Annotated in this window: 61 protein-coding genes and 2 pseudogenes (2 of these 63 cut by a window edge); all 63 read right to left on the bottom strand. The window is 37.7% G+C overall.

Annotated features, from left to right (window positions below):
* On the bottom strand, positions 1-670 hold the 5' portion of the coding sequence (locus LDX58_RS05570) for a polysaccharide deacetylase family protein (protein WP_227935855.1). It extends 311 nt beyond the left edge of the window; 670 of the gene's 981 nt are visible here — the first part of the coding sequence; it begins with the start codon at positions 668-670; its stop codon lies beyond the left edge, outside the window.
* A gap of 236 nt (positions 671-906) precedes the next feature.
* Entirely contained in the window at positions 907-3,021 is a 2,115-nt protein-coding gene (gene pnp, locus LDX58_RS05565; protein ID WP_227935854.1) for a polyribonucleotide nucleotidyltransferase, read from the bottom strand.
* 166 nt (positions 3,022-3,187) lie between these two features.
* Positions 3,188-3,457 carry a 30S ribosomal protein S15 gene (rpsO, locus tag LDX58_RS05560; protein ID WP_035665773.1) on the bottom strand — a complete coding sequence of 90 codons (270 nt, stop codon included), beginning with the start codon at positions 3,455-3,457 and terminating at the stop codon, positions 3,188-3,190.
* A 138-nt stretch (positions 3,458-3,595) separates the two neighbouring features.
* Entirely contained in the window at positions 3,596-4,534 is a 939-nt protein-coding gene (ribF, locus tag LDX58_RS05555) for a bifunctional riboflavin kinase/FAD synthetase (protein WP_227935853.1), read from the bottom strand.
* 25 nt (positions 4,535-4,559) lie between these two features.
* Positions 4,560-5,480: a tRNA pseudouridine(55) synthase TruB gene (truB, locus tag LDX58_RS05550; protein ID WP_227935852.1), complete on the bottom strand. Its 921-nt coding sequence runs from the start codon at positions 5,478-5,480 to the stop codon at positions 4,560-4,562.
* A 546-nt stretch (positions 5,481-6,026) separates the two neighbouring features.
* Positions 6,027-6,377, bottom strand: a complete 351-nt coding sequence (gene rbfA, locus LDX58_RS05545) for a 30S ribosome-binding factor RbfA (RefSeq protein WP_227935851.1) — start codon at positions 6,375-6,377, stop codon at positions 6,027-6,029.
* Between the two features lie 24 nt (positions 6,378-6,401).
* Positions 6,402-6,683 (bottom strand): DUF503 domain-containing protein, encoded by a 282-nt coding sequence (locus LDX58_RS05540; protein ID WP_227935850.1) that lies wholly within the window; start codon positions 6,681-6,683, stop codon positions 6,402-6,404.
* Positions 6,680-8,773: a translation initiation factor IF-2 gene (gene infB / locus LDX58_RS05535; protein ID WP_227935849.1), complete on the bottom strand. Its 2,094-nt coding sequence runs from the start codon at positions 8,771-8,773 to the stop codon at positions 6,680-6,682. The genes LDX58_RS05540 and infB overlap by 4 nt, the downstream gene beginning before the upstream one ends.
* Positions 8,774-8,789: 16 nt before the next feature.
* Positions 8,790-9,092: a YlxQ family RNA-binding protein gene (locus tag LDX58_RS05530; protein WP_227935848.1), complete on the bottom strand. Its 303-nt coding sequence runs from the start codon at positions 9,090-9,092 to the stop codon at positions 8,790-8,792.
* Positions 9,089-9,361 (bottom strand): RNase P modulator RnpM, encoded by a 273-nt coding sequence (gene rnpM / locus LDX58_RS05525; RefSeq protein WP_308017458.1) that lies wholly within the window; start codon positions 9,359-9,361, stop codon positions 9,089-9,091. The genes LDX58_RS05530 and rnpM overlap by 4 nt, the downstream gene beginning before the upstream one ends.
* 18 nt (positions 9,362-9,379) lie before the next feature.
* Positions 9,380-10,495 (bottom strand): transcription termination factor NusA, encoded by a 1,116-nt coding sequence (gene nusA / locus LDX58_RS05520; RefSeq protein ID WP_227935846.1) that lies wholly within the window; start codon positions 10,493-10,495, stop codon positions 9,380-9,382.
* 49 nt (positions 10,496-10,544) lie between these two features.
* Complete coding sequence (rimP, locus tag LDX58_RS05515) at positions 10,545-11,015, bottom strand: ribosome maturation factor RimP (protein WP_227935845.1); 471 nt, start codon at positions 11,013-11,015, stop codon at positions 10,545-10,547.
* A 256-nt stretch (positions 11,016-11,271) separates the two neighbouring features.
* The gene (locus LDX58_RS05510) at positions 11,272-15,573 is read right to left on the bottom strand and encodes a PolC-type DNA polymerase III (protein WP_227935844.1); all 4,302 of its coding nucleotides are present in this window, start codon (positions 15,571-15,573) and stop codon (positions 11,272-11,274) included.
* A gap of 111 nt (positions 15,574-15,684) precedes the next feature.
* Positions 15,685-17,394 (bottom strand): proline--tRNA ligase, encoded by a 1,710-nt coding sequence (locus LDX58_RS05505; protein WP_227935843.1) that lies wholly within the window; start codon positions 17,392-17,394, stop codon positions 15,685-15,687.
* A 261-nt stretch (positions 17,395-17,655) separates the two neighbouring features.
* Positions 17,656-18,912 carry an RIP metalloprotease RseP gene (gene rseP, locus LDX58_RS05500; RefSeq protein WP_227935842.1) on the bottom strand — a complete coding sequence of 419 codons (1,257 nt, stop codon included), beginning with the start codon at positions 18,910-18,912 and terminating at the stop codon, positions 17,656-17,658.
* A gap of 21 nt (positions 18,913-18,933) precedes the next feature.
* The gene (locus tag LDX58_RS05495) at positions 18,934-20,082 is read right to left on the bottom strand and encodes a 1-deoxy-D-xylulose-5-phosphate reductoisomerase (protein WP_227935841.1); all 1,149 of its coding nucleotides are present in this window, start codon (positions 20,080-20,082) and stop codon (positions 18,934-18,936) included.
* A 96-nt stretch (positions 20,083-20,178) separates the two neighbouring features.
* Positions 20,179-20,976, bottom strand: a complete 798-nt coding sequence (locus LDX58_RS05490; RefSeq protein ID WP_227935840.1) for a phosphatidate cytidylyltransferase — start codon at positions 20,974-20,976, stop codon at positions 20,179-20,181.
* A 15-nt stretch (positions 20,977-20,991) separates the two neighbouring features.
* Positions 20,992-21,759 (bottom strand): undecaprenyl pyrophosphate synthase, encoded by a 768-nt coding sequence (uppS, locus tag LDX58_RS05485; protein WP_227935839.1) that lies wholly within the window; start codon positions 21,757-21,759, stop codon positions 20,992-20,994.
* A gap of 301 nt (positions 21,760-22,060) precedes the next feature.
* On the bottom strand, positions 22,061-22,618 hold the full coding sequence (gene frr, locus LDX58_RS05480) for a ribosome recycling factor (protein ID WP_227935838.1): 558 nt from the start codon (positions 22,616-22,618) through the stop codon (positions 22,061-22,063).
* On the bottom strand, positions 22,618-23,337 hold the full coding sequence (gene pyrH / locus LDX58_RS05475; RefSeq protein WP_227935837.1) for a UMP kinase: 720 nt from the start codon (positions 23,335-23,337) through the stop codon (positions 22,618-22,620). Before pyrH ends, frr begins: the two co-directional genes overlap by 1 nt.
* A gap of 251 nt (positions 23,338-23,588) precedes the next feature.
* Positions 23,589-24,470 (bottom strand): translation elongation factor Ts, encoded by an 882-nt coding sequence (tsf, locus tag LDX58_RS05470; protein ID WP_227935836.1) that lies wholly within the window; start codon positions 24,468-24,470, stop codon positions 23,589-23,591.
* A 137-nt stretch (positions 24,471-24,607) separates the two neighbouring features.
* Positions 24,608-25,330, bottom strand: coding sequence for a 30S ribosomal protein S2 (rpsB, locus tag LDX58_RS05465; RefSeq protein ID WP_227935835.1), 723 nt, complete (start codon positions 25,328-25,330; stop codon positions 24,608-24,610).
* Between the two features lie 162 nt (positions 25,331-25,492).
* The gene (locus tag LDX58_RS05460; protein WP_227935834.1) at positions 25,493-26,029 is read right to left on the bottom strand and encodes a DUF6115 domain-containing protein; all 537 of its coding nucleotides are present in this window, start codon (positions 26,027-26,029) and stop codon (positions 25,493-25,495) included.
* Positions 26,030-26,044: 15 nt separating this feature from the next.
* Positions 26,045-26,350 carry a hypothetical protein gene (locus tag LDX58_RS05455; protein ID WP_227935833.1) on the bottom strand — a complete coding sequence of 102 codons (306 nt, stop codon included), beginning with the start codon at positions 26,348-26,350 and terminating at the stop codon, positions 26,045-26,047.
* Between the two features lie 30 nt (positions 26,351-26,380).
* A complete protein-coding gene (locus LDX58_RS05450; RefSeq protein WP_227935832.1) occupies positions 26,381-26,782 on the bottom strand; it encodes a FapA family protein in 402 nt (133 codons plus the stop codon).
* Positions 26,752-26,940: pseudogene (locus tag LDX58_RS26610) on the bottom strand (hypothetical protein); the annotation flags it as partial. The pseudogene LDX58_RS26610 and the gene LDX58_RS05450, both read right to left, overlap by 31 nt.
* Positions 26,941-27,058: 118 nt before the next feature.
* Entirely contained in the window at positions 27,059-27,763 is a 705-nt protein-coding gene (locus LDX58_RS05445) for a flagellar assembly protein A (RefSeq protein WP_227935831.1), read from the bottom strand.
* A 15-nt stretch (positions 27,764-27,778) separates the two neighbouring features.
* Entirely contained in the window at positions 27,779-28,552 is a 774-nt protein-coding gene (locus tag LDX58_RS05440; RefSeq protein ID WP_227935830.1) for a FliA/WhiG family RNA polymerase sigma factor, read from the bottom strand.
* Positions 28,553-28,616: 64 nt separating this feature from the next.
* Positions 28,617-28,745 carry a hypothetical protein gene (locus LDX58_RS26390; protein WP_308017456.1) on the bottom strand — a complete coding sequence of 43 codons (129 nt, stop codon included), beginning with the start codon at positions 28,743-28,745 and terminating at the stop codon, positions 28,617-28,619.
* On the bottom strand, positions 28,742-28,963 hold the full coding sequence (locus LDX58_RS26385; RefSeq protein WP_308017465.1) for a chemotaxis protein CheD: 222 nt from the start codon (positions 28,961-28,963) through the stop codon (positions 28,742-28,744). Before LDX58_RS26385 ends, LDX58_RS26390 begins: the two co-directional genes overlap by 4 nt.
* Before the next feature lie 19 nt (positions 28,964-28,982).
* A pseudogene (locus tag LDX58_RS05430) lies at positions 28,983-29,102 on the bottom strand (chemotaxis response regulator protein-glutamate methylesterase); the annotation flags it as partial.
* 70 nt (positions 29,103-29,172) lie between these two features.
* Positions 29,173-30,033, bottom strand: a complete 861-nt coding sequence (locus LDX58_RS05425) for a MinD/ParA family protein (RefSeq protein WP_227935828.1) — start codon at positions 30,031-30,033, stop codon at positions 29,173-29,175.
* Positions 30,034-31,170: a flagellar biosynthesis GTPase FlhF gene (gene flhF / locus LDX58_RS05420; protein ID WP_227935827.1), complete on the bottom strand. Its 1,137-nt coding sequence runs from the start codon at positions 31,168-31,170 to the stop codon at positions 30,034-30,036.
* Complete coding sequence (gene flhA / locus LDX58_RS05415) at positions 31,167-33,203, bottom strand: flagellar biosynthesis protein FlhA (RefSeq protein WP_227935826.1); 2,037 nt, start codon at positions 33,201-33,203, stop codon at positions 31,167-31,169. Before flhA ends, flhF begins: the two co-directional genes overlap by 4 nt.
* A 27-nt stretch (positions 33,204-33,230) precedes the next feature.
* Positions 33,231-34,325, bottom strand: coding sequence for a flagellar biosynthesis protein FlhB (gene flhB, locus LDX58_RS05410; RefSeq protein WP_227935825.1), 1,095 nt, complete (start codon positions 34,323-34,325; stop codon positions 33,231-33,233).
* Between the two features lies 1 nt (position 34,326).
* Positions 34,327-35,103, bottom strand: a complete 777-nt coding sequence (fliR, locus tag LDX58_RS05405) for a flagellar biosynthetic protein FliR (RefSeq protein WP_227935824.1) — start codon at positions 35,101-35,103, stop codon at positions 34,327-34,329.
* A complete protein-coding gene (gene fliQ, locus LDX58_RS05400; protein ID WP_227935823.1) occupies positions 35,103-35,372 on the bottom strand; it encodes a flagellar biosynthesis protein FliQ in 270 nt (89 codons plus the stop codon). Before fliQ ends, fliR begins: the two co-directional genes overlap by 1 nt.
* Before the next feature lie 15 nt (positions 35,373-35,387).
* Positions 35,388-36,095, bottom strand: coding sequence for a flagellar type III secretion system pore protein FliP (gene fliP / locus LDX58_RS05395; RefSeq protein WP_372459112.1), 708 nt, complete (start codon positions 36,093-36,095; stop codon positions 35,388-35,390).
* Entirely contained in the window at positions 36,092-36,793 is a 702-nt protein-coding gene (fliO, locus tag LDX58_RS05390; RefSeq protein ID WP_227935822.1) for a flagellar biosynthetic protein FliO, read from the bottom strand. Before fliO ends, fliP begins: the two co-directional genes overlap by 4 nt.
* Positions 36,794-36,830: 37 nt before the next feature.
* A complete protein-coding gene (locus tag LDX58_RS05385) occupies positions 36,831-37,193 on the bottom strand; it encodes a response regulator (protein WP_227935821.1) in 363 nt (120 codons plus the stop codon).
* 13 nt (positions 37,194-37,206) lie between these two features.
* Positions 37,207-38,430 (bottom strand): flagellar motor switch phosphatase FliY, encoded by a 1,224-nt coding sequence (fliY, locus tag LDX58_RS05380; protein WP_227935820.1) that lies wholly within the window; start codon positions 38,428-38,430, stop codon positions 37,207-37,209.
* Entirely contained in the window at positions 38,423-39,415 is a 993-nt protein-coding gene (fliM, locus tag LDX58_RS05375; protein ID WP_227935819.1) for a flagellar motor switch protein FliM, read from the bottom strand. Before fliM ends, fliY begins: the two co-directional genes overlap by 8 nt.
* Positions 39,416-39,450: 35 nt before the next feature.
* A complete protein-coding gene (gene fliL / locus LDX58_RS05370) occupies positions 39,451-39,882 on the bottom strand; it encodes a flagellar basal body-associated protein FliL (protein WP_227935818.1) in 432 nt (143 codons plus the stop codon).
* Positions 39,882-40,094: a flagellar FlbD family protein gene (locus LDX58_RS05365; RefSeq protein WP_227935817.1), complete on the bottom strand. Its 213-nt coding sequence runs from the start codon at positions 40,092-40,094 to the stop codon at positions 39,882-39,884. The genes fliL and LDX58_RS05365 overlap by 1 nt, the downstream gene beginning before the upstream one ends.
* A gap of 84 nt (positions 40,095-40,178) precedes the next feature.
* Entirely contained in the window at positions 40,179-41,132 is a 954-nt protein-coding gene (gene flgG, locus LDX58_RS05360; protein ID WP_227935816.1) for a flagellar basal body rod protein FlgG, read from the bottom strand.
* A gap of 72 nt (positions 41,133-41,204) precedes the next feature.
* Positions 41,205-41,582 (bottom strand): TIGR02530 family flagellar biosynthesis protein, encoded by a 378-nt coding sequence (locus LDX58_RS05355; protein ID WP_227935815.1) that lies wholly within the window; start codon positions 41,580-41,582, stop codon positions 41,205-41,207.
* 35 nt (positions 41,583-41,617) lie between these two features.
* Positions 41,618-42,076, bottom strand: coding sequence for a flagellar hook assembly protein FlgD (gene flgD, locus LDX58_RS05350; protein WP_227935814.1), 459 nt, complete (start codon positions 42,074-42,076; stop codon positions 41,618-41,620).
* A gap of 8 nt (positions 42,077-42,084) precedes the next feature.
* A complete protein-coding gene (locus tag LDX58_RS05345) occupies positions 42,085-43,218 on the bottom strand; it encodes a flagellar hook-length control protein FliK (protein ID WP_227935813.1) in 1,134 nt (377 codons plus the stop codon).
* Positions 43,219-43,247: 29 nt separating this feature from the next.
* Positions 43,248-43,805 carry a MotE family protein gene (locus tag LDX58_RS05340; protein WP_227935812.1) on the bottom strand — a complete coding sequence of 186 codons (558 nt, stop codon included), beginning with the start codon at positions 43,803-43,805 and terminating at the stop codon, positions 43,248-43,250.
* Between the two features lie 14 nt (positions 43,806-43,819).
* Positions 43,820-44,257 carry a flagellar export protein FliJ gene (gene fliJ / locus LDX58_RS05335; protein ID WP_227935811.1) on the bottom strand — a complete coding sequence of 146 codons (438 nt, stop codon included), beginning with the start codon at positions 44,255-44,257 and terminating at the stop codon, positions 43,820-43,822.
* 2 nt (positions 44,258-44,259) lie between these two features.
* Positions 44,260-45,579 (bottom strand): flagellar protein export ATPase FliI, encoded by a 1,320-nt coding sequence (fliI, locus tag LDX58_RS05330; protein WP_227935810.1) that lies wholly within the window; start codon positions 45,577-45,579, stop codon positions 44,260-44,262.
* Complete coding sequence (fliH, locus tag LDX58_RS05325) at positions 45,557-46,387, bottom strand: flagellar assembly protein FliH (RefSeq protein WP_227935809.1); 831 nt, start codon at positions 46,385-46,387, stop codon at positions 45,557-45,559. Before fliH ends, fliI begins: the two co-directional genes overlap by 23 nt.
* Positions 46,380-47,396, bottom strand: coding sequence for a flagellar motor switch protein FliG (fliG, locus tag LDX58_RS05320; RefSeq protein WP_227935808.1), 1,017 nt, complete (start codon positions 47,394-47,396; stop codon positions 46,380-46,382). Before fliG ends, fliH begins: the two co-directional genes overlap by 8 nt.
* A gap of 12 nt (positions 47,397-47,408) precedes the next feature.
* Positions 47,409-48,983, bottom strand: a complete 1,575-nt coding sequence (gene fliF / locus LDX58_RS05315; RefSeq protein WP_227935807.1) for a flagellar basal-body MS-ring/collar protein FliF — start codon at positions 48,981-48,983, stop codon at positions 47,409-47,411.
* A 57-nt stretch (positions 48,984-49,040) separates the two neighbouring features.
* Positions 49,041-49,346, bottom strand: a complete 306-nt coding sequence (gene fliE, locus LDX58_RS05310) for a flagellar hook-basal body complex protein FliE (RefSeq protein ID WP_227935806.1) — start codon at positions 49,344-49,346, stop codon at positions 49,041-49,043.
* A gap of 16 nt (positions 49,347-49,362) precedes the next feature.
* Positions 49,363-49,821, bottom strand: coding sequence for a flagellar basal body rod protein FlgC (gene flgC, locus LDX58_RS05305; RefSeq protein WP_227935805.1), 459 nt, complete (start codon positions 49,819-49,821; stop codon positions 49,363-49,365).
* Positions 49,822-49,824: 3 nt separating this feature from the next.
* Entirely contained in the window at positions 49,825-50,223 is a 399-nt protein-coding gene (gene flgB / locus LDX58_RS05300; RefSeq protein WP_227935804.1) for a flagellar basal body rod protein FlgB, read from the bottom strand.
* 481 nt (positions 50,224-50,704) lie between these two features.
* Positions 50,705-51,484: a GTP-sensing pleiotropic transcriptional regulator CodY gene (gene codY, locus LDX58_RS05295; RefSeq protein WP_227935803.1), complete on the bottom strand. Its 780-nt coding sequence runs from the start codon at positions 51,482-51,484 to the stop codon at positions 50,705-50,707.
* Between the two features lie 20 nt (positions 51,485-51,504).
* Complete coding sequence (gene hslU, locus LDX58_RS05290) at positions 51,505-52,899, bottom strand: ATP-dependent protease ATPase subunit HslU (RefSeq protein ID WP_372459106.1); 1,395 nt, start codon at positions 52,897-52,899, stop codon at positions 51,505-51,507.
* 31 nt (positions 52,900-52,930) lie between these two features.
* On the bottom strand, positions 52,931-53,476 hold the full coding sequence (hslV, locus tag LDX58_RS05285) for an ATP-dependent protease subunit HslV (protein ID WP_227935802.1): 546 nt from the start codon (positions 53,474-53,476) through the stop codon (positions 52,931-52,933).
* A gap of 24 nt (positions 53,477-53,500) precedes the next feature.
* On the bottom strand, positions 53,501-54,400 hold the full coding sequence (gene xerC / locus LDX58_RS05280; RefSeq protein WP_227935801.1) for a tyrosine recombinase XerC: 900 nt from the start codon (positions 54,398-54,400) through the stop codon (positions 53,501-53,503).
* A gap of 68 nt (positions 54,401-54,468) precedes the next feature.
* Positions 54,469-55,776 carry an FADH(2)-oxidizing methylenetetrahydrofolate--tRNA-(uracil(54)-C(5))-methyltransferase TrmFO gene (gene trmFO / locus LDX58_RS05275; protein WP_227935800.1) on the bottom strand — a complete coding sequence of 436 codons (1,308 nt, stop codon included), beginning with the start codon at positions 55,774-55,776 and terminating at the stop codon, positions 54,469-54,471.
* 485 nt (positions 55,777-56,261) lie between these two features.
* Positions 56,262-57,671, bottom strand: the 3' portion of a protein-coding gene (gene topA / locus LDX58_RS05270) for a type I DNA topoisomerase (RefSeq protein WP_227935799.1). The gene runs 666 nt beyond the window's last position; only the last 1,410 of its 2,076 coding nucleotides appear in the window; its start codon lies beyond the right edge, outside the window; its stop codon occupies positions 56,262-56,264.

The following is a 57,671-nucleotide window of genomic DNA, read 5'->3' as shown; positions in this document are numbered from 1 at the left end:
ACTTAGGTGTAACATCTATCGTAGCCTCAATGACAGAATTTGTTTTTTGAATCTCTTCATCAATGCGACCTACTGTTAACTTGCTCATATCAGGATGAGAATAAGCATGATTGCCAATCTCGTGTCCTTCTTCTTTAAGCATCGTTGCTAGGTTAGGATTACTCTTAACCCATGAACCATCTAAAAAGAATGTTGTATGTAGTTCATGCCTTTTTAATGTTTTTAACATCTCCGGTAAATATTCATTTCCCCATGCCACATTAACAAGAAATGTCACAACCGGTTTATGTTCATTCCCCTTGTATATCGGTGAAGGGGGTAAATCATCTAAATGGACGTTAGGGATCGTTTCTTTAAAAACAAGTCGATCTTCATCAAATACATCAAGCTTTATCATCTTATCATAAGAAGCCTCTACGTCAACCTCTAACCCGTTATATCCGGGTACAGCCTTCCAGACTTTATCAATCCTTGCATCTCTAGCTGGCTGAAGATAAGATTCAGACCTAGCCAATATCTCCTCGTAAAGAGAGTCCTGTTCCTTCAAAACCATTTGACTTTCACTCTTAAGTTCACCAATATAATTAAGAGTAAAGGGATTTTGGACTACTCCGAACGAGAGAATGATAATGAGACAGAACACACTTATGTGAATTGATTTTTTTTTCATCACCCGTCCCTCCTCTAGTGCGATTGTATGCAAATATAGGACAGGTTAGAACGTTTTTAGACTTGTTCAACTGGTTGGAAGTAATACATAGAATCCGCTCGCTCCTTATTTACCAAGAAACACACTCTTTCAACCATCTAAACTTAAGCGGTAAGGATTTTTTATGACGACTGTTGTTCCACTCTATATCAAAGGTATTAAAAAGGAGACTAGGTCATTCCCCAGTCTCCTCCCTTTTATTTCTGTGCTTGCTGCTTACGTTCTTTTTCTTCTTTTAGGATGACTTTGCGTGAAAGGTTAACTCTTCCTTGGTTATCTACTTCAGTTACTCGGACGAGCATTTCATCACCTAGTTTTACTACATCTTCAACTTTTTCAACACGCTCTTCAGCTAGCTGAGAAATATGCACCAATCCGTCTTTCCCTTTAAATAGTTCAACGAAGCAACCAAATTTCTCAATCCGTTTCACTTTTCCTAGATATGTTTGTCCAACTTCAACTTCACGAACAATGTCTTCAATGATCGCACGTGCTTTGTCATTCATTGACGCATCAACAGAAGAAATATAAACAGTTCCGTCTTGTTCAATATCAATTTTAACGCCTGTTTCTTCAATGATCTTATTAATCATTTTTCCACTTGGTCCAATAACATCACGGATTTTATCAGGTTTAATGTTCATTGTCATAATTTTAGGAGCGTAAGTAGAAAGTTCCTGTCTCGTTTCTGCTATAGCCGAAAGCATACTTTCAAGGATAACCATACGACCTCTTTTAGCTTGCGCTAATGCCTCTTCTAAAATTTCACGATTTATGCCAGAAATCTTAATGTCCATTTGAAGAGCTGTAATCCCTTCACTTGTTCCAGCCACTTTAAAATCCATATCTCCAAGTGCATCTTCCATACCTTGAATATCAGTTAAAACCGAAACATGTTCTTGATGTTTAACAAGACCCATTGCAATACCTGCAACTGGTGCTTTAATCGGTACACCGGCATCCATCATAGCTAAAGTACTGGCACAGATACTTGCTTGAGATGTAGAACCATTTGATTCTAATACTTCTGAGACAAGTCTAATTGTATAAGGGAAATCAACCTCATTTGGTATAATTGGCTCAAGTGCACGCTCACCTAAAGCACCATGTCCAATTTCACGACGACCTGGGCCACGAATTGGTCCTGTTTCCCCAACACTAAATTGTGGAAAATTATAGTGATGCATGAAGCGTTTTGATTCTTCGATTCCAAGACCATCTAGAATTTGTACATCACCAAGAGCACCAAGTGTACAAATGCTTAAAGCTTGAGTCTGACCTCTTGTAAAAAGACCAGATCCATGTGTACGTGGAAGAAGATTTACTTGTGAAGCAAGAGGACGAATTTCATCCACTTTACGTCCATCTGGGCGAACTTTATCGATTGTAATAAGACGTCGTACTTCTTCCTTGACAATCTTATGTAGCACTTCTTTTACGTCACCTAGATTGATGTCTTCTCGCTCTTCAAATGATTCAACCGTTTTATTTTTAACAGCATCAATTGCTTCTGCACGTGCATGCTTTTCTTGAACTTGTACCGCTTTTTTCAATTCAGCTTCAGCTAATGTTCGAACTTCTTTTTCAAGTTCAGAATCAACTTGCTTTAATTTGATTTCAGATTTCTCTTTTCCAACAGCTGATGCAATCTCCTCTTGAAATGCGATAAGCTTTTTAATCTCCTCATGTCCAAACATAATAGCTTCTAACATGACTTCTTCGGCTACTTGGTCTGCACCTGCTTCAACCATATTAATAGCTTGTTTTGTACCAGCTACTACAAGATCGATATCACTTTGTTCAAGCTGCTCTGTCGTTGGATTAATAATGAAATTCCCATCCAATCGTCCTACCGTTACTCCAGCAATCGGTCCATCAAAAGGAATATCCGATACAGAAAGAGCTAAGGAAGAACCAATCATAGCTGCCATTTCAGAGGAAGCATTTCGATCTGAACTCATAACGATACTAATAACTTGAACTTCATTACGAAAACCATCTGGAAAAAGCGGTCGAATAGGTCGATCAATTAAACGGCTTGTTAAAATTGCTCTTTCACTAGGACGCCCCTCACGCTTAATGAAACCTCCAGGAATTTTTCCTGCTGCATAAAGACGCTCCTCGTAATTGACAGTAAGAGGGAAAAAGTTAAGATCTTTTGGTTCTTTTGAGGCAGTAGCAGTTGATAATACTGCTGAATCACCATACCGAACTAGGACAGCGCCATTAGCTTGCTTAGCTAACTGACCTGTTTCGACTGTTAATTCTCGACCAGCCCAGTCCATTTTAAATACGTGTTTTGTTTGTTCCATTTACGCGTACTCCTCTCGTACACCATTATTCATTTTCATACCTACATCTATTATTACCTAATTGAATAGAATTTAAAATATTGAACGATCATTGGTTAGATCTAGAGAAATTACCAATATTAAACAACCAAGAAAAAAGCGGGAAGATCTCCCGCTTTTATCACAATTATCGGCGTAAGCCAAGCTTGTCAACTAGGTTACGGTAACGTGTTACATCCTTATTACGTAAGTATGTTAACAAGTTACGACGTTGACCAACCATTTTCAAAAGACCACGACGTGAATGGTGATCCTTCTTATGAGTACGTAAATGCTCATTTAATGTGTTGATTTGCTCTGTTAGGATAGCAACTTGAACTTCTGGAGAACCAGTGTCCGTGTCATGCGTCTTAAAATCAGCAATTAATTCATTTTTGCGCTCTTGTGTTAAAGCCATCCTATTCACCTCCCTTTTCTTATCTCCTATTCCCTAGCAAACGTCGGTGATTCGATCTGCCAAGAAACGGATGTGTACTAAACGTACAAGGATTACTATACATTTTTTTTTCAGGAAATGCAAGTTTCATTTCCTTTATCATGACGGCAACAAAGACATAGCCTTTTCTTTATCAAGATTAATTTGATTAATAAGTTCGTCTATATTGAAAAACTTTCGTTCATCCCGTATTCGGTAATGCCAACTTATACTAACATCTTCTCCATAAATATCCCGATTGAAAGAGAAAAGATGAACTTCAATTGTCGGTTCTTTCACTTCATTATGAAAAGTAGGCTTAAATCCGATATTACAAACACCAGAAAATTCTTCATTTTTAACAGTTAGTGTGACAGCATATACACCTGTTCTCGGGATGATGTAACGGTCTTTAGGTTGTACATTAGCAGTCGGAAATCCGATTGTTCTTCCTCTTTTCTCGCCATCGACAACTGTCCCTCTAACAATATAAGACTCTCCTAATAAACGAGTAACTATCTCAACTTTCCCTTCACCTAATAGCTGGCGAATTCGAGATGAACTCACTTTCTCATTATCAGCTTCAAGCTTTTCAACAATTGTCGAATCTAAACGACTACGTGCGTGAAAAGGTAAAGTCTCCATAGTTCCTTTCCCTAATGACCCATATGTAAAATCAAAGCCTGCTACAGCATGAACAACATTCATATCGATCAGATACTCGTCCACAAATTGCTGAGGTGTCAAATCTGCAAACTCACGTGTAAAATGAACAACATATAACGTATTCACTCCTAGTTGTTCGATCTTCCTGATTTTTTCAGGAAGTGGTGTTATGTAATTCATCTTGTTTTCTTGTTTTCTTAGTACCTCTTTTGGGTGAGGATTAAATGTCATCACCGATGCAGTTGTCCCTAAAATTTTTGCTTTATCAATCGCTGCATGGATAACGGCTTGATGTCCCTTATGGACGCCATCAAAAAATCCTAATGCCATTACCGTTGGAACGATCTTTAACATGCCTTTATCAATGGGATGATTTAAATAAATGGTATCCATAAAGAATCCCCTTTTCATACAATTTCTATATTGGTTCACCAGTCCAGAACATTTTTTCTGGCTTTACGAAATCTTCCTTAGTTGGATGGCGCTTATAAACAGCTAAACATTCTCCATTTTCATTATAAACGGTAAATCGATTTTGTTCTAATCCTTTCTGTACTGGTATGACTGAACCATTTTTAATTTTCATTTCAGTTTCTTGGTCAACAACCGCTTTCGGTAAGTAATTAACGGCTGTATCAAAAGGGATTAGTACTTCAGTTAAAGTGCACATTTCTTTTTTCATTTCTAGTTCTTCAAATGTAATACTTTCTTCAATATGATACGGACCAGATAGTGTTCTAACTAGGTCCGACATGTGCGCGGGATAACCAAGCTTCCTTCCAATATCAACAGCTAACGTTCGAACATACGTCCCTTTACTACAATGAACACGAAAACGGAATGACGCTGTGTTATCTTGATAAACAACATCAGAAAGCAATTCAATTGAATGAATCGTTATATTTCTTTCTGGACGCTCTACTTGTTTACCAGCACGAGCATATTCATATAATTTTTTCCCATTCACTTTCACAGCTGAATACATCGGGGGAATTTGCACGATGTCACCTTCGAACTCATTTAATGTCATAGCGATAAACTGTTGTGACCATTTCTCTACAACTTTTTTCGACTCAACTTTGTCACCGCTCTTGTCCTCTGTTGTAGTTGAAAACCCAACCGTCACTTCGCCTTCATATTGCTTTGAATAGCCTGACATGTATTCGACTACTTTAGTTGCTTTCCCAATACAAATTGGAAGCACACCAGTTACATCAGGATCCAATGTACCTGTATGACCTACTTTTTTCGTTTGAAATAGTCTTCTAATTTTCATCACACAATCATGTGAGGTCATTCCTCTTGGTTTATGTAAAATTAAAATTCCGTTTGGGTTCATGTTTTCCTCCGAATTATAACTTTATGTTCTTTGGGTGTGGCTTTATAGCATAGACGTTACACCAATCTTTTGCTTATCAGTCTTCTGCTAATATGACAGATGGCAATGACTCCCCTCAGCTAGCGCGCCTGCTACGAGAAGCCCACTCGTAACAGCTTAAAATCTTGCATCGGCTACGCTCATTGCTTAGCTATATTAAAAAAGGGAAAACCGCCCTTCTGCCTTGCTTTCTGCGTACATGTTTTGCAATGGTTTCACTCGATGCGCGCCTTCTGAGAAGATCACTTAGAAAGGCTTAAAATCTTGCATCGGCTACACTCATTGCTTAGCTATATTAAAAAAGGGAAAACCACCCTTTTGCCTTGCTTTCTGCGTACATGTTTTGCAATGGTTTCACTCGATGCGAGCCTTCTGAGAAGATTGCTCAGAAAGGCTTAAAATCTTGCATCGGCTACGCTCATTGCTTAGCTATATAAAAAAAGGGAAAACCACCCTTTTTTAATATAGCTAAAAGGATAGAAGAGCTTTAGCCCTTCTATCCTACCATTACCTTTGATCTCTATTTAAATCTTGTAAAAGTGTTTCTATTCGATTACCGTATTCAATCGATTCATCAAATTCAAAAAAGATATCTGGTGTTTTACGAAGACGAATTCTTTTACCAATCTCGGAGCGAATAAATCCTCTCGCTTTGGATAAAGCTTGAAGAGTTGCTTCTTTTTGTTCATCACTTCCAAGCACAGTTATAAAAACTTTTGCTTGTTGAAGATCACCAGTAACGTCGACTCCTGTTACTGTTACAAAGCTAACACGAGGGTCCTTTAATTCACGCATAATAATATCGCTTAATTCTTTTTTCATTTGTTCACCGACACGGTGTGCTCGAACATTACTCATCTCTTTCACCTCTGCTCTTTTGCATTACAGCCATTCATAATCTGTGACCGTTCTTTCCGCCTCAGGCTGGCTGTCAATCAAGGCAAGTGCTTTTTGCAATTCTCGTTCACAAATAGCACGGTCATTAGAGACAGTCACCATCGTTAGCTCAGCACGTTGCCAAACATCGTGATGATCAGTTTCAGCAACGGAAATATTGAATCGTTGCTTTAATCTAGTTTGAAGACTTTTCAAAACTGAACGCTTTTCTTTTAAAGATTGAGCATCATAAATCAGTAATTCAAGACGCACGAAACCTATGATCATTTACGTTCAATTTCCTCCATTACGTATGCTTCGATGATGTCGCCTTCTTTAATATCGTTATATTTCTCAAGCGTAATACCACACTCGTAACCAGCTGCAACTTCCTTTGCATCATCTTTAAAGCGTTTAAGTGCATTAATTGAACCTTCATACACAACGATTCCATCACGTATGAGACGAACTGTAGAATCTCTAGTCACTTTACCTTCAGTAACGTATGCACCAGCGATTGTACCAACTTTTGATACTTTAAAAGTCGCTCTAACTTCAACTTGACCAATTACCTTTTCCTCGAATTCAGGATCAAGCATCCCCTTCATCGCTGCTTCAATTTCATCAATCGCATTATAAATAACACGGTGAAGACGGATGTCTACCTTTTCAGCTTCAGCTGTACGTTTGGCATTAACGTCAGGACGAACGTTAAATCCAATAACAATTCCATTTGATGCAGATGCTAGCATTACATCATATTCAGTAATGGCACCAACTCCAGTATGAATGATGTTAATTTTTACTCCTTCAACATCAATCTTTTCTAAAGATCCTCGCATAGCTTCTACAGAACCTTGAACATCTGCTTTAATAATAATGTTAATATCTTTAACCTCACCTTGCTGAATTTGGTTAAAGAGATCATCTAAGCTGACCTTTGAGTTCTCAGCAAGGTTTTCTTCACGTAGACGAGAAGATCGAGCCTCACCAATATGACGAGCTTTTTTCTCATCAGCAAATGCTTGGAATTGATCACCAGCAAGGGGAACTTCATTAAGACCTGTAACTTCAACAGGTGTAGATGGTCCGACTTGTTTCACACGACGACCGAGATCATTGACCATTGCACGAACACGTCCAAATGATGCCCCAACAACAATCGGATCCCCAACTTTTAGTGTTCCACTTTGTACAAGAAGCGTAGCTACAGCTCCTCGACCTTTATCAAGCTCTGCTTCAATAACAGTTCCACGACCTAATCGATCAGGGTTTGCCTTTAATTCTTCCACTTCAGATACAAGAAGGACCATTTCAAGAAGTTCATCAATACCCGTTCCAGCAAGAGCTGAAACATTAACAAAAATTGTTTCTCCACCCCAAGCCTCAGGAACAAGCTCAAATTCTGTTAATTCTTGCATGACACGATCTGGATTCGCAGCTTCTTTATCAATCTTATTCACCGCAACAATAATTGGTACACCGGCTGCTTTTGCATGGCTGATCGCTTCTTTTGTTTGTGGCATAACACCATCATCTGCAGCGACAACGAGAATCGTAATATCGGTAACTTGAGCTCCACGAGCACGCATTGTTGTAAAAGCCGCGTGTCCAGGTGTATCAAGGAATGTAATCTTTTTACCGTTCGTTTCAATTTGGTATGCACCAATGTGTTGCGTGATGCCTCCAGCCTCACCTTCCGTAACTTTTGTGTGACGGATAGAATCAAGCAACGTTGTTTTACCATGATCAACGTGACCCATAATTGTTACGACAGGAGGTCTCTCTTGTAAGTCTTCCTCTTTATCTTCATCCACATAACTTTCAAAATCCATTTCATCGATAACAATTTCTTCCTCAACTTCAACACCATAGTCGCCAGCAATCAATTCAATTGAATCTTTATCCAATTCTTGATTAATAGTAGCCATTACGCCAAGGAACATTAATTTTTTAATTAACTCAGATGGTTCCTTATGTAGCTTCTTTGCTAATTCTCCAACCGATAATGAACCTTCGTACGTAATTTTGTCTGGAAGTGGTTTAGGCTTAGGCGGCTCTTGTCTTTGCTGTACTTGACCACCACGTTGTTGTTTATTTCCGCGGTTTTGTTGACCTTTATTGTTGTTGTTAAATGGCTTTGAATGATTGCGTTTTCCGTCATTTTTTTGTTGCTTAGGAGGACGATTATCACTTTTCTTCGTATCAGTAGCAACATTAGAAGTTGATTTAGTGCCTTCTAACGTTTCCATCATCTTATCATCAATCACTGACATATGATTAGAAACAGAAAAACCTGAATCAGTCAACTTATCAATAATTACTTTACTTGCCACATCTTTTTCTTTTGCATATTCATATATTCGCATTTTTTTCATGTATTTACCTCCAGAATCATTGGTCCAGTAATGCGTTCATTTTCTTCGCAAATCCATCATCCATTATCCCAATGACGACTCTTTCCGCTTTTCCGATAGCTTGCCCTAACGTTGCTCGATCAGACACTATCCGAACCGGTATATTGTAATAAACGCATTTGTCCAATACCTTTTTCTTTGTTTGTTCTGCAGCATCAGATGACAGAAGAACAAGCTTCACTGTTTTTTTTCTGACCTCTTTTAAGACGAGCTCTTCCCCTGTTACTAGTTTCCTTGCTCGCGCTGCGAGTCCGAGTAATGAAATCCATTTAGCGATCATTTGCGGCTCCGCTTACTAGCTTCATGCAATTTATCGTAAATTTCAGGATCTACTTTGACTTGTAATTGCCTAGATAAAATATCTTTCTTTTTAGCTAATTCAAAACTTTCATCATTGTTACTAATATAAGCCCCTCTGCCGTTCTTCTTTCCAGTCAAATCAATAGAGACTTCTCCTTCTGGTGAACGAACAATTCGAATCAAGTCTTGTTTAGGCTTCATTTCATTTGTTACAATGCACTTTCGAAGAGGAACTTTACGCTGTTTCACTTGCTCCATCTCCTTTTTCTATTCTTCTTCTGTTGAAACAAACACATGTTCAGAGGATGCATCTGTTAAAACCTCGTCTTCATCACTCAGTAAACCAAGTTCTCTTGCATCTGATTCACTCTTGATATCAATCTTCCAGCCTGTAAGCTTTGCGGCTAATCTGGCATTTTGCCCACGTTTGCCAATTGCAAGCGACAATTGATAGTCAGGAACAATGACTTGAGTCATTTTCTCTTCTTCATTCACATTGACTTTAAGTACTTTGGAAGGACTTAACGCGTTAGCCACATATTCAACCGGATCTTCAGACCAACGTACAATATCAATTTTTTCACCTTTTAGTTCATTAACGATCGTTTGAACTCTTTGACCACGAGGTCCAACACAAGCACCGACAGGATCTACCTCAGGGTTATCAACATGAACAGCTATTTTAGAGCGGTCTCCTGCTTCACGTGAAACAGATTTAATTTCAACTGTTCCATCGTAGATTTCAGGAACTTCAAGTTCAAAAAGTCGTTTTAAAAGACCTGGATGCGTACGTGAGATGAGAATTTGAGGTCCTTTTGTCGTTTTTTCCACCTTAGTAATATAAGCTTTAATACGGTCATTATGTTTATAGGTTTCATTCGGCATTTGTTCACTTAGTGGTAATAATGCCTCCACTTTTCCAAGGTCCACATAAATAAACCGATGATCTTGACGTTGAACAATCCCTGTCATAATATCTTCTTCACGATCGATAAAGTCAGAATAAATAATACCACGTTCCGCTTCGCGAACACGTTGTGTTACGACTTGTTTCGCTGTTTGGGCCGCAATCCGACCAAAATCTTTCGGTGTCACTTCGATTTCAACAACATCATCAACCTCATAACTTGGATTGATTTTTTGTGCCTCATCTATTGAAATTTCGAGTCTAGCGTCGAATACCTCTTCAACTACTGTTTTTCTTGCAAAGACACGAATACTTCCGTTGTCTCTATTCACATCAACACGTACATTTTGAACTTGATTAAAATTTCGTTTGTATCCAGAGATAAGGGCAGCTTCAATTGCCTCAATGATAATATCTTTTTTTATCCCTTTTTCTCTTTCTAACGTTGCTAATGCATCCATAAATTCGCTATTCATGGATTCTGTTTCCCCCTTTCAATTGCCAAGACCATTCATTCGTCTTGATCTAGAAGATAATTGCTAATCTTGCGTTTGCTACTTTTTCATATGGAATCGAATAAACTTTTTTACGTGTCTTAATTTTTACTTCTACTTCTAGGATCTCACCATCAAAACTAATTAACCTGCCTTCAAAAGCTTTCTCACCATCAATTGGCTCATATGTTGAAATGTAAACATTTTTACCTATAGCCTTTTGCAAGTCTTTCTCTTTCTTTAATGGTCGTTCTGCTCCTGGAGAAGAAACCTCGAGAAAATAAGCTTGTGGAATAGGATCTAATTCGTCGAGCTTTTCACTCAACTTTTCACTCACTTGTCCGCAATCCTCAAGATCGACTCCTGATTCAGAATCAATGTAGATCCGAAGAAACCAATTAGGTCCTTCCTTTTTGAACTCAACATCAACTAACTCCAGCTGTAGTTCATCTAGTATAGGTGTTACCAGCTCGCTTGTTACATCAGTTACTTTCGTACTCACTCTGTACCCTCCTCGCTGTTCTACTATTCAATATATAAATGTAGTAACTGTTGACTAGAAAAAGGCTTGTCTTTAGCTACATCTCTTTAAACAAAAATAAAGTAGAGCGAACAACGAAAGAGTGGGTTCCCCCACTCTTATTGTTTACCATATTCTAAGTATTACCATAAACACAATACCATACTCTGCTATTCATTGCAACAAAACTACCATGCCCTCAAGCTCTTTAGAGACCAAGCTTAGAGGCACACTTTAACTAAAATAATGATAACTGGTTAGAATCGGGCATACCTTCTAAGCACCCATGTTCATCCAGATGTTCAAGTACCGTTTTCGTTAATTTGCTACGTTGTTGCAAGTCTTCTTTTGACAAAAATTCTCTTTCTTTCCTTGCCTTGACAATATTAAGAGATGCATTCGTACCTACCCCAGTCATAGCATTAAATGGTGGAAGGAGAGAATTTCCTTCAACGATAAATTCTGTTGCGCTTGAACGATACAGATCAACCTTTTGGAAGGAAAAGCCTCTTTCACACATTTCTAAAGCAAGTTCAAGGACAGTAAGTACCGCTTTTTCTTTAGGTGCAGCATCCAAACCTTTTGCATTTATTTCCTGAATTTTTGCTTTTATCGGAGCTGAACCTTTAATCATTGTATCTAAGTCAAAATCATCGGCCCGAACAGTAAAGTAAGATGCATAATATAAAATGGGATGATGTACTTTGAAATATGCAATCCTTACAGCCATTAATACATAAGCAGCCGCATGGGCTTTAGGAAACATATATTTGATTTTTAGACAGGATCCAATGTACCAATCAGGGACATCTTGCTTCTTCATTTCTTCTATCCATTCTGGTGGAAGTCCTTTTCCTTTACGAACGGATTCCATAATTTTAAAAGCTAATGAAGGTTCTAATCCTTTATAGATAAGATAAACCATAATATCATCACGACAGCCAATTACATCTTTTAATTCACACGTTCCGTTATAAATCAGCTCATTTGCATTGTTAAGCCATACGTCGGTACCATGTGAAAGACCAGAGATCTGAACAAGTTCCGAGAACGTACTTGGTTTTGTTTCTTCAAGCATCTGACGAACAAATCTAGTTCCAAATTCTGGGATCCCCAACGTTCCAGTTTTACACATAATTTGTTCCTCATCTACCCCTAACACATCAGGGCCACTAAAGATCTTCATCACTTCAGGGTCATCTGTCGGGATCGTTTTCGGATCAATCCCACTAAGGTCTTGTAGCATCCGAATAACTGTCGGATCATCATGTCCTAGAATATCTAGCTTTAAAAGATTGTCATGAATAGAATGGAAGTCAAAGTGAGTCGTTTTCCATTCTGAATTCTTATCATCTGCCGGGAATTGTATTGGGCTAAAATCATGAATATCCATATAATCAGGGACAACAATAATTCCCCCTGGATGTTGGCCCGTTGTTCGTTTGACCCCTGTACATCCAGAAACGAGTCGATCAATTTCAGCACCACGCATTTGTAGATCATGATCATTTTGATACCCTTTTACATAGCCATAGGCTGTTTTTTCAGCAACCGTACCAATAGTTCCAGCTCGGTACACATATTCTTCACCGAATAATTCTTTCGTGTAATGATGCGCTCTTGGTTGATATTCACCTGAGAAGTTTAAGTCGATATCTGGTACTTTGTCTCCTTTGAATCCTAAAAACGTTTCGAAAGGAATATCTTGACCATCTTTTACATAAGCGGTTCCACACTCAGAACAATCCTTATCTGGTAAGTCAAAACCAGATCCGACAGAACCATCATTAAAGAAATAAGAATGGTGACAGTTTGGACACACATAGTGTGGAGGCAATGGATTAACTTCCGTGATTTCTGTCAATGTTGCTACAAGAGAGGAACCAACGGATCCACGAGATCCAACTAGATACCCATCAATCAAAGATTTCTTAACAAGCTTATGAGAGATTAAATAGATAACGGCAAATCCATGGCCAATAATACTCTTTAATTCTTTCTCAATCCTGGCCTCAACAATTTCTGGCAAATCTTCACCATATATACTTCTTGCACGATTGTAACTCATCGCCCTAACTTCTTCATCTGCTCCTTCAATTTTAGGCGTATACAATTGATCTGGAATTGGATGGATTTCTTCGATTAGGTTCGCTACTTTTTGCGTGTTTGTTACAACGATCTCTTTGGCCTTTTCTTCACCTAAGAAAGTAAAAGCTTCTAGCATCTCATCCGTTGTACGGAAATGGACCTCAGGAAGAGTCTGTTTATTAAGAGGATTTGCACCACCTTGTGAAGCAATTAAGATTTTACGATAGATATAATCTTCTTCGTCAAGGTAGTGAGCATTACCAGTGGCTACAACTGGTTTATTTAACTTTCCACCTAGTTCAATTATATTTGAAACAATTTCTTGTAAAGATTCTTCATTTTTCACTAGTTCTCTCTCAAGTAAATGTTGATAATTAGCAAGAGGTTGCACCTCTAAATAATCATAAAACTTAGCGATTTCCTCCACTTCTTCAGGGGACTTTTGCATCATCCCTTCAAATACTTCTCCCTTATCGCATGCAGAACCTATTAATAATCCTTCCCTATGCTTTAAGAGTTGAGACCTTGGAATTCTCGGTGTTCGGAAGAAGTAATCGACATGTGACATCGATACGAGCTGATAGAGGTTCTTCAACCCTTCTTGTGTTTGCGCCAAAATTGTACAATGGGCCGGGCGCTGGCGATGGAAATTCCCCTGTCCCATATGCTCATTTAATTGGTCATGATATTCAATTTCTCGTTCATTCGCATCCTTGACCATTTTCCAAAGCAAGTAGCCTGTTGCCTCTGCATCATAAATCGCTCGGTGATGACTAACCAGCTCAATATCGAACTTTTTACACAACGTATTTAAGCGATGATTTTTAAACTCTGGATATAAAAAACGACCTAACTCAAGCGTATCAATAACCGGATTCTTTGCTTCTTCTAAACCGATTTTCTGGTATCCGACATTTAAGAAACCCATATCAAAACTAGCGTTATGGGCTACTAAAATCGCATCACCTGTAAATTCTTTAAAGTCTCGAAGAACATCTCCTACTTCTGGTTGTCCTTTAACCATATCATCGGTAATACCCGTTAATTCAATAATCAAATTCGTCAGTGGTTCGTGAGGATCGGCAAATGATTCGAATCTCCCAATAATTTCTCCACCTTTTATTTTCACAGCTGCAAGTTCAATAATTGTATTATAAACAGCCGATAGACCTGTAGTTTCAACATCGAATACGACATATTCCTCGTCCATTAACAAACGGTGTGCCTCATTATAGACAATAGGAACACCATCATCTACCACATTTGCTTCAAGGCCGTAAAGAACTTTAATACCATGCTTTTTACCTGCTGAATACGCCTCTGGAAATGCTTGTACAATACCATGGTCAGTAATGGCTACAGCAGGATGTCCCCACTTGGCTGCTTGCTCTACATATCTACCCGCCGAAACAATTCCATCCATTTGGCTCATAGTCGTATGCAAGTGAAGCTCGACTCGTTTTTCTGCTTCATCCGCAGTATCAGCTCGTTCTACCGGACTTAATTGATTGACATCATTCCCAATCATAACTAAATCACGAACGAATGTATCGTTTTGTACGCCTCCACGAACCTTAACCCACATACCCTTTTTAATGGCTTGTAAGAGAGGAACATCTTCTTTATCTCTAGAAAACATTTTTACAAGAATTGAATCGGTATAATCAGTAATCTTAAAGGTTAGTAAAGTCCGACCACTGCGAAGCTCTCGTGTTTCTGCATTAAATACAAGACCTTGTACAGTAACACGTCTTTCTTCATCCACAATTGCTTCAAGTGGCATTGGATCATCCTTGATTGGATAACCTATCACTAGCGGCTTACCACTAAGTTCTTTTTCAGCTTGATTCTCTGCTTTTTTCTTCTCTAAAATGGCTTCAACAACCTTTGAATGATCTTCTTCATCCCGTTTTTCAACAAATTTCTCAAACTCTTGCTTTGATTCTCGAATGTCAGTATCCATTTTAATCGATGGCAAACTTAATTTAGAAAGAGTTTCTTGGAATGGTTCCGATAATTTACGCTTCAACGCAACAGCTTCTGTTTCATTTCTTACTTGAATGACAAGTCTTTTGCCATCGAACGAAGGTGATTGATTTGTTAATAACTCTCTAATACCATTAGATATATTTGAAAGCCTTGAAATAATTAAAGGCCAATATTCAATCCAACCAGCTTCCTGCAACGTCGTATTTTCGTAATGAAACGAAAACGAGACGGCAGCAATGTGCTCAAATGTTATACGAAGTCGTTCAGAGAAAAGTTCATAAATGGTTGCAGGAACCACGACTGGTAACTCAATATGAAAATGCCAAGCTCTTTTTTCCTTTGAAATAACCAGCTTTCTTATCTTCGCTTCCTGGAAATGAGCTTGAACTACTTGTTCAGGCATTTGTAACTGTTGGAGAAGTAATTGAAGTCGCTCTTTCCTGAGCTGTTCATCTTGTGACATGTATACATCCCCCCAATAACTTTCTATGTCTCTATTTTAAATCGAATTTCGGCTTATTAAAAGAGATGGTACCTCATTTACATGAGATACCATCTCTTCATTATAAAGGAATTAGTTTAATTCAGAAAGGATGTTTCTTAGTTTATCCACTAACTGAGAAATATGAACTTCAAACATCTCACCCGTTTTACGAATTTTCACTTCAACAATTCCTTCAGCGGCTTTCTTCCCTATCGCTACTCGAACAGGTAAGCCAATTAAATCTGAATCTTTAAACTTAACACCAGCACGTTCTGGTCGGTCATCGTATAAAACGTCATATCGCTCATTTGTCAATGATTGATAAAGCTCTTCCCCAAGTTGCTTTTGACCTTCATCTTTCACATTAATCGTAACTAGATGTAGATCGAATGGAGCCACTGATATAGGCCAGACAATGCCATTTTCATCATGATTTTGCTCAACGATTGCGGCAATCGTTCTTGTTACCCCAATCCCATAGCAACCCATAATCATTGTTTGTGACTTACCATTTTCATCAAGGTATTTCGCACCAAGAGCTTCACTGTATTTTGTACCTAGCTTAAATACATGACCAACCTCAATTCCCATTGCAAATTGAATCGTACCTTTGCCATCAGGAGAAGGGTCGCCTTCTTGAATTAATCTCAAATCCTCATAACGACTAACTTTTAAATCACGTTCTGGATTTACATTTTTAAGATGTTTGTCTTTTTCATTAGCACCACAAACACCATTAACTAAACTTTCTATAGCTTTATCAGCAATCACAATAACTCCATCAGGAATTCCAATAGGACCGATGTAACCTGTTTCACACCCCAAGATAGCGGCCGTTTGCTCAGGAGTTGCTAACTCAACCGTTGCTTTATTAAATGCATTTTTCACCTTGATCTCATTGACTTCGTGATCTCCACGAACTAATACGAGAGCAGGCTCTTCATTGACCATAAACAGCAGCGATTTTATTGAAGCATCCGCCTTAATGTTTAGAAAAGCCGTTAATTCATTTATTGTTTTTATATTTGGTGTATCAATCTTTTCAAGTTCTAATGGAGTTTCATTAGATTTATCATGCTTCGCAAAAACTGGTGCAATTTCAACATTCGCAGCAAAATCAGATGAGTCTGAATAAGCAATCGTATCTTCTCCGATATCACTAAGAACCATGAATTCATGTGTATCCGTTCCACCAATTGCTCCTGAATCAGCTTCAACTGCACGGAAATCTAGCTGGCATCTTGTAAAAATGTTTTGATAAGCTTGATACATCGCTTGGTAGCTTTTGTCTAGTCCTTCTTTTGATGTGTCAAAAGAATAGGCATCTTTCATAATAAATTCACGAGAACGAAGCACTCCAAACCTAGGCCTACGCTCATCACGATATTTTGTTTGAATTTGATATAAATTTATCGGTAACTTTTTATACGTTTGCACATCATCACGAACCAAAGTCGTAATGACTTCTTCATGAGTCGCTCCAAGAACAAAATCACGACCGTGTCGATCTTTGAGCCTCATTAATTCAGGACCATAATCACCTAGTCGTCCCGATTCTTCCCAAAGTTCTGCGGGTTGGATGGCTGGTAACAGAACTTCTTGTCCACCTGCTAAATCCATTTCACTACGTATAATTTCCTCCACTTTACGAAGTACTCGGTTACCTAATGGTAAATATGAATAAATGCCGGATGCGGTTTGTCGAATAAAACCAGCTCGTAGCATCAGCTGATGACTTTTGATTTCTGCATCGGCTGGGATCTCTCTTAATGTTGGTGTTAAATAAGTGCGTTGTCTCATTGTTAGTGTCCTTTCCAACTCTTCTTTTCGTATAGAGTGTTGTTCAGACTGCAACTTCACTCAAAGATGTGAGCTTGTTCAAATAGGTAAAGTTCGAGAAAGTTCCAAAAGGTAAAGTTCGACCTTTTGGTTTTATCAATGGCTTCGCTCACTGCGCGCCTTCTAAGAACCCCGCTCAGAAAGGCTTAAAACCTTGCAGTGGCTACGCTCATTGTTCGAGAAAGTTCCAAAAGGTAAAGTTCGACCTTTTGGAACTTTCTCTTACATAAAGAATTTATTAATGTCGTTCCATGTTACAACAATCATTAAAAGCATAAGTAAAGCAAATCCAACAAAATGAACGAGGCCTTCTTTTTGAGGGTCCATTGGTTTACCGCGAACTGCTTCGATTCCAATAAATATTAGGCGACCTCCATCCATTGCTGGGATAGGCAATAAGTTAATAATTCCTAAATTAACGCTAAGAGCGGCCGCCCATTGCATTAAAACGAAAATCCCCATTGCTGCTGCTTCCCCGGTATAATTGTATATACCTACAGGTCCTGCGACGTAGTCTAAAGAAAACTGGCCAGTTACAATCATCCCAAGCACTTCAAAAATCATCGACATAAATGCGTACGTTTGTGTGAAACCAAATACGATAGATCCAAGTAAAGAAAATTCAGTCGGTCTAGCAATCCCTACGAATCCCTCGGAATCACCAAATTGTCCAACTCTCTCATCGGGCGTAACAGGTATTGTCACTTGTTGTCCGTTACGTTCTACTTCAAACACTATAGGTTCTTTCGGATTTTTTTGAATGATATCTGTCATTTCATTCCAAGTATCAATCGGCTGACCCTCAATTGCGATAACTCGATCGCCTTCTAATAATCCAGCTTCAGATGCTGCGCTATCAGGTGAAACATCACCAACTTGAGCTTCATCAACTGGCATACCTTGAAATAAAGCAAAAGCGATTAAAATAACGACAGCCAAAACAAAATTCATTAAGGGACCAGCAAAGATAGCTAACGCACGTTGGCCAACTGTCTTTGAACCAAACTGTCTATTCCAAGGAGCAATTTGTGTTTCTAGTTCGTCCTGAACCAACTTAGCTTGCTCATCGACTTGGTACTGAATTCTTTCTCCTTCATCATTGTAAGCTTCAATAATTAAGTTATGTTCTAGATCTATTTTTTCTACTTGTACAACAAAGGCATCAGGGTGCTTCGACTTATTATTAACGATAATTTTACTTACTTTACGTTTTTGATTAAATACAAGTCCAATTTCAAATCCTGGTTTAATATCAACCATCTCAGGGTCTTCCCCAGCCATTCGTACAAAACCACCCAATGGAAGAAGTCGGATGGTATAAACTGTTTCATTTCGCTTCCAAGAAAAAATTTTCGGGCCAAATCCAATCGCAAACTCCCTACACAAGATTCCTGCTCGTTTTGCAAAGTATAAATGTCCCCATTCATGTATGAACACAAGAAGACCAAATATGATAATGACTGATAATAAAGTTTCCATCGATTTATCCTTCCACCTTTCTTATTTCATACTAGAGTGGATAAAAGCTCTTGTTTCAGCATCGACTGCCACAATATCTTCTAATGTCGGTTTTGAAATAGCATGGTGTCTTTCTAGAGCTTGTTCTATCTTTGCTTCAATCTGTAAGAAAGAAAGTTTATTATCAAGAAAATAGGCTACAGCTATTTCATTTGCCGCATTTAGAACTGTAGGCATCGTTCCACCGATTTTTCCTGCTTCATAAGCGAATGCCATACAGCGGTAACGCTCCAAATCTAACTTACTAAAATGCAACGTCCCTAACTCCCATAAGTTTAAGCGCTCGTTAGAAATGGACTCTAGACGATTAGGATACGTTAATGCATACTGGATAGGAACTCGCATATCAGGTGTTCCTAACTGCGCTATCACACTACCATCTATGTATTCTACCATCGAATGGATAATACTTTCTTTATGTAAGACTACATCAATCTTCTCATATGGTATATCAAAAAGCCATCGCGCTTCAATAACTTCTAATCCTTTATTCATCATTGTCGCAGAATCAATCGTAATTTTTGCACCCATCGACCAATTTGGGTGATTGAGCGCTTCACGAACCGTTACATCTTTAAGATCATTTCTTGAACGTTCCCTAAAACTACCACCTGAAGCTGTTAAAATCAATTTTTCAACCTCAGTTATTTTCTCCCCATTTAACGCTTGAAAGATCGCTGAATGTTCACTATCAACAGGTAACAACGGCACGCCAAACTCCTTAGCTGCTGTCGTCACAAGATGCCCTGCAGTAACGAGTGTTTCTTTATTGGCTATCGCAATCGCTTTTCTTTCTTTTATCGCCGCTAAAGTAGGTGAGAGCCCTACACTACCAAGAACCGCATTAACTAATGTTTCTGATTTGGGATCCGTTGCCACCTCAACTAATCCTTCTTCCCCATAGACAACCTTTGTATGACTTGGAACATCATGAATTAGTTTGTCGTAGTCCTCTCTTGTTTGTACAGATACAAGATTCGGTAAAAACTCATGTACCTGTTTCAAAGCTAGATCTATATTTCTGCCTACTGACATAGATACTAACTTGAAATGATCCGGGTGCTTTCTAATCACATCTAAAGTCTGTGTTCCGATTGAACCTGTTGCACCTAACAAACTAATATGCTTCAACTTACTCACCTACAATTCAAAATATCACTTCAAACGATTCTATTATTTATGTTAAAAGAGGACACTGCTTATCTGTTGCTCATCAGTTGCAAGCTCTTAAATTAATTGAAGCAAATGCAGAATGGGCATTACATAAATAAGACTATCAAAACGATCAAGAATTCCGCCATGTCCAGGAAGAACGTTTCCTGAATCCTTAACTGCGTAATGCCTTTTCAATGCAGATTCTACTAGATCCCCAAGTTGTCCAAAAATAGACGCTACAATGATAACCAATAATGCTGTCAAGTAGTTTGAAAAGATCGGGAAAAAGCTGTAAAAAATTGTTCCAATAACAATTGCAGCTATAATTCCACCAATTGAACCTTCAATCGTTTTTTTCGGACTAATATCAGGCCATAGTTTGTTTTTCCCCCACTTACGCCCAACAAAATAAGCCCCTGAATCCGTTGTCCATATGAGTAAAAGAACAAAAAATACAAGATATAAACCATGTTCTGGAATTTCACGAGTCATGATTAGATAATGAAAGCCAAAACCTACATAGACTGATGATAAAATCACAAACCCTACTTGATCAAATGTAAACATATTTTTTGTAATAACCGTAAACATCAATAAGACCAATATGACAAAAATAAAGATTTCTACTTTAGTAAAATTCAAAGGAACAACTAGTTCAAACCAATGATTAGGTACGAGAAGTAACCACATTGAAAAAAGACTAACGATTCCCATTAAAGATAAAGGAGTTATTTTTTTCATTTTCAATAGTTCAATCATAGCTACTGAGGCTAAAATTGAAATAAATAATGAAAACACCCAGCCTCCAAGTAAAACCATTATAATAAAACCTGCTCCACCAATCACTCCGGTAATAATTCGTTGTTTCAATTGACATCGCCCCTTCTAAACGCCACCGTACCTACGCGCTCGTTTTTGATAGACGGCAATGGCTTCCGTTAAGTGCTTCTCATTAAAATCAGGCCACAGAACATCTGTAAACCAAAATTCACTATAGGCTACTTGCCAAAGCATAAAGTTACTTAACCGAATTTCTCCACTTGTTCGAATAAGCAAATCTGGATCTCGTAACTCTGCAGTCATCATATTTTTTTCAAGAATAGATTCATTTAGCTCTTCAGAGGTCAATGACCCCAACTCTACTTGTTTTGCAATTTTCCTTATTGCATCCATTAGTTCAAAGCGACTCCCATAATTTAAAGCAAAGTTCAAAATTAAACCGGTGTTATTTTCTGTTTCTTTCACTGCTTTCATAACAGCTTTTTTCGTATGGTCCGGTAATTCTTCAATACTTCCCATTAAACGCACTTTAACATTTTCTTTCATCAACTTAGGTAATTCATTATTTAAAAACCGTTCGGGTAGCTTCATTAAATATTCGACTTCCGTTTTTGGACGCTTCCAATTTTCCGTTGAAAATGCGTATAATGTCAAAACCTCCACACCAAGATCATTTGCTTTGTGAACCACTTTATTTACGACTTTCATTCCTTCACGATGCCCAGCAATTCGAGGCAATCCTTTATTTTTCGCCCAACGCCCATTCCCATCCATTATAATGGCAATATGCTTTGGGATATTCGCTTGATCTAGTTCATCTTTTATTTCTTGAGATGATAAACTCGATTTCCATTTTGATAATTTCTCAAGCATGTTGACGCCCTCCATCTATCTCTAACAGCAGGTTCTCTTACTTGTAGCTTTTCCTTTTTTTCTAAGACTCATAACATTTGTGTTTTGTACAAATGGTTCAATACTAAAGTCTCCAATAAGAAACCGCTCACAGCACATTTGAAACACCTCTCATCCCTATTGTGCATGAAACTAGCTTTAGTCACTGCTTCATGATTATTATAAGCCTCAGTATAGAGCAACTTACTACTAGTATGAAAGTGTAAAAAACCCCCTAGAAAAAGAGGGTCTTTTCACTATGTCTATTTTACATGGAACTGGCTTATACTTCCATGATTTCTTTTTCTTTCTTTTCAGCAACATCATCAACTTTTACAATCGTCTTATCTGTTAGCTTTTGAACATCATCTGTACTGCGGCGAAGTTCATCCTCAGTCATTTCTCCATCCTTTTGAAGCTTTTTCAAATCATCATTGGCATCACGACGCACGTTTCGAATAGCAACCTTCGCTTCTTCTCCTGCTTTTTTTACAAGCTTAACAAGGTCTTTACGACGCTCTTCCGTTAATGGTGGGATCGAAATACGAATTACTGTACCATCATTTGAAGGCGTTAGACCAAGGTCTGACATTTGAATAGCTCGTTCAATGTTCGAAATAGATGATTTATCAAAAGGTTGGATTAATAGCAAGCGTGCCTCAGGTACTGAGATGGTAGCCAATTGATTAAGCGGCGTCTCTGCACCATAATATTCAACGGTAATACGATCAAGTAAAGTTGGATTTGCTCGTCCTGCTCTTAACTTAGCTAACTCACGCGTTAAGGCATCGATTGCCTTTGACATACGTTGTTCGGTATCTTTTAAAATTTCTGCTGACATTATGAATTCCCCCTTACTAATGTTCCAATTTCTTCACCTAATACGGCTCGTTTAATGTTACCTTCTTCCATAATAGAGAAAACAATGAGTGGGATATCGTTATCCATGCAAAGTGATGAAGCCGTTGAGTCCATAACAGCTAATCCTTCTTTTAAAACATCCATATAAGAAATTTTTGTGTACTTCTTCGCATTCGCATCAACAGACGGATCAGCACTATAAACGCCGTCTACTTTGTTTTTAGCCATCAAGATCACTTCCGCTTCAATCTCAGCTGCTCTAAGCGCTGCTGTTGTATCTGTTGAGAAATATGGATTCCCTGTTCCTGCAGCGAAAATAACTACTCGTTTCTTTTCAAGATGGCGAATTGCTTTTCTACGAATATAAGGTTCAGCCACTTGACGCATTTCAATCGATGTTTGAACTCTTGTTTCTACCTCGATGTCTTCTAAGCTATCTTGAAGAGCTAACGAATTCATAACCGTTGCAAGCATTCCCATATAGTCGGCTGTAGCACGATCCATCCCTTTGGCACTACCAGCCATTCCACGCCAAATATTTCCACCGCCTACTACAATAGCTACTTCTACATCAAGTTCCACAATCTCTTTCACTTGTTTAGCTACCGATTGGATAACAATTGGGTCAATTCCATAACCCAACTCGCCCGCTAACGCCTCACCGCTAAGCTTTAATATCACTCGTTTATATGTTTGCATGAAAACCTCCGACATGAGATGAAGTTTTAATTAATCATTTTCAAGGAAAAACAGAACTACACACGATCGCTCCTACTTCTAGATTCAAATTAATCTAATAAGTATGGTTGAATCTAGCGGAGACCTTGCCTTTTCCTAACTTATCAATTCTTAATTCACTCATCCCTAATAACTAAACTAACTATTACGGATAAGGATAGGAAGTTTTTACACTTCTGAAAAAAGGGACACATTGTGCCCCTCACTAGTTATTACTTTTTCACTTGAGACATTACTTCCTCAGCAAAATTATCTTCGCGCTTCTCCATGCCTTCTCCTACTTCATAACGGATAAAACTTTTTACTTCTGCGCCTTTACTTTTCACATACTTACCAACTTTTTGATCGCCATCTTTAACAAATGGTTGATCAAGTAAACAAACTTGTTCAAAATATTTGCTTAAACGACCTTCTACCATTTTTTCAACGATGTTTGCAGGCTTGCCTTCGTTTAGAGCTTGTTGGGTAAGAACTTCACGCTCACGCTCTACTTCTTCTTGTGATACTTCATCACGAGTCACATATGTCGGATTGATCGCAGCTACGTGCATAGCCACGTCTTTAGCTAACTCAGCATCAGTTGAGCCGCCTACAACTGTTAGGACACCAATACGTCCACCCATATGTAAGTACTCTCCAAATACATCGCCATCTTCTTTTTCTACGATTTCAAAGCGACGTAAAGAGATTTTTTCTCCAATTTTTGCAATTGATGAATTAATGAATTCTTGAACAGTTTGTCCCTCAGCAAAAGGTTGAGTTAAAGCTTCTTCTACAGAAGCCGGTGTATGAGCAATTACATGTACAGCTAACTCATTTACAAGCTTTTGGAAGTTTTCATTCTTAGCAACGAAATCTGTTTCTGAGTTGATTTCTACGATAACCGCTTTGTTACCTTTAGATTTCACAACTGCAAGACCTTCAGCAGCTACACGATCTGCCTTCTTAGCAGCACTTGCAATACCTTTTTCACGTAAGAAATCAATTGCCTTTTCCATATCTCCATCTGTTTCTGTTAGAGCCTTTTTACAATCCATCATTCCTGCGCCCGTTTTTTCACGTAATTCTTTTACCATGCTTGCTGTTACAGCCATTAAAAACGCCTCCTTAAAGTATAAGTATGTACAGGTACATCATCATATAAACCAAAATTACTTGACGAAGCTAGTAGTTTCATAAAAAAAGGTGGTAAAAGGGTAATCCCCCTTTACCACCCTTAGAGTAAATGAAATTAAGCTGTTGTTGTTTCTTCAACTTCCGTAACTTCTTCTTCTTGAGAAGTAGCTTCGATTACTGCATCAGCCATTTTACCAGTTAAAAGTTTAACTGCACGGATTGCATCATCGTTACCTGGAATTACATAATCAATTTCATCAGGATCACAGTTTGTATCTACAATTGCAACAATCGGGATGTTCAATTTATGAGCTTCCGCAATTGCAATGCGCTCTTTACGTGGGTCAATAACAAAAAGTGCGTCAGGAACACCTTTCATATCCTTGATACCGCCTAAGAACTTTTCTAAACGATCCATTTCCTTTTTAAGAAGAATAACTTCTTTCTTAGGAAGAACGTCAAATGTGCCGTCTTCTTGCATCTTCTCAAGATTCTTAAGACGTGTAATACGCTTTTGAATAGTTTCAAAGTTCGTTAATGTACCACCTAACCAACGTTGGTTGATGAAATACATTCCACAACGCGCAGCTTCTTCTTTAACTGAATCTTGCGCTTGTTTTTTTGTACCAACGAAAAGAATTTTCCCTCCGTCAGCAGCTAAGTCACGTACAAAGTTATACGCTTCCTCAACTTTCTTAACTGTTTTTTGTAAATCGATAATGTAAATACCGTTACGTTCTGTGAAGATGTAGCGATCCATCTTAGGGTTCCAACGACGAGTCTGATGACCGAAATGTACCCCAGCTTCTAATAATTGCTTCATGGAGATTACTGCCACATCAAACACCTCCTTCAAATTGGTTTTTTGTTTTCCTCCGCGTTCATCATTTTTGTATGACACTGACAAGTCAGCACCCTCATACAAATTAAAGCGCGTGTGTGATTAACACCGTTGATTAATATATCATATCAAAATGCCTGTTGCAAGCAGAATTAGACATTAACGATAAAATTTCAACATTAATTCTACTTCGCCTTTTCCAAGACTTAATTTTTTAGCAATTTCATTAATTGATAATCCTTGTTTTGATAGCGCTATGACCTTAGCCGTCTCTGACTGCTCGTAGACAAATTCTTCTTCCTGTTCAATAAAAGGTGGTTGATAGTCTAAAGGACCGCCATCTGTCTTGCGTTCAACTTTTACCTCATGTTCTAGTTTTACTCTTGGTTTATTTTTCGTATGAGATCTTTCTTGCCTTTTGGATTTGTCTTCCAACCCTCCTACCAAGTCATTTTCTAGAGGAGCTTGTTGATTGGAAAGCTTGTTTCGAGTTTTACTTTGTTCAATTTGTTTTAAAAGAAGTTCATTTTCTTCTTTCATTTCAGCGGTATATGAAATAAGCAAATCTTCTATCTCATTTTTTGTTTTTTCGATGTCTGTGGCCTGATTCGGTTGTTGTTTCTGTAATAGAGTCATGATCCATAGAAACGTTACTCCATGCAAAAGGAGACTAATTGTGACTAATAATGTCGTCATTTAATAATTCCTTTCTTAACCAGAAAAATCTACAAACTTCCCTTTAAAGGGATGCTTACAGTCTGGTTCAATTTCGTCTTTATGGCTTGGCCGCTGCTCTTTATTCTGGTCCTGTTTGCTTTCTCCTTCTTTAGTAAACCTTGCCTGATCTGATGATTTTGTTTCGTTCACTTGTTTTCTTTTTCTACGCTCTTCTTCAACTTGCTGTTGTGCAATTATATCTTGGCTTACTTGTCCCCTTTGTTGCAATTGGTCTTGTAGCTTTCCAGACTTTTGAGAATTTGGGAACGATCCTTGTGCTTCAATTGGACGTAAACTCATTTTAATTCTCTCCCTTCAAAGATCTTCAATTTAGTTTGTATTAATTTTTATTTCAGAATCAATTAAAGAAATTTGAGTTTTCTGGAAATTAGACGAAATTTCCCTCCGGTATTTACCAAAATGTACATCAACATTTTGATAGATCGTTCGCTTCACGTATATAAAACCCTCTTCTTCGATATTTTCATCTTCTTCATCAAGTTTTAGTTCTTCAGTTAAATGATCAATTTTTTGATTTGCTACTTGAAATGAATGTATCACCTTTAGTTTAGACAATTTATCACGCCCAACTAGCTCACCCATTTCTTTTTCTTTAGCTAATAACTTCTTCAATAGTTTTGCTAACTTCAATTGATCTTCTTTTGTTTTTTTAAATTCGGCTTCCATTTCTTTTTGTTTCCTTATAGCCTGTTCATGCGTTCCAATAAACAATTTGGTATTCGTAAGCTTTCATTACCAACTTCGTTTACTAGGATGCTTTGTTTAGCTGAAATAGCTCCACCAACTATTAAACCTGTACCTTGTGTACAATTGATGACCGAACCAGACGTACACGTACTATGTAAAATCGCTTGTGCTACGTCAATGGATCCCCTACAACGACATTCCCTTCATTAATAAAAGTCGTTTGAGGGTCTCCTGCAGCTTCAATTAGTGAACGATTTTGTCCAACGATCCCCGCTCCAATAAAAATAGATCCCCCATCTTTTAGTTTCGTGCCTCTACCGTTCCAGATACTCTAATATCCCCACCTGCTTCTACCTCAAAGCCAGCTGGGATACTCCCTCTAATATTAACGTTACCAACAAATGAAATATTCCCTGTTGTCAGTGATAGGTCTCCATTAATTTCATAAGTAGACTGAACATGAATTGTGTATTTATCAATACTTATTTGTCCATCAATCAAAGAATAAAGACTTTGTTCTTCTTCATCCAGACGAGTATTCTTTCCTTTTCGTAAAATAAAATCTTTCCCAGGTTTTGCAGGTATTTCCTCTCCGTACACATTGTAGCCAGCCTGCCCTGCTGTTGCCTTTATTTTTGTTCCCACCTTATCTCCAATACTAACAGACGGAATCTCCAGGAAATCTTTGAGATTGATATTTTGATTCGATTGAAATTCTCGATTCTTTTTTTGGAATATGACCGGTTGAATAAAAGCAGGTTTACCCTTTATTGGTTTTTGGCCAAAGGCAATCTTCACTTTTGACTTCATTACTTTTCTTTCTGTTAAGAGATTAGCAACGGTCATTTCATCTATTCCATAAGTAATCCCATGTTCTTTAATAAATTGGAGCAGAGTATCCTTCGTTAATTTCATCTCCTCATCTATCTTTCCATGCTGAATGATTGTTGCTACCATTTTGTTTGAGGAAATTTGAATTTCAAAAAATTGTTCCAACTCAGACATCAAAATCAATCCCACCTAACGATTTTTGGCGTTTTTTTTCATTGTTTGTTGGAGTCTGAATAATGACTTTGAATGGATTTGTGATATACGTGATGTTGAAAGACTTAAAATTTGCCCTATTTCTGTTAAGGTCATTTCTTCATAATAAAATAAACTAATAACAAGTCTTTCTTTCTCAGGTAACTGGTCAATCATCATCGCTAATTCTTTTTTGGTTTCCAAGTCACTTGAATGTTCTTCTGGGGTTCGAGTTACCTTATCTTCAATGGTCGCTGCGAATGTCTCATTTCTTTCGGTATCTTGAGATTGATCATCGATAGACAATAAACTTGAAGTGAAATAGTCAGTCATAATTCTTTCGACATCATACGAATCAATCTCTAGTTCATTTGCTACCTCTTCACTTGTAACATACCGACCATTTCTCTGTTCTAGCATTTCGGTTACAGCTTCAACCTTTTTTATCTTGTCACGCATTGATCTTGGAAGCCAATCCTCTTTTCTTAGTCCATCAATAATAGCACCTCTGACACGAAAAGAAGCATATGTATCAAATTTTAAATCACGTTCTGGTTGGAATTTCTCTAAAGCATCGTATAATCCCATTAATCCATGGCTTATTAGCTCATCTTTTTGAACATTTTTTGGTAGACCTATCGAAATACGTTGAACATGGTAATGAACGAGTGGCATATAACGCCTAATTAACTCATCACAAGCATCATGACTTCGCTCTGCAAGCCATTTATCCCAGAGTTTTCTGTCTTCTACCGCTGTTACATGTCCCATAAATGCCCCCCGCTTAAATGTATTACTCTAAATGAACGAATAATTAGTTTTTAACAACAAAACTTTAAATTTCCATCGTTCCTTTGTTCACTGTTCTAATCTGTAGAAGTGAAGAGGTTGGGTTAAACTCAATGGTACGACCACTTTTCCCACCAACATCTTCTGCTATAATCGGGATTCCAAGTTCCTTCAATTTGTCTTTTGTTGCTTCAACATTACGCGGACGATTCTCATCAGATCATTTCCAGTTGAGAAGGAAAACATCTGAGCGCCTCCAGCCAGTTTGGCTTTCAATGAAAAAAGACGTGCCCCTCGTTTTTCAAGTTGAGTGAGTAATGCTGGAATCGCCGTGTCAGCGTATTTTGCTTTATTTATTTTTTCCTGCTTAGAAAGAGTACAACTAGGCAACATAATATGAGCCATTCCCGAACGTAATAACATCTGGTCTTAACTTTTTTCTTTTATCTAAAGCATCTTCCCCATTACGTGCTGTAGCAATCACATTGATTCCAGGATGTCTATTAAGCGTATCTGATATCACTTTTCTCATAAAAGCTGAATCATCTACAACAAGTACTCGAATCGCAGTTCCCACATTATCCCTAACTTTCTTAATGTTTCTATTTCCTTAGACTGACCATTTTTCGCATTTTTGAAAGAAATTGACCATATTTAGTTGGCGCTTCTTTTCCTTCTCCAATATAGAAAGACGCAAGCTGGATAATTGCCTTACTAACCTTTGCATTTTTATCAAATACAACAAAGGGAGTTTGTGCTTTTACTGCCTTTGAAACAATAGGATCACTTGGTATATAGCCTAATGCTTCAATATCTTTTTTTAGAAATTGCAAAGCTACTCTCTTAAAGCTTTCTATAGTTCTACTTCCTTCTACTTGCGAATCAGCACGATTGACAATTAAGTAAAGTGGTTTAGAATCGTCTCTTAAATAAATGAACTTTATCATTGAATAAGCATCTGTAATGGCAGTAGGCTCCGGAGTCGTTACGACAAATACATCGTGTGCAGCCATTACAAATTCAATACTTTCTTTTGTAGCACCAGCGCCCATATCTAAAAAGATATAATCAAACCTCTCTCCAATCAACTCTAACTGAAAAAAAAACTTATGAAGACGTTCCTCATTTAATTCTACAAAAGATGAAAATCCAGATCCACCTGCAATATAAGAAATCCCAGCAGGTCCTTCCTCAATAATATCCCAAATTGATAATTGATTATTTAATAAGTCCATAAGATGATAGTTAGGTGTTAGCCCCATCAATATATTTAGGTTAGCCATCCCTATGTCTAAGTCCATAATGGCTACTTTCTTTCCTAATTGAGAGAGACTAATCGCAAAATTCAAGCACACGTTGGATTTTCCAACTCCACCTTTTCCACTTACAACAGCAATTACTTTGGCATCTTTTCGGTCATCATTATCCAGTAAACGTCTTAAGTTTTCGGCTTGATCATTCATCTATTTATTCACCTCGAACAAACAGTCTAGTAGATAGGGAACAGAAGTTTCGACTAAATCGTCTGGAACATTTTGACCTATCGTTACGTAAGCTATGCCTTTACCGAGCTCAAGTGGAATGTTTAACATCGCTCCATATGTACTCGTTTCATCTTTTTTTGTTAAAATCACCTTATTAATTGGGATAAGATTAAACTGGTGCAAAATATCTTTCATATCCTCATATTTTGATGTGAGTGATAAGACTAAATAAGTCTCTGCATTCTCTTTAAAATCAATTACTTTATTTAATTCCTCTACATACAATTGGTTTCTAAAATTCCTACCAGCAGAATCAACTAAGACCAAATCATAATGCTCAAACTGACCAGTAGCCCGTTTAAAATCATCAATTGAGTAAGCAACCTCTAAAGGAATATTTAAAATCTTAGCATATGTTTTTAATTGTTCAACGGCCGCTATCCGGTAAGTATCTGTTGTGATAAGTGCTACTTTTTTTTGTTTCTTCAGAACACAATGAGCTGCCAATTTAGCAATGGTTGTTGTTTTTCCTACTCCTGTTGGTCCAACCATATTTATTATTTTTTTATCAAATGAAATCCCACCAATAGGAATTTTCTCAAGAGAAGCTTGCAAATAGGATTTCAGATCTTGATTTACATCTACTTTAACACGTTCTATTACTGTTTGATCATACCAATTCTTCATAAGATGTTTTAAGGCTTTAAGTCGAACGTTTGATGAAACACCTTGACTACGTAGATGATTGTCTATACTTTGAAAGGGTTCTGGATATTCCTTTTCATCAGAACCTTTATTATCATTAAGCCCTTGCACAAGTTCTTTTAATTGATTGATTTCATTTATCAAGCTGCTCTGTGTCGCTGACGCAATCGTTTGTGTACTAGACTGAACAATTTTTTTTGAAACGGCAGGTTCTCTTGTTCGGACTGGCCTTCTATTTATAGTTGGATCAATAGCCGCTATTACTTCAATTTGCTTTTTTGTAAAAAAGCCTAAAAAACCACCTGTTTCGATTTCTTTTGAATTTAAAATAACGGCATCGTCACCTAATTCTGAGCGAATTGTTTTCATTGCATCATGCATCGTATTTGCTGTATACTTCTTTACCTTCATTCTACGTTCACCACTCCTACACTTTGCACTTCAACATCTGCTTCGAGCTCGTTATATGACAAGACCGGTACATGAGGCAAATAACGTTCTAGTAATTGTCTAACATACATACGTACTGCTGGAGAACACAGGATTACTGGTACTTGTCCCATTTGTGACAAACGGTCAGTTTCAGATGCAGCTGATTCCAGAATTCGTTGAGAATCATTAGGGTCCATAGAAACGAAATTTCCGTGTTCCGTTTGTTGAACAGAATCAGCTACTTTCTTTTCAACTGTTCCACTTAAAGTGATGACGTACATTGGCTCTCCAGGTAAAGTCATTTGCTTAGAAATTTGCCGTGATAATGATTGACGAACGTACTCTGTAACCAAATCCATATCTTTAGTCATATGACCATAATCGGCAAGCGTTTCAAAGATAATCGGTAAGTTTCGAATAGAAACATTTTCTTTCAATAAATTTGTCAGCACTTTTTGAACTTCACCTGTTGATAAAGAGCTTGGTGTTACTTCCTCAACAAGGGCAGGATACGTTTCTTTTAAATGATCTACAAGCTGTTTCGTTTCTTGTCTACCTAACAACTCATGGGCATGACGTTTAATAATCTCCGTTAAATGCGTTGAAACGACCGACGGTGGATCGACAACCGTATAGCCGGACAACTCAGCTTGTTCTTTCATATCTTCTCCAATCCAAAGTGCCGGCAATCCAAAAGCAGGTTCAATAGTATCTATTCCTATGATGCTCTCATCTTCAACACCTGGGCTCATAGCCATATAGTGATCCAAAAGAAGCTCACCTTTAGCAATTTCATTTCCTTTAATTTTAATCGTATATTCATTTGGCTGAAGCTGAATGTTATCACGAATGCGTATTACCGGCACAATCATTCCTAGCTCAAGTGCCATTTGACGGCGGATCATCACTACACGGTCTAATAAGTCTCCACCTTGATTGGCATCAGCTAATGGAATCAATCCATAACCAAATTCAAATTCAATTGGGTCAATCTGTAGAAGGTTGATAACACTTTCAGGGGACTTCATCTCATCAGGTTGTTCTTCCTCTTCCGCCTGTTCTTCTTCGAGGAATGCTCTTTTTTCATTTTTCCCGAGATAATAAGCACCAAATATAAGCGCAAAAGCAATAGGAAACGTAAACACTGGAGAGATTGGCGTGATAACACCTAGAAAAAAGATGGTTCCGCCTGCGATATATAACATCTTTGGATAAGCAAATATTTGTTTAGTAATATCGTGTCCTAAATTTCCTTCTGATGATGCACGAGTAACAACAATCCCTGTTGCAGTTGAAATCAATAGTGCTGGAATTTGACTAACTAACCCATCTCCAACGGTTAACAACGTAAAAGTTGAAGCTGCAGTTGTAAGATCCATTCCCATTTGCATCATCCCAATGATCAAACCAAAAATGAGGTTAATCATAACAATAACAATCCCAGCAATAGCATCTCCTTTAACGAATTTACTAGCACCATCCATCGAACCATAAAAATCAGCTTCTTGTTCAATTTTCTCTCGGCGCGCTTTTGCCTCTACATCAGAAATCATGCCTGCATTTAAATCTGCATCTATACTCATTTGTTTCCCTGGCATTGCATCTAGGGTGAAACGAGCCCCAACTTCTGATACACGCTCAGCACCTTTAGTAATGACTAGGAACTGAATGATAATTAAAATAAGGAAAACAACGAAACCAACTAAGGCATTTCCCCCTACGACGAAGTTTCCGAATGTATCAATGACATTCCCTGCATTTGCCTCACCCAAAATCGAGCGAGTTGTTGAAACATTTAACCCTAATCGAAATAATGTAACTAATAATAATAGCGTTGGAAAAATTGAAAATTGCAACGGCTCTCTTGTATTCATCGCAACAAGGATTATGATTAATGCAAGAGATATATTAATAATAATTAAAAAGTCCAGCATCGCCGTTGGTAACGGGATGATGAGCATAATGACGATTAGGATAACACCTAGTAATACAGATAGGTCTCTTATTGCCACACAACTTCTCTCCTATCTTAAGGTACGTTAATTTACCTGTTTGTTTTTCAGACGATACACATAGGCAAGAACTTCTGCTACTGCCTTAAATAGGTCTTCAGGGACCTGATTTCCTATGTCCGCCTGAGCGTAAAGTGCTCTTGCTAGAGGTTTATTTTCAACTGTTACGACTTCGTGATCTACCGCAAGCCCCTTTATTTTCTGAGCCACAAAATCAACACCTTTTGCAACTACAAATGGCGCATCCGCCTTTTCTTCATCGTAACGCAGGGCCACCGCGAAATGCGTAGGATTTGTGATAACAACATCGGCTTTTGGGACTTCCTGCATCATCCGCTGCATAGCCATTTCCATTTGTTTCTGCTTACGTTTTGATTTCACTCTAGGGTCACCTTCCATATTTTTATGCTCATCTTTAATATCTTTTTTAGACATTTTAATCTGCTTTTCATGATCGTATTTTTGGTAGAGATAATCTGGCACCGATAATATAAGAAGTAAAATTGCGACGGAGATCCCTAATGTAACGACGAGTTGCGCAATAATATAAAACCCATCTGCCACACTTTTTTGCGATAGAAGCATAACGTCCCCGAGCTTATACCAAATAATCACAAAGACTACCAAGCCAACTAAACCAATTTTAAGTAAAGACTTTACTAATTCAACTAAAGCTCTCACGGAAAATATTCGTTTTGCTCCCTGTATCGGATCTAGCTTAGATAGCTTCATATGAATTGCTTCAGGAGCAAACAATATGCCAACTTGAATATAACTCGCGGCAACACCCGCAATTAGCGCGATCAATATAATTGGTAAAAGGACAACAGCCGCTTCAAATATTAATTCTATAAAAATCCCAGCAAAATTGCTTTCAGTTAGATCGATAAGTAGATACGTTTGAAATGTATGTTTTAAAAGATTAAGTAAGGTTCCACCAAGCATGCCTCCAAAAAGCCATAAAAATAAAAACACTAACAATAAAATAATCGCTGTGTTTACGTCTGTACTTTTCGCTACTTGTCCTTTTTTTCTCGTGTCTTGACGTTTTTTCGGGGTTGCTTTTTCTGTTTTTTCTTCGGCAAAAAACTGTAGATTCACTTTTAATTTAAGTTGATTCAACTTATGCACCCCCGAGTAACTGTAATAAAGTTCGCATGGCGAGAACCATTTGATCAAATAAATTTTGGACAACCATCAAGAAAACACTCATAAATACCGTTAATAGTAATAGGCCTACTAAAATTTTCAATGGCATACCAACCACAAAAACATTCATCTGAGGTACCGCTCTTGATACCATTCCTAACCCAACATCCACTAAAAAAAGCGAACCGACAATAGGGAATGCCATTTGAAACGCAACTACAAACATAGCATTAAAAGTAGTAGCCACATAGCGGATAATATTTTCTTGTCCAAAAGGAAGATGAACCTGATCCATTGGAACAAATTGATAACTATAGAAAATCCCATCTAATAGCAAATGATGACCATTGACAAGTAAAAGAAATAATAAAGCAAATGTATATAAATAGCTCCCTGTCAAAGGCGTTTGTGCACCTGTTTGCGGGTCTACAACGTTCGCAATCATGAAACCCATACTGTAATCAATAAGTCCCCCTGCAACTTGAATCGCATATAAAATCATTGCCGCAATGAGACCAACTAATAATCCAACCATTGCTTCTTTTATTATCAGAAAATAATATAAACCATCTATGACAAGTACCGGTGATTCAAGTGTGAATACCATGATATACGCTAAAAAAAGAGCCAAGCCTATTTTCATAGAGTTAGGAATAGACCTATGAGCGTAAATCGGTAGTACCGCAAAAAAAGCTAAGACTCGAACAAACACAAGCAAAAAAGCAGGAAAAACATTGATGAAATCCACCATTATCCAATAAACCTATGAAGATTACTAAAAATCTGATGAGTAAAATTCGTCATATTTGAGAGCATCCAAGGTCCAAATATAATTAGTGCAGCAAAAACACCTACTATTTTAGGAATAAAAGCCAATGTTTGCTCTTGAATTTGAGTGGTTGCTTGAAAGATACTGACTAACAGACCAAGTCCTAATGCAACGACTAAAAGCGGGCCGGATACAATTAACACTGTCCATATTCCATTTTCCGCCATATTAATAACAAATTCAGGACTCATATGATTCACCATCCTTTAATTAAAGCTGAGAAGTAACGATTGAACAATTAAATACCATCCATCCACTAATACAAATAATAAAATTTTAAAAGGCAATGCGATCATGACGGGAGGTAACATCATCATCCCCATCGACATCAACACGCTTGCTACGATCATATCAATTACTAAAAAAGGAATGAAAATCAAAAAGCCGATTTGAAAAGCTGTTTTCAACTCGCTGATCGCAAAAGCAGGAACCAAAGAGGTTAATGGAATATCATCTAATGTTTCTGGACGCTCTAATCCAGCGTATCCCATAAATAAAGCCAAATCTTTCTCACGTGTATGGTTAGCCATGAACTCTTTCATTGGAAGTGCCGCTAAATAAAAAGCCTCTTCCTGATCAATTTCTTCATTAATAAATGGGGTAATCGCTGTTTCATTCACTTCAGCAAAAACTGGTGCCATAATAAAAAAGGTAAGAAAAAGTGCTAAACCTATTAGTACTTGGTTCGGTGGCATGGATTGTGTAGCAAGCCCCTGCCTTACGAACGACAAAACAATCACTATTCTTGTAAAGCTCGTCATTAAAATTAAGATAGATGGAGCTAGCGATAGGATGGTTAAAAGAATAAGTAATCGAATAGTCGTTGCAACATTAGTCGGCTCATCATTTAAAATATCTAAATCAATCCCTGGAAGCGTGGTTACTGCTGAAAGAATCATAGAGTCTAGCATCATTTGTCACGCTCCCTCACAGCATCATGCAACTTCTCTTGCGTTTTAGATACATCTTTCAATTGCTTCGAAAGTAAATTTTTAAAAGCTTCATTGTTAGTTTCGGGTTTTAAAGAAGTATTTGGTTTATTAGATCGCATTTTTTGGCTTACTAAATTAAATAACTTATTAACAGGTTGCTCCAATTGTTCAAACTGCTCCTTTTGTTGGTTTACGATCAAATTAATTTCCTTAGCATCTTCTATTTCTCTTAACAGTTGAATACTTTCACCAACCCCAACGACTAAGACACGATTTCCCACTTTTACTAATTGCACAGACCTGTTCGCTCCAAGTGGAACACCACCAATATTTTGTAGCATTTGTGTAGAACGAAACGATTGTGATCGTTTATTTAAAAAGCGTAAAAGCAAATAAATAAGAACAATCACAAGAGCTAAGGCACTAATCATCTGGGCAAAGATTAAAAAGGTGTTCTGTTCAGGAATGACTTCGTCTTCTACAGGCTCCGTGTCAATGGTCCATGGGTCTGGGTCTGTAACTACGGGGGCCTCTTCATTGACACTCTCTTCAACAGAATCGTTACCCTTTAATGTTTCATTCACTCTTCGATTCTCATTAGTTGTTTCAGCTTCAACATGGTGTTGCAGTCCAATTAGAGAACTAAGAATTAGAGCTATTATTAGAAATCTTATCCGCATAGATGATTAGCCCTCCACTTTATACAAATAATTTTAGTTAACGAATTGCTTTTTCGATTGCCTCTAGTACTCGATCTGCCTGAAATGGTTTCACAATAAAGTCTTTAGCTCCAGCTTGGATCGCATCAATGACCATAGCCTGCTGCCCCATAGCTGAACACATTATGATCTTAGCACTTGGGTCAATGGTTTTGATTTCCTTCAATGCCGTTATTCCGTCCATTTCCGGCATGGTGATATCCATTGTGACAAGATCTGGATTTAATTCCTTGTACTTTTTAATTGCTTGCGTTCCATCATTTGCCTCACCGACCACATCATAGCCATTTTTTGAAAGTATATCTTTAATCATCATTCTCATAAATGCAGCATCATCAACAATTAAAACTCGACCAGACATATAACTCACCAACCTATTTCAAGTTTCTAATACGATCTTCTTGACTTACGATATCCGTGACACGAACACCAAAGTTTTCATCAATGACCACAACTTCTCCTTTGGCAATCAATTTTTGATTGACTAATATATCTACAGGTTCACCAGCTAACTTATCTAGTTCAATGATCGACCCTTGAGTGAATTCAAGTATTTCTTTAATGGAGCGCTTCGTACGCCCTAATTCAACTGTTACTTGAAGCGGGATATCTAATAACATATTTAAGTTATTTGATTCAATATGATTTAACTGTGGGCTCTCAAATGTTGAAAATGCAGCAGGTTGAACATCTACAACTCGCTGGCCAAACGTTGAGGCCTGTCCTAAATGTTGCTGTCCACGTTGTTCATAACGGGGATGAACAACCTGGTCCCTTGCCATCGGTTGACTTGGTTGATGCTGTTGCTTTTCCTGAACTGGAGCAGCAGGTTCAACTTTAGCTTCTTGTTTAGGTTGTCGTTCCTCCGTAAGCATTGGTATTTCTTCTTGGGTCCCTCCATCCGGATTCATTAGTTCGTCTACTAAGCTCTTAGCGAACGACACAGTCACTAGTTGCATAATATTAGAGTCAATTAAATCTCCTACTTTTAAACGGAAAGAAATCTTAATTAAAGTATTTTCTCCTGGTAAGTTTGTTGTTCCTTTGTCTTTTTTCACATCCATTAAATCAATACTAGGAGGTGAAATATCGACTTTTTTATTAAAAATGGTTGACATTGATGTAGATGCAGATCCCATCATTTGATTCATTGCTTCTTGAACAGCACTTACATGCATGTCACTTAAATCTAAAGAAGCATTTATTCCGTCTCCACCAAGCATTAAATCAGCAATAATTGCAGCGTCTGTAGTTTTTATAACGAGCAAATTCATTCCCTCAAAACCCTCTGTATATTCAACATGGACAGCGACGTGTGGTTGAGGAAACTCTGATTCAAGTTCTTGTCTTGTGATAATTGAGAGTAACGGTGTCGTAATCTCAACTTTTTGATTCAATAAAGTCGATAATGCTGTAGCAGCACTTCCAAATGAAATATTCCCTATTTCACCTATTGCATCTTGCTCAATTTCAGAAATATAATCAGAAAGCCTTAAAGAACTCTTTTCTACTTTACTAGTTTCTACATCATCATCTCCGCCACTAACACCTGCTAAAAGAGCATTGATTTCATCTTGGGAAAGCATATCATCATTCATTTTCTTCTGCCTCCTCAATTATATCTGTCACCTGGACAGCAATTTGGTTCTTCATTTTCCCCGGCTGTGCATTGTATTTATGTTCACCACCGACCGTAATCATTAATGGTCGGTCAATAGGTTGATTTAATTCAATAACATCTCCAATTCCGAGATGTAAAAATTCTTGTATCGAAATCTCTGATCGTCCTAATTCGGCTTGAATAAGTAATGGTGCTTTTCTTATCTTTTTTTCAATTTTGTCTATTTCTCCAGGTTGCCTTTGCTTCTTCTTTTCCTGCATCCAATAATGAATCGAAAGTTTAGGTAAAATTTCTTCTAGAACAACGTGTGGAAGACAAATATTTATCATTCCTGATGTTTCTGCAACCGTTGTCGAAAGCGAAATAACAACAACGGTCTCATTTGGAGAAACCATTTGTAAAAATTGAGGATTCACCTCTATATCTTCCATTATAGGATCAAGTTCGATAATGGAACTCCATGCCTCCTGAAAGCTGTCTAACGTACGTTGAAACAACTGTGCCATAATACGTGTTTCAATTTCAGTTAGATTTTCGACCTTATTTACACTGTCGCCCTTACCACCTAATAATCGATCAAGCATCGCATAGGCAATATTAGGATTAACTTCCATTAATAACCTTCCCTCGAGTGGATATGGCTCGAAAACATTTAGAATCGTCATTTTAGGAATCGAACGGATGAATTCCTCATATGGTAGTTGATCAACTGATGTTACAGAAATTTGAACATATGTCCGAAGTTGGGCTGAAAAATAAGTTGTAAGAAGTCGAGCAAAATTCTCATGAATTCTAGACAAGCTCCGAATTTGATCCTTCGAAAAACGAAGTGCTCGTTTAAAATCATAAACCTTTATCTTTTTTTCAGTTTCTTCCTTTTTGAGTTCATCAGCATTCATTTCACCCGTAGAAAGTGCCGATAACAGGGCATCTATTTCTCCCTGTGATAAAACGTCAGCCAAGATTCTCACCTCTCCATCTCAATAAACACATAACATTATTGGATAACCCATGTGATTGTATAAACCTGAATGACCTCTCCTTCTTGCATAAGCTGGTTAATTTGATTTCGTATATCAGCTTCAAATGCCTCTATCCCTTCAGGTCCCGCTAGCTCAGATGCTTTTTTCCCCGAAAGAGCACGTAAGATAATATTATTCACTTGAAAATCTCTTTTTTGTATTTCAGCTAAAGAATTTTGATTATCAACATGTATCCGAAAAGAAGCTCGAACAAAATCATTTGAAAGCAAGTTCGTTGTAATTTCGTTTGTTTCAAATGATTGGGCTATGATTTCGTCAATCGTTGGTGGAGCGTCGGGATCTGGTTGGTTCGTATAATTTTTCACTAGAACAAATGCTACCACACCGACAAGGGTCAAAGAAATAAGAATTATAAGCATAATATTAACGAGTTTATTTTTGAACATCATGACCCCTCCACTTCTTTATGAATTCCTATAAGTCCTATTTCAGTAAATTGCTTATTAATAATGGCCTTTATGTCTTTCATATTATTACGAACAACAATTTTTTTGCCACTTATAAGGGTAATAGTAGTATCAGGGAATGCCTCAATTTGTTCAATTAATATAACATTTAGTAAAAACGGTTGGCCATTTAAGCGAATAAGTTCGATCATAATTTGAATTGGACTAGGAGTTATTCCCTAGCCCAAACCTCCTTGAAGATTAATGGTATAAAGGATTAAAAATGGAACAGATAATTATCGTTTTAAGTTAATTAGCTCTTGGAGGATTTCATCTGATGTTGTAATAATTCGTGTGTTTGCTTGGAAACCACGTTGAGCAACGATCATTTCAGTGAATTCTGATGACAAGTCAACATTAGACATTTCAAGTGTTCCTGCGACTAACGAACCAGTTCCTGCAGCATCAAGTTGCGCTAATGAAATATAAGCTGGGGAGGCTTCAAAGTCACCATTTCTAAAGAATTCTCCCTGAGCCAATGTACCTGAGTTTGCTGAGGCAGAATAAAGATTATTCCCAACCTTCTCTAAACCTTCTGGATTAGAAAATTTCGCTAAACCTAATTGACCCGCTACTTGTAAACCATCACTACTAATAAATCGAAGAATTCCATCAGCACCTATACTAAAACTTTGAGCCTCAGGCGGAATTCTCAGTCTACCAAATTCATAATCATCTTGAAGATCAGTATTATTATTAGTGTTTACGTTAAATTCATCTACAGGTGTATAGCTTCCGTCTCCACCAGGTCTAACACCCATTAAATAAAATCCATCGGAATTCACAATATATCCTTCCTGATCTAAATAGAAATTACCAGCACGAGTATAAGATAGATCGCCTACCCCAGCCGGATTCCCTTCTCCACCTGTAGTACTAACAACAAAGTAACCATCACCTGAAATTCCTAAGTCAAGTTCTCGATTTGTATTTTGTAAACTTCCTTGTGTATGGATTGTATCAATGGAAGCTAATTGCATTCCAAGCCCAACTTGTCTTGCGTTTACCCCACCACGATTTTCACCTGGCCCTGTAGCACCCGCAATTTGTTGACTAACCATATCCTTAAACGTCGTACGACCTTTTTTAAAACCGAATGTATTAACATTGGCAATATTGTTACCAATTGTATCTAACTTAGTTTGCATGTTTTGCATACCCGAAATGCCTGAATACATTGAGCGTAACATTAGTATTTCCTCCTCATATTAGCTGCTTCTATCAGTCCACAGCTTCAGACCTCCCAAAAGGGTCCAGTCTTACTAATCAATTAAAATCGTTCCGTTGATATTAGTAAATATTTGTGATTGTGCTTCATCTCGATTAAGAACAGTAATTACCGTATCATTTTGCGCACTTACTATTAGAGCTGCATTATTGGTGATAACAAGAGAATCTTTAACCCCTTTTTGTTTTGCTTCTTTAACCTTATCTTGAATTGTCAACCACTTTTCCGCAGAAAACTCGATTCCTCTCATATCCATCCGATGTTGGGCATGTTTACTTACCTTTAACTGGTTTGTGTTGTGTATTTGCCTTTCTAGTAACTGATTAAAGGACGTTGTTTGTATTGGATTGACATTCTTACGAGTCGGCTTTGGAAGCGAATGAATTGAATGAGTAGGAATTCTTGGTTCCATAATACGTCACCCTTCCTTAAGCCATTTTACTTTTATTATTTTTGACCTGCCTTACTTACTTGAACGAGTTGTTCGTTGCTAATCCATCGACCATCATCAAGTTGAAGTCTTAATTGGCCATCGGTTTCAAGCTTAACTGATGTGACCACATTCTCTACGTACTCAGTTGTAGAACGGTATTCATCAATAGGCACTTCACGTTTCCATTGCACTTTTTTTCCAATTAATTCACTATGTTGAACTAAATTTTGACTTGATTGCAGGGATACAAACTTTTGAATGGCTTGATTCATATTTGTCATTTGCTCAAGTGAAGAAAACTGAGCCATTTGCGCGATGAATTCACGATCATCCATTGGATTAGATGGGTCTTGATTTTGAAGCTGTGTAATAAGAATTTTTAAGAAGTCATCTTTCCCTAAAATTCCTTTATTATTATTTTGGACTGTATTAGGTTGAGTATTTAATCTAAAACTTTCATGTATATTTGTCATTTTATCACCTACACCTGTTCATTGAATGAAGCTTCTTCTAGAAACTCCTGAAATTCACTATCACCCTCATGCTCGGCTTTATCTTGAAATGGTGTATCTTCTTTAGTATTTCTACCTGAGGATTGCTCATCTCTTTCTTGTCCAAGATATTGTTGTGCAATTTCAATTCTCTCTACTTGAATTTGCTGTTGGTTAAAAGCCTGGCGTAACTGAGTAATTTGTGCTTCAATCAATTCCCTTGCAGTAGCCGATCCCGTTAGAATCCGGGCTGTGATGACTCCATCTACCTGCGTCAGTTGAATATCTAATCGCCCTAAATGTGCAGGGAATAATTTAATCGATAACGTATTCAAACCTGCGGGGCCTTGATTCAGAACACTGCGCTGTATCAACGATTGAAACTGCCTTATAAACTGCTGTTGCTGCATTTCTTTCGGTAAACGGTCACCAATATGAATGGTCGCTTGTTCAGCTCTAGACATTGCCTGACCTAATTCATGTCCACTCGGACTAAGATTTAACCCTTGTGGCACCATAGACTCTTTAAATAAGGGTAGTTTAACATTTTTGACTGTTCTTTCCGTTTCCTTATTCATTTGAATATCGAAAACAAGTTGTCCCTCTGATTTTTTCTGCTCTACAAACTGCTTGAATTTCATTATCAGAACTTCTGTAGTATCCGTTTCGTCTACATCTAGTCCAGAAAACTTTGAAACAAATTCATAAAGATTAACATCCACTTTAGATGGATGTGACGCTAATGCATTTATTAGAACCAAAACAGCTTGTTGTATTTGTGGCCACATAAATACCTGTTGTAAATTTTGTTCTTCCATTTGAATAAAGGTAGAAATTTGTTCTTGTACTTCGATTGGAAGTAAACTTAATAAGTCTTTTATCTCTTTCTTATCCACTAGTTCATCTTCACTCAGATTTATTTGACCTAGTAATTTCTTTAGCATTTCTTGAATTTCACCATCACCTTCAACAACCAAAGAGGGTTCATCAACAACTGCAGGTGTTACTAACTGTCCGAGTAAATGGAAGAAAGTAGATTCACCAGTAGACTGTGTTGAGACACCACCAGACTTGAAAGGTACTTGAGAACTATTTGTTAAAACCAGTAAGTTCATTCCATTCATTCTTTCACCTCCCTTCAATAGATAGGTGCTTATTGATTAGCCAATCGGGACATTAGATCAGCTGCTAATTCACTTTCCATCTTCGACAAAATACCAGCCCTAATCTCAATTGAAACTTGAGATAAATGTAAAAGTGCGTCTTCCGTAGATAATTCAGCAATAATACCAGCTGCATTTTTCGTTGACATCGACTCGTAGGTTTTCGCTATATCTTTAAGTTCACTAGCTTCATCTACGTAAAGTTCTTCTTCTATTGAAGCACTATGATCTATTTGAGCTTGCTCACTTTTCAACGACTTAATTTCTTCCTCGCGGTCACCGATCGTAGCATGTAGGCGTTCAATCTCTGCTTGTTGTTCCTGTATAGTTGCTTCAAGCAATTGAACATCAATCTCTTTTTCTTCATTTTCAGTAATCAATGAAGATACAACTGGTATGTTTGCACCATATTCTTTCGCTTTATCCATCACATTGATCCCTAGAAAAGATAAAATGACACTAAATAAAATGATTGCAAAGATAACAGGGATGCAAATAACAAGAAAGAGCCATTGTATCTTGCTATGTGTTTTTTCATTTTCACCCATAGAATCACCTTACCTCATCGGTTTGCAAATAATCGGATCGACATTTCATCCATTTGCAATAGTTCAACTCGCTTTTCTTCTTCTTTATACTGATCATGTTTGATTTCTTTCATTTTTTCATATTTTTTAAGCTCAATAGATTTTAAAATAAAATCCTCTTGTGTCTTTGTCATTTTTTCTCTTGCAACCTGTGTAGCTCGTTGTTTCAATTGTATTTCGTGTTGTAATCGCAACACTTTCATTTGATTTTGCTGTAAATCATAAATCGAAGTACCAGTCGAAACTTGCTCCCGTGCATGCTTTTCCAGTTCCTCTTTACGCTTAAGCAATTCATATAACTGTGTAGCTACTAACTCAAACTGATCTACTGCTTCTTGATATTGAGCTTGTGTTGTATGCTTTTCCCGTCCCCTAAACTGCAGGACTTTTTCGAGCGTAAATTGGAATGACATGTTTAACGTTCACCTCTTCCGAACTCTTTGATTAATCTTTGAACTGATTCATCAACATCGGTTGTTTCGTCAGTTGCTTGCTTTAAAAATGAAATGATTTGCGGATGCATTTGAATGGCTTCATCAATCTCTCTAGAAGCCCCTCTTTTATAAGCGCCTATATTGATTAAATCCTCATTCTCATCGAAGATCGATAATAATGTCCTTACTCTGTCGGCAACTGCCCTATGTGTGTCGTCAGCTACATCTGCCATTACACGACTAACACTTCTTAAAACATTGATGGCAGGAAATTGTCCTTTATTAGCTAATTTCCGATCAAGCACTAAATGTCCATCTAAAATCCCTCGCACAGCATCAGCAATCGGTTCATTCATATCATCCCCGTCGACTAAAACTGTATAAAAGGCTGTGATTGAACCTCTAGCATCTGTACCTGAGCGCTCTAATAATTTAGGAAGCATCGCAAAAACAGATGGGGTATATCCTTTTGACGTAGGTGGTTCTCCAACGGCTAATCCAATTTCTCTTTGCGCCATAGCAAACCTGGTCACAGAATCCATCATTAAATTAACATGGAGACCTTGATTTCGAAAATATTCAGCAACAGCAGTTGCCGTCATTGCCCCTTTTATTCGCATTAATGCAGGTTGATCTGACGTCGCTACAACTAGAATCGTTTTACGTAATCCTTCTTCTCCTAAATCTCTTTCAATAAAATCCTTTACTTCGCGTCCACGCTCACCAATTAAAGCAATCACATTAACATCTGCTGCTGAATTTTTTACCAACATTGAAAGAAGTGTGCTTTTTCCGACACCACTACCTGCAAAAATACCAATCCGTTGGCCTTTACCTACAGTGAAAAGAGAATCAATCGCCCTCACACCAAGTGACATTTTTTCATGGATACGCGGTCTCGCTAAAGGATTTGGTGGGTTATTATCAGTCGGAAAAGATGTAAGTCCTTTTGGAAGTGGACCTTTAGTCATTAACTCCCCGCATCCATCAATTACATGTCCTATTAATCCATTACCTACTTTTATTTCTAAAGGCTTGCCAGTCGCCTCTACAAGGCTTCCTGGTGAAATTTCCATTGTACCGTCAAGAGGCATTAGCAGAACATTCTCATCACGGAAACCTACTACTTCGGCTTTTATCTTTGTTTGTTTTGTTTTTCCAACAATGATATAGCAGAGGTCGCCAATTGAAGCTTGAGGTCCTTTTGATTCTATCGTTAAGCCAACAACACGTGTTACTTTCCCGTACCATTTATATGGAGATAAAGAAGGAACAGAATTAATAAGCGCTTGTGCCTTCATGCTCCCCCTCCTTCAGTTTCTCAAGCAACTGTTCTTTAAGCTCCTCGAGTTGTTTGTCCACTGTCGCCTCAATACGGCCATATTTAGATTCAATCACACAGCCATTTTTCATCAAACCCGCATCTGGGTAGATAAAGAGGTTTTCTGTATGGCTCAGTAATTGTTCAAGTTCTTCTTTTTGATGAGTTGTTCTTTCAAACCAATCTGGATGAACATAAATTTTTACATTTTCGTGTTCACGTACTTCTGTCATCACTTGTTTGAGTAAAGAAGACCAAATTTCCGGTTTTTCTGTTAATTGCCAACCGATTATACGACTAGTAAGTGCAGTTGCTAGTTCAACAATAACAGGTTCAGCTGAATCCAAGGTTTTCTCATATTCCTGTTCAGATTGTGAGATTATGGCTTGTGCCTGCTTAATCAAGTTGGAATAGGAATCAAACCCTACATTTTGCCCTCGCTCAAAACCTTCTTGATATCCTTTTTCTGAAGCTTCTTGCCTTACTTGTTCCATTTCCAAGAGCGCTTGTTGCCGCTCTAGTTCAACTTCCTCTACTAACTTTCTAGCATTTTCTTCCGCATCAGCAATTAACTGATTAGCCTTTATTTGCGCATCTTCAACTTCGGCCTCTATTCTCTTCTTACGTTCTTCTAAATTATCGATTTGTTCCGTCTCTTTTAGCTGCATCGAATCACTATTTAATTCAAGCTTATTAAATATGCCTTCTTCAAAAAGATTACGGATTGTAATTTGTTTTGTTTCCACTTTTGCATGAGATGAATGAAGTGATTTAATGATTTTAGACAATAATATCGTCTCCTCCACCACGCGCTATAACTATTTCGCCTGCTTCTTCTAAGCGACGAATGACAGCAACAATTCTCGATTGAGCTTCCTCAACATCTCTTAGCCTGACAGGACCCATGAATTCCATCTCATCTTTAAATGTCTCTGCCATACGTTGAGACATGTTATTAAAGACAATTTCCTTTACTTCTTCACTGGCCACTTTCAATGAAAGCTGTAAGTCTTCGTTCTCTACATCTCTAATGACACGTTGAATTGAACGATTATCAAGTGTTACGATATCTTCAAAGACAAACATACGCTTCTTAATTTCTTCTGCTAGTTCTGGATCTTGAATCTCTAAGGCATCTAGAATCGTTCGTTCTGTACTACGATCCACACTATTAAGTACTTCCACGACAGCCTCAATTCCACCAGCATCTGTATAATCTTGAGTAACCGTTGATGAGAGCTTCTGTTCTAGAATTGACTCCACCTCGTTAACAATTTCAGGTGATGTACTATCCATTAAGGCAATTCTCTTCGCGACATCTGCTTGTACTTCTTGAGGTAATTCTGATAGTATCTGTCCAGCTTGTACAGATTCTAAATACGATAAGATAAGTGCAATTGTTTGCGGGTGTTCATTTTGAATAAAATTCAGTATTTGCGATGGATCCGATTTACGCGCAAAATCAAAAGGACGTACTTGAAGCGTTGAAGTTAAACGATTAATAATGCCCATCGCATTCTCTTCACCTAACGCTTTTTCAAGGATGCTTTTCGCGTAGCCAATCCCACCTTGTGCAATATAATCTTGAGCTATAACTAGTGAGTGAAATTGTTCAAGTATTTCCTCTTTCATCCCACTATCAACTTTTCGGACATTTGCAATTTCAAGTGTTAGTTGTTCAATTTCTTCTTCTGATAAATGCTTGTACACTTGTGCAGAAACATCAGGTCCAAGTGAGATGAGGAGGATCGCTGCTTTTTGTTTACCCGTTAAACCTTTGTTTGTCGTAGTAGCCAATCTATATCCCTCCTAATCTTCAGATAGCCATGTTCGTAATAGTTTTGAAAATTCATCCGGTTTTTCTTTTGCCATTTTTTCTAATTGTTTTCGCTTAGTCGCAGATAGGCCCGTGTCTTCGTTTGGAAGATCTGGGAGCTGATAACTAACCTCTTCTTCAATCGTTTCCTCTACACTATCTTGTTTTCTCTTTCCGAAAAGTAAGAATAATAGAAGTAGAATAACAAAAACTAATGCCCCTCCAACTATATACATCCACATCGGGATCGCCTCAATCGGTTGTTGCTCAAATTCTAATTTCCCCTCAAATGGTTGAGAGGTAATAGCGATCTTTTCATTAATCATTTCTGGAGTTAGCCCATTTGCATACACACCTGAAATACTTGTTCTGACGATTGTACCCAAAATTTGTTGAAGATCATCTAATCGTTCTTGCGGAAGAACATCTAAGCCTTCAGGAGGTTCTACCATGACTTGAATCCCTAGATCACGGATCTTATAAGGGCTTTCTACAATATCTCGATTAATGCGATTTACCTCATTGTTAATTCGGTCTTCCGTACGCTCCCATTCCGAAGGTCCTTGTCCAACAGCAGCAGGAAAATTAGGAATTTCTTCTCCAACTCCAGCTACCCCTCCATCAATTGTCCCTTCACCGCTGTATGTTTCAGCAATTCGTTCAATACTGACCGCTATCCCTTCCATATTTTCAGGGTCTACTGGTTCTATTAGCGCTTCCGTACGATTTTCTTGTGTGAAATCTATATCCGTTGTAACCGATACTAGAACCTTATCTCTACCAACAACTGTACCAAGCATTTGCTGTAAATTTCTTGTGAGGTCATGTTCAATATCGCGTTGAATGGCGCGCTGTTGTTCATAGACTGAAAGAGTGGAGTCAACAGCATTTTCATTATCATATAAATAATCGTTAAACATTTGATCAGAAATGAAGATATTTTCTATAGGTAGGTTTGGAACACTTTTTGAAACTAAGTGAAATAAAGCTTTAACCTGGGTTGAATCAAGTTGATATCCAGCTGCCAAATCTAATACAACCGCTGCTGTAGCTGCTTCTTTCGTTGCACTTAGCCAAACACTTTCTTCGGGTAACGTAATCATGACATTAGCATGGTTTACGCCATCGATATTTCGAATTAAACTTCCAAGTTCTGTTTGCATTGCAGCCCGTTCAATAACAGAAAACTCATTATCTGTCATTCCAAAGCCCATTTGTTCTTCAAAAAAACTATAGTCAATACTTCCACTTTCTGGTAGCCCCTCTGCTGCAAGTTCAACCTTGAGCGAGTCAACAAGTTCCTCTGGGACTAAAATCGATGTTCCATTCTCTGAGATTGTTGACGATATTCCACGTGCGTCCAATGTCTCTTTAATTTGACCTGTTTCTTGAAGAGTTAAATTGCTGTATAAAGCAGCGTAACTCTTCTTTGTCCCCATAAAAGTTAAAAGGATAATAATCAATAGTATGGCAAGAACTGAACCGATAAGAATTCCCTTTTGTTTAGCCGTACGACTAGTCCAATATTCTGTTAACTTAACTCGGTAACTTATTAATTTCTCCTTCATGTGGCCTCCCCCTAGCAAAACTTCAAACAAAAGAGAAAAGTCTAGTCAACTAGACTTTTAAACTTGCATTCGCATAATCTCTTGGTAAGCTTCGACTACTTTATTTCTTACTTCAACTGTTGCTTGGAGAGTAATGCTAGCTTTCTGGCCAGTAATCATTACATCATGAAGATTATCTATTTCACCTTTTGTGAGTAACTCCGTCTTCTCTGCTGAAGTTTTTTGTAGTTCATTTACGTCCTTAATCGCTTGGCTTAAAGCTGTCTTAAATGTAGCCTGAGCTTCAGCTGGTGTTACTTTGGGTTTACTCTGGTTAGCAGCTTGATCGATTAAAAAAGGTGATTGTATCCCTGTGATATTCATTTTAGTTATCCTTCTCCTATCTTCCAATCTCTAAAGCTTTTAAAAGCATGTTTTTTGAAGCATTTAATGTAGTCACATTAGCTTCATATGACCTTGTTGCACTCATCAGATCAACCATTTCTCTCAGGGGGTCGACATTAGGCAGTTGTACATATCCTTGTTCATTAGCATCTGGGTGTTCTGGGTTGTAGACTAACTTGAAGGGAGTTTGGTCATTGATAATTCCAGTTACTTTCACACCATTTCCAACAGATGAATTTGAGTTACCCATCGCATTATTTAAGAAGGGAGCAAACGATTGTTTCTCATTTGGTTGCATAACGACCATTTTTCTTTGATACGGTTGCCACTCTCCATTAACCATCGTCCCTCTAGTCGTTTCCGCATTTGCCATATTGGCTGAGATAACGTCCATACGTAATCGCTGAGAGGTTAATGCTGAGGCGCTCATGTTAAAACCGTGAAATATAGTCATTTTTTATCTCCCTCCTTTTATAACAGTTTGCAAGCTATTAAAACTTCCATTTATTCTTTCAATTAATGCATTGTAATAAATTTGGTTTTTAGCTAACTCCGCCATTTCTAAATCAATATCTACATTATTTTGGTTATGGTTGTACATCGTTGTTCGATTTGTTTCTACAATAGGTGATCGGTTAATTGTCCTAAATTCAACATGCTGAGAATTTGTTCGATTTGCAGTTAGCTTAGATTCGTTCATTGCATCAGTTAATGTATGTTTAAAACTAACTTGCTTAGCTTTATAGTTGGGTGTATCAATATTTGCAATATTATTAGATATTGCTTTTTGGCGTAGTTGCGCTCCTTGTAGTCCTCGTTCTATTGCTTTTATGTTTGAACTTCCAAATAGATCCAAAATAAATCACCTTCCGACATTATACTTCTTTTCGACATTTTTCGTATAGTTTTACATTTTTCCTCAAAGTCCTTATGAAAATTGTAATAAAAGTCTTAGTAAAAGTCTAACACCGTTTTATGAAATTACTGTTTTCAAGAGAAAAGAACTACAGAACTTTGTAGACTTTTGTCGCAATTTACTATGCTAGTGTTGTTTACCCCTGATAATAAATCGATTTCGCCTTCAATTTCCTCTTTCTTCATTATTAACTAAAACCCATTCATTGAACATTGTCGATCGTTCCTATTTTTTGTCGACATAAATTTAACTTAACATGTTTTTAAACTTTGTTCATCCTTTCTTCCTAGGAAGACATGACAAGTTAGAAAAAACATTCCTATCTTAGTCCTATCCCCTTATAAAAGTTGTAGCAGACAGTTAATTGCATAAAAAAACTGTACCAAAAAGTCTAGTAGACTTTTGATACAGTTTTAGTTGCTTATTTCGTTTTTAGCTTATCTAATTCGAATAAAAACTTATCATTTAATACCTTAATATATGTTCCCTTCATCCCCAGAGAACGAGATTCTATGACACCAGCACTTTCTAGTTTACGAAGTGCATTTACAATAACAGAACGAGTTATCCCTACTCGATCAGCAATTTTACTCGCCACTAGTAATCCTTCTTTCCCATCTAATTCATGGAAAATATGTTCCACTGCTTCTAGTTCACTATATGATAATGAACTAATAGCCATCTGGACAACCGCTTTACTACGTGCTTCCTCTTCAATTTCTTGCGTTTTTTCATGAAGGATTTCCATCCCAACAACTGTTGCACCATATTCAGCTAAAATCAAATCGTCATCACTAAATGATTGATTTAATCGAGCTAAGACTAAAGTACCAAGGCGTTGACCTCCACCTTGAATCGGTACAACTGTTGTAAGGCCACTACTAAATAAATCTTTGTTTTCAACGGGGAAAGCTGTGTACTCACTTTCGATATCAAGATTAGCTGATGTTTCTTCAATTTTGAAAAGCCCATCTGTATAGACATCAGGAAAACGACGGTCTTCTAACATTTTCTTCATCCGCTCATTTTCAATTTCTTGTTTAATCGCAAAACCTAAAAGCTTCCCACGACGGCTAACTACAAAAATATTTGCACTTATTGTATCACGAAGGGTTTCTGCCATATCTTTGAAATTTACGTGTTGTACCCCTGTCTTTTGTAGCATCTCGTTAATTTTTCTTGTTCTTGATAATAAATCCATTTCTTTCTCCTCCTACATCTTCACAGAATATATTGGCTAAGATCTCGATTCTTTGCAATAGAAGCTAATTTTTCTTCTACATATTCTGGTGTTATCACAATTTCTTCTAAATTAATATCCGGTGCCTCAAATGAAAGATCTTCAAGTAACCGCTCGAGTATCGTGTGTAATCGTCTAGCCCCAATGTTTTCGGTCTCTTGATTGACTTCCGTTGCAATAGTCGCAATCTTATGAACAGCTTTGTCCGAAAATGAAACTTTTATACCTTCTGTTTCAAGAAGTGCCACATATTGTTTGATTAAAGCATGATTAGGTTCAACTAGGATACGAACAAAGTCATCGACAGATAAGTTTGAAAGCTCGACACGAATTGGAAAGCGTCCTTGTAGTTCCGGAATGAGATCAGATGGTTTGGCCATATGAAATGCTCCAGCACCAATGAAGAGGACGTGATCGGTTTTAACAGGTCCATGCTTTGTTACGACCGTGGAACCTTCAACAATTGGTAGAATGTCTCTTTGGACGCCTTCCCGAGATACATCTGCCGATTGCTGCCCACCTTTACTTGCTACTTTATCAATTTCATCAATAAAAATGATTCCCAATTGTTCGGCCCTCGTAACAGCTTCTTGCGTCACTTCATCCATGTCAATCAACTTTTGCGCTTCTTCCTCTGTTATTACTTTCCTCGCATCAGAAACTGGTAAACGTCTTTTCTTTCTTTTTTTAGGCATCATCCCACCGAGCATTTCTTGCATATTCATTCCCATTTGCTCCATGCCTGCCCCTTGAAACATATCCATAAAACTTTGTGATTGCTCATCTACCTCTATTGTAATAAGATGATCCTCTAGTTCACCAAGAGCTAGCTTATGAGCTGTTTGTCTTCGCTTTGAGGAGATATTAGTTTCTTCTACTGGTTCAGTTTCAACTTCTTGTGTCCCTTGTTGCCCAAAAATCATTTCAAAAGGGTTTTTATAATTCGTTTGCTTCTTAGCTGTTGGTACGAGTAATTCAACAATGCGTTGATTGGCATTTTCTTCTGCTTGTGTTCGTACTTGCTGCATTTTCTCTTCTTTTATCATACGTACACTTGTTTCAACAAGATCGCGTACCATTGATTCTACATCACGCCCCACATAACCAACCTCAGTAAATTTCGTTGCTTCCACTTTTACAAATGGAGCTCCTACCAACTTAGCAAGTCTACGTGCAATTTCCGTTTTTCCTACACCTGTTGGCCCAATCATTAAGATGTTCTTTGGAGTAATTTCATCTCTCATTTTTTCATCCAATTTACTCCGTCTAAAGCGATTACGCAAAGCAATTGCGACTGATTTTTTGGCTTCCTCTTGACCAACAATAAATTGGTTAAGACGGTCAACAATTTCACGAGGAGTTAAGTCTGTTCTCACTATCTTCACTCTCCATTCCTGAATCGTTCAACTAGTTAAGTTCTTCTACAATAATATTTAAATTTGTATACACACAAATTTCACCAGCAGTTTCTAACGAGGCCTGTGCTATTTCTTTTGCAGAAAGAGATGACGCATGTTTTTTTAATGCCCGCCCTGCAGAAAGCGCGTAATTGCCACCAGAACCTATCGCTAATATTCCGTCATCCGGTTCAATAACTTCACCAGTCCCTGAAATGAGTAACAAATGCTCTTGATTCATAACAATAAGCATGGCTTCTAGTCTTTTTAAAACCTTATCACTACGCCATTCCTTCGCCAATTCCACAGCTGCTCTTTGAAGGTTTCCATTGTATTCTTCCAACCTAGCTTCAAATTTTTCAAATAATGTAAAAGCATCTGCTACAGAACCAGCAAATCCAGCAATTACTTTTCCTTGATAAATTTTTCGAACTTTCTTTGCTGTATGTTTCATCACAACTGCATTACCAAATGTAACTTGACCATCACCGGCCATTGCACATTTACCGTTATGTTGTATAGCAAATATTGTTGTGGCATGAAATGAATGACTCATTAAAAATCCTCCCTTGCTACCCCTCTAAGCTCGAGGGTGAGCATGTTTGTATACATCACGTAATCGATCTTTCGTAACATGAGTGTAAATTTGCGTAGTTGAGAGATGTTCGTGACCTAAAAGTTCTTGAACCACTCTTAAATCAGCTCCATTATTTAACATGTGCGTGGCGAATGAGTGTCTAATGTCATGTGGCCTTAAACGTTTATTTGAAGACACCTTCTCCATTCGCGTTTGAACAATCGTACGAATACTTCTATCTGACAATTGTCCGCCGCGATAATTTAAAAATAGAGCGCTTGTAGGGTTGTTGGCTTTAGCTAAAAGCTTTTTTCTCCCATCTTCAATATAATCGTGTAAGGCATCACAAGCAAATGCACCAATTGGGGTATAACGTTCTTTTCGTCCTTTGCCAATTACTAAAACCGTCCCAATTGATAAATCAATAGCATGAATGGACAGTTGACTGCACTCACTTACCCTCATCCCGGTCGCATATAACAATTCTAAAATTGCACGATCTCGTTGATCAAGTGCTTCGTGACCCATTAAGGAATCAAAAAGCTCTTTCATTTCTTCCTCGTACAAAAAAGTGGGCAGCCGTTCCCCACTTTTTGGCAGTACTACCGTTGCAAAAACGTTCTCACTTACATGCTTTTCTCTCATATGAAACATGTAAAAGCTTCTTAATGCGGAAATTTTTCTAGAAACCGTCTTTCTTGCGTATTCTTTTTCAAATAAAAGCGTCAAATAATCACGTACATCTTGAGTACTAACAGCAGCAAAATCATTCGAACGTTTTATTTTCATAAACGATTTAAAGTCTAATATATCACGTGTATAATTATTGATCGTATGTATAGAACTATTCTTTTCCAATTGTAAATATGTAAGGAACTGATTGATCCAGGATTGTTCATGCATATAAACACCACCAATACTCAGAGAGCTACTAAATTCTAACATGACTTAGTAGCCCTTGACAACAAAATTTACACTTTTTTCACAAAATTCTGAATTGCACTTAACGCTCGATCAGCTAATTGTTCGTAGCGTTCCTTTTTATCTTTAATTCGAACCTCAAGTGGTGGAAGCAAACCAAAATTAGCGTTCATCGGTTGGAAATTTTTTGAACTAGCTGTTGTGATATAAGAAGCCATACTTCCAATGACTGTTGTTTCTGGGAAAGTAATTAATTCATTTCCTTGTACATAGTTGGCTGCATTTATACCAGCTACCAGTCCCGCTGCTGCAGATTCTACGTACCCTTCAACACCCGTTATTTGACCCGCAAAGAATAAATCGTCCCGACCCTTGTACTGATACGTTGGATTCAGCAAATTAGGAGAATTGATAAATGTATTACGATGCATGACACCATATCGGACAATTTCAGCGTTTTCTAAACCAGGGATTAGTTTTAATACTTCTTTTTGCGGTCCCCATTTTAAATGCGTTTGGAAACCTACAAGATTATAAAGCGTTCCCGAAGTATTATCTTGTCTAAGCTGAACAACAGCAAATGGACGTTTACCCGTATCAGGATGTTCAAGTCCAACTGGCTTCATAGGTCCAAACAACATCGTTTTACGACCACGTTTAGCCATGACTTCAATCGGCATACATCCTTCAAAGAAAACTTCTTTTTCAAATTCTTTAAGAGGAACCGTTTCTGCTGAAACGAGTGCATCATAGAATTGATTAAACTCTTCTTCTGTCATTGGACAATTTAAATACGCAGCCTCACCTTTATCATACCTTGACTTTAAATAGACTTTATCCATATTAATAGAATCTGTCTCGATAATTGGAGCTGCTGCATCATAAAAATATAAGTATTCCTCGCCAGTTAACTCTTTAAGTTGCTTCGATAAATGCTCAGAAGTAAGCGGTCCCGTTGCAATGATGGTTGGACCCTCAGGAATTAAAGTTATTTCTTCATTAAATACCTTAACATTCGGATGATTCCTTACTCGTTCTGTTACATTTCCAGCAAAATCATGACGATCAACAGCTAATGCTCCACCGGCAGGAACCGCAGCATCATCGGCTGAACTAATAATCACCGAGTCTAATTTTCGCATCTCTTCTTTTAAAACGCCAACTGCATTCGTTAACGCATTCCCTCTTAACGAATTACTACAAACCAACTCTGCAAATTTATCTGTATGGTGTGCCGGTGTTTGTTTAACTGGGCGCATTTCATATAAATGAACCGTAACGCCACGCTTAGCAAGTTGCCAAGCAGCTTCACTACCAGCTAACCCTGCACCAATTACGTTAACATGTTGATGTGACAAAATAAATCCCTCCAAGTATTTCCATACTAAACAGTAGAAATGCCTTCACCCATAATAGGTGAAGGCTTTTTTATATTATCATAATACTTAAGCAAACTACAAATATTTGTATCATGCCTTAATCGCGATTTAAGATTGTCTGTGTTCATTGTTCACATATTCTTCAGAAAATAGCCTCAAAAAGAGATGCATTTCTCACCATTAATTTAATATATAAGGTAAAAGCTGACCTTTTTGATAATGAGCTATCGGTATACCAAGAGATTGCAATGCCTTCTTCCGCTCATGCTTCGACTTTGTACAAAAAGGTAAAAAGCGACCTTTTTGAATGATGATTCTACTTCAGCCATGGAGTGGCATGGCTTCTCTCGCTGCGCGCCTTGCCTGAGAAGTTCACTCAGACAAGGCTTAAAACATTGCAGCGGTTCCGCTCATGCTTCGACTTAGTACAAAAAGGTAAAAAGCGACCTTTTTGTACTAAGTCTTCAGTTAGATTCTTCCTTATAGTCGCATGATGAACATTCTACATGTACACCTTTTTTCGTTTTCTTTTCAACTAACATGCTGTTACATTTGGGGCAAGGTCTTGCTATTGGTTTGTCCCATGATAAGAATTCACATTCAGGGTAGCGGTCACAGCCGTAGAAAATTCGGCGTTTTTTACTTTTTCGTTCTACGACATTTCCTTCTTTACAAGACGGACATTTTACACCTATGTCTTTTACGATAGCTTTTGTATTTCGACACTCCGGAAAATTAGAGCAGGCCATGAATTTACCATAACGACCCATTTTATAAACCATCTCATGGTCACACTTCTCGCAATCTTCACCAGCAGGCTCATCTTTAATTTCAACTTCCTTCATTTCTTCCTCAGCAACAGCTAATCGCTTTTCAAAACCTCTATAAAAGCCATCTATTATTCGAATCCATTCTTGTTGACCTTCTTCAATAGAATCTAAGTCATCTTCCATTTTGGCCGTGAATTCCACATCAAGAATTTCCGGGAAAAATTCAACAATTAATTCTAACACGATTGAACCTAGTTCAGTTGGGATAAACCGTTTATCCTCTAATGCCACATAACCACGGCGTTGAATCGTATCTAATGTTGGTGCATAAGTTGAAGGTCTACCTATGCCCAGCTCCTCCATCGTCTTTACAAGTCGAGCTTCCGAATATCTTGGTGGTGGCTGAGTAAAATGTTGATTTGGTTCAATTTCAACCTTACTAACCTTTTGACCTTCTTCTAAATTAGGTAATAAGCGATCTTCTTCTTTCTTTCCGTCATCATTACCTTCAATATATACTTTCATAAAACCTGCAAATTTCACTTTTGAGCCCGTCGCTCTAAATTGAACACCATTTTGTTCAATATCCACCGTCATCGTATCCATAATGGCTGGAGCCATCTCGCTTGCAACCATACGCTCCCAAATTAACTTGTACAACCTTAACTGGTCACGGGATAAAAAGCCTTTTACCATTTTAGGATCTTTAAACACAGAAGTCGGACGAATCGCTTCATGAGCATCTTGCGCTTTTTTATCTTTCTTAACGATTCTTTTTTCCTTACGAGTATATTCTTCCCCATAAGTTTGCTCGATGTATTGCTTCGCTTCGTCTTGAGCTGTTTCCGAAATTCGTGTTGAGTCTGTACGCATATACGTAATGAGACCAACGGCTCCTTCTTTTTTATCAAGTTCAATTCCTTCATATAATTGCTGAGCAATCATCATCGTCTTCTTTGCCCTGAAATTTAATTTACGAGCAGCTTCTTGTTGCAACGAAGAAGTTGTGAAAGGAGTAACTGGATTTCTTTTACGTTCTTTCTTTTTAACTGAAGTAACATCAAATTGATCGCCCTTTAATTTGGAAAGAACCTGTTTAACCTC

This window comes from Alkalihalobacillus deserti, from assembly GCF_020734105.1.
Lineage (GTDB): Bacteria > Bacillota > Bacilli > Bacillales > Bacillaceae_D > Halalkalibacter > Halalkalibacter deserti.
This window is presented reverse-complemented; position numbering and strand designations above follow the sequence as displayed.

Excerpts from the sequence above, each read along its gene's own strand:
- flgD (WP_227935814.1), bottom strand. The coding sequence starts at position 42,076 with ATGACAAATATACATGAAAGTTTTAGATTAAATACTCAACCTAATACA.
- LDX58_RS26385 (WP_308017465.1), bottom strand. The coding sequence starts at position 28,963 with ATGTTGCCTAGTTGTACTCTTTCTAAGCAGGAAAAAATAAATAAAGCA.
- pnp (WP_227935854.1), bottom strand. The coding sequence starts at position 3,021 with ATGGAACAAACAAAACACGTATTTAAAATGGACTGGGCTGGTCGAGAA.
- LDX58_RS05385 (WP_227935821.1), bottom strand. The coding sequence starts at position 37,193 with ATGTCTGGTCGAGTTTTAATTGTTGATGATGCTGCATTTATGAGAATG.
- rbfA (WP_227935851.1), bottom strand. The coding sequence starts at position 6,377 with ATGAGTAATGTTCGAGCACACCGTGTCGGTGAACAAATGAAAAAAGAA.
- flgG (WP_227935816.1), bottom strand. The coding sequence starts at position 41,132 with ATGTTACGCTCAATGTATTCAGGCATTTCGGGTATGCAAAACATGCAA.
- infB (WP_227935849.1), bottom strand. The coding sequence starts at position 8,773 with ATGAAAAAAATGCGAATATATGAATATGCAAAAGAAAAAGATGTGGCA.
- nusA (WP_227935846.1), bottom strand. The coding sequence starts at position 10,495 with ATGAATAGCGAATTTATGGATGCATTAGCAACGTTAGAAAGAGAAAAA.
- fliR (WP_227935824.1), bottom strand. The coding sequence starts at position 35,103 with ATGGTGGATTTCATCAATGTTTTTCCTGCTTTTTTGCTTGTGTTTGTT.
- LDX58_RS05455 (WP_227935833.1), bottom strand. The coding sequence starts at position 26,350 with ATGAGTTTACGTCCAATTGAAGCACAAGGATCGTTCCCAAATTCTCAA.
- rseP (WP_227935842.1), bottom strand. The coding sequence starts at position 18,912 with ATGGAAACTTTATTATCAGTCATTATCATATTTGGTCTTCTTGTGTTC.
- LDX58_RS05340 (WP_227935812.1), bottom strand. The coding sequence starts at position 43,805 with ATGGGTGAAAATGAAAAAACACATAGCAAGATACAATGGCTCTTTCTT.
- uppS (WP_227935839.1), bottom strand. The coding sequence starts at position 21,759 with ATGCTTGAGAAATTATCAAAATGGAAATCGAGTTTATCATCTCAAGAA.
- fliP (WP_372459112.1), bottom strand. The coding sequence starts at position 36,095 with ATGATGCTAGACTCTATGATTCTTTCAGCAGTAACCACGCTTCCAGGG.
- LDX58_RS05345 (WP_227935813.1), bottom strand. The coding sequence starts at position 43,218 with ATGAATGGAATGAACTTACTGGTTTTAACAAATAGTTCTCAAGTACCT.
- fliI (WP_227935810.1), bottom strand. The coding sequence starts at position 45,579 with ATGAAGGCACAAGCGCTTATTAATTCTGTTCCTTCTTTATCTCCATAT.
- LDX58_RS05540 (WP_227935850.1), bottom strand. The coding sequence starts at position 6,683 with ATGATCATAGGTTTCGTGCGTCTTGAATTACTGATTTATGATGCTCAA.
- fliO (WP_227935822.1), bottom strand. The coding sequence starts at position 36,793 with ATGCGGATAAGATTTCTAATAATAGCTCTAATTCTTAGTTCTCTAATT.
- flhF (WP_227935827.1), bottom strand. The coding sequence starts at position 31,170 with ATGAAGGTAAAGAAGTATACAGCAAATACGATGCATGATGCAATGAAA.
- fliQ (WP_227935823.1), bottom strand. The coding sequence starts at position 35,372 with ATGAGTCCTGAATTTGTTATTAATATGGCGGAAAATGGAATATGGACA.
- xerC (WP_227935801.1), bottom strand. The coding sequence starts at position 54,400 with ATGCATGAACAATCCTGGATCAATCAGTTCCTTACATATTTACAATTG.
- LDX58_RS05425 (WP_227935828.1), bottom strand. The coding sequence starts at position 30,033 with ATGAATGATCAAGCCGAAAACTTAAGACGTTTACTGGATAATGATGAC.
- LDX58_RS05505 (WP_227935843.1), bottom strand. The coding sequence starts at position 17,394 with ATGAGACAACGCACTTATTTAACACCAACATTAAGAGAGATCCCAGCC.
- fliF (WP_227935807.1), bottom strand. The coding sequence starts at position 48,983 with ATGAAGGAGAAATTAATAAGTTACCGAGTTAAGTTAACAGAATATTGG.
- LDX58_RS05510 (WP_227935844.1), bottom strand. The coding sequence starts at position 15,573 with ATGTCACAAGATGAACAGCTCAGGAAAGAGCGACTTCAATTACTTCTC.
- LDX58_RS05460 (WP_227935834.1), bottom strand. The coding sequence starts at position 26,029 with ATGACGACATTATTAGTCACAATTAGTCTCCTTTTGCATGGAGTAACG.
- LDX58_RS05365 (WP_227935817.1), bottom strand. The coding sequence starts at position 40,094 with ATGATCGAACTTATTCGCTTAAATGGCCAACCGTTTTTACTAAATGTT.
- fliJ (WP_227935811.1), bottom strand. The coding sequence starts at position 44,257 with ATGTCATTCCAATTTACGCTCGAAAAAGTCCTGCAGTTTAGGGGACGG.
- hslV (WP_227935802.1), bottom strand. The coding sequence starts at position 53,476 with ATGAGTCATTCATTTCATGCCACAACAATATTTGCTATACAACATAAC.
- pyrH (WP_227935837.1), bottom strand. The coding sequence starts at position 23,337 with ATGCAAACATATAAACGAGTGATATTAAAGCTTAGCGGTGAGGCGTTA.
- fliY (WP_227935820.1), bottom strand. The coding sequence starts at position 38,430 with ATGAATGATGATATGCTTTCCCAAGATGAAATCAATGCTCTTTTAGCA.
- frr (WP_227935838.1), bottom strand. The coding sequence starts at position 22,618 with ATGTCAGCAGAAATTTTAAAAGATACCGAACAACGTATGTCAAAGGCA.
- codY (WP_227935803.1), bottom strand. The coding sequence starts at position 51,484 with ATGGATTTATTATCAAGAACAAGAAAAATTAACGAGATGCTACAAAAG.
- fliE (WP_227935806.1), bottom strand. The coding sequence starts at position 49,346 with ATGAATATCACAGGGATACAATCACCTTTTTTAATCGATCAAGCTGCT.
- tsf (WP_227935836.1), bottom strand. The coding sequence starts at position 24,470 with ATGGCTGTAACAGCAAGCATGGTAAAAGAATTACGTGAAAAAACGGGC.
- LDX58_RS05355 (WP_227935815.1), bottom strand. The coding sequence starts at position 41,582 with ATGGAACCAAGAATTCCTACTCATTCAATTCATTCGCTTCCAAAGCCG.
- rpsO (WP_035665773.1), bottom strand. The coding sequence starts at position 3,457 with ATGGCTTTAACACAAGAGCGCAAAAATGAATTAATTGCTGATTTTAAG.
- LDX58_RS05445 (WP_227935831.1), bottom strand. The coding sequence starts at position 27,763 with ATGTCTGAGTTGGAACAATTTTTTGAAATTCAAATTTCCTCAAACAAA.
- LDX58_RS05440 (WP_227935830.1), bottom strand. The coding sequence starts at position 28,552 with ATGGGACATGTAACAGCGGTAGAAGACAGAAAACTCTGGGATAAATGG.
- flgC (WP_227935805.1), bottom strand. The coding sequence starts at position 49,821 with ATGACTATATTTCACGGTTTTAACATGAGCGCCTCAGCATTAACCTCT.
- ribF (WP_227935853.1), bottom strand. The coding sequence starts at position 4,534 with ATGGATACCATTTATTTAAATCATCCCATTGATAAAGGCATGTTAAAG.
- LDX58_RS05530 (WP_227935848.1), bottom strand. The coding sequence starts at position 9,092 with ATGATCGCTAAATGGATTTCATTACTCGGACTCGCAGCGCGAGCAAGG.
- fliL (WP_227935818.1), bottom strand. The coding sequence starts at position 39,882 with ATGTTCAAAAATAAACTCGTTAATATTATGCTTATAATTCTTATTTCT.
- truB (WP_227935852.1), bottom strand. The coding sequence starts at position 5,480 with ATGAACCCAAACGGAATTTTAATTTTACATAAACCAAGAGGAATGACC.